The sequence below is a fragment of the Modestobacter altitudinis genome (genome assembly GCF_005930475.1).
GTDB lineage: Bacteria > Actinomycetota > Actinomycetes > Mycobacteriales > Geodermatophilaceae > Modestobacter > Modestobacter altitudinis.
Genome location: NZ_SJEW01000028.1, coordinates 1 through 56,074, shown reverse-complemented (window position 1 = coordinate 56,074; position 56,074 = coordinate 1). Strand labels below are relative to the sequence as shown.

Genomic DNA, 56,074 nt, shown 5'->3' with positions numbered 1-56,074 from the left:
GCCCCCGGCGGTCCGCTGGAGGGGCTGACCAGCGTCACCCAGCTCAACGACTACGCCGACGAGCTCGGCGGCAAGTTCTACGACGCCGACCCCGGCTACATCACCACCGAGCAGAACACCAAGCGGCTCAACGGCTACGGGATCACGCTGGAGCACGTCGTCGCCACCGAGGCGGCGGAGCTCGCCCAGCTGAAGAACTCCTACGGCAGCGAGGAGCCGATCGTGCTGTACCTGTACCACCCGCACGCGGTCTTCGCGCAGTACGACATGGTCCAGCTCGAGGAGCCCACGCCCTACTCCGACGGCTGCCTGACCACCGGCGACGGCGCCTGCGCGATGCCCTCGTACAGCGCCAACATCGCGGCCAGCAAGGAGCTGCAGGAGCAGGCCCCGGCCTTCGTCGACCTGCTGACCGACCTGCGCATCTCGGTCGAGGAGATGGAGGCCATGCAGAAGCAGGTCGACGTGGACGGGGACGACGTCTCGACCGTCGCCCGGCAGTGGGTCGACGACCACGCCGACCAGATCGACCAGTGGATCGGCTGACGTGACCTCGCCGGTGCTGCGGGTCTCGGGCCTGACCAAGGTCTTCGGGGCGCGCGAGAGCGAGGCGCTGCGGCTGGCCGGGGAGGGCGTCGGTCGCGACGAGGTCTACCGGCGCACCCAGGCGACGCTGGCCGTCCACGACGTCAGCTTCGAGGTGGCGCGCGGTGAGCTGTTCGTCGTCATGGGGCTGTCCGGGTCGGGCAAGTCCACCCTGGTCCGGCTGCTGAACCGGCTCATCGAGCCCAGCGCCGGCACCGTCGAGGTCGACGGCCGGGACCTGCGGGCCCTTGAAGACGCGGAGCTCCGCACGGTGCGCAACCAGAAGATCAGCATGGTCTTCCAGCACTTCGCGCTGCTCCCCCACCGCACGGTGCGGGAGAACGCCGGCTACGCGCTCAAGGTGCGCGGCGCCCGCGCGGCCGAGCAGCGGGAGCGCGCGGACTGGGCGCTGGAGACGGTGGGGCTCCTCGACCGGGCCGACGCCCGGCCCGACGAGCTCTCCGGCGGCATGCGGCAGCGGGTGGGCCTGGCCCGCGCGCTCGCCGCGGACTCCGAGGTGCTGCTCATGGACGAGCCGTTCTCCGCCCTGGACCCGCTGATCCGCCGGGACATGCAGGACCTGCTGGAGCGGCTGCAGTCGGAGCTGTCGAAGACCATCGTGTTCATCACCCACGACCTCAACGAGGCCATGCGGCTCGGCGACCGGATCCTCATGCTCAAGGACGGCCGGACGGTGCAGCTGGGCACCGGACCGGAGATCATCGCCGCGCCCGCCGACGCCTACGTCGCCGACTTCACCTCCGACGTGGACCGGACCCGGGTGCTCACCGCCGGTGACCTGCTGCGCGAGCCGCGGCTGACGGCCCGGCTCGGGGACGCGCCCGGCGACGTGCTGCGGGCGCTGGGCACGGTGGAGGCCAACGGCGTCTACGTGCTCGACGACGGCCGGCGCATCGCCGGGATCGCCCGCGACCACCTGCTGGCCCGCGCCGTGCAGGAGGGCCGTGGAGCCCTCGGACCGACGGAGCTGGTCGGCGACTTCGCGACCATCGCGGCCGACCGCCCGGTCGTGGAGTTCGTGCACCTCCTGGGCCGGCACCCGGTGCCGCTCGGGGTCGTCGACGACGACGGCCGGCTGCTCGGCGTCGTCCCCCGGGCCACGGTGCTCGACGCCCTGTCGGCCGTGCCGCTCCGCGGGAGGCGCTCGTGATCCCGCACGTCCCGCTCGGTCAGTGGGTCTCCGACCTCATCGACTGGCTGCTCGCGACCGTCCCGTGGCTGTTCGACGCCATCTCCTCGGTCATGCAGGTGCTCGTCGACGGCCTGACCGACGCGCTGGTGTCCCCACCGCCGGTGGTGTGGATCGTGGTCGCCACGGTGCTCGCCCTCCTGGTGCGCGGTCCGTGGCTGGCGCTCTACACGCTGCTGGCGTTCCTGCTGGTGGTGTCGCTGGAGCTGTGGGTCGAGACGATGCAGACGCTGGCGCTGGTGCTGGTGGCCGCGGTGATCGCGGCGGCGATCGGGGTGCCGCTGGGCATCCTGGCGGCGCGGCACCGCGCGGTCAGCGTCGCGGTCCGGCCGGTCCTGGACTCGATGCAGACCACCCCGGTGTTCGTCTACCTCATCCCCGCCGTCTTCTTCTTCGGCGTCGGCGTCGTGCCGGGGGTCGTGGCGACCATCCTGTTCGCCATCCCCCCGGGCGTCCGGCTGACCGAGCTCGGCATCCGACAGGTCGACCGCGAGGTGGTGGAGGCCGCGCAGGCCTTCGGCGCCCGGCCGGGGCAGGTCCTGCGGGAGGTCCAGCTGCCGCTGGCACTGCCTTCGATCATGGCCGGCGTCAACCAGGTGATCATGCTGGCGCTGTCGATGGTGGTCACCGCCGGGCTGCTCGGCGCCGCCGGGCTCGGCGCGGTGGTGGTGCGCGCGGTGACCCAGCTCGACGTCGCCTCCGGCGTCGAGGGCGGCCTCGCCGTGGTCCTGCTGGCGATCTTCCTCGACCGGCTGACGGCGTCCTTCGGGCACCCGACCGCGGTGTCGCGGCTGCTCCGGGCGCGGACCCGGCGGACGTCGTCCCGCGCCGCCACGACCGGCGCGCCGGCGCCCCGCACCGAGGAACCGGCACCCGTCGAGGCACCCGCGTCCCGCTGAGCCCGGCCCGACGAGGGCGACACCACTGGCGCGCCGGGCGCGCCGTCGCCACCGCTGGGCGAGGATCGTCTCGTGCAGACCGGGGACCCGATGGGCGTGCAGGTGGTACCCGGTGAGGCGGCTCCCCCGGGTCTGAGCCAGCGGGAGGCCGAGGCGCGGCGACGGCGGGGCGAGGGCAACACGGCGACGCGGGGGTCCTCGCGCAGCTACGCGGTGATCCTGCGGACCAACGTCTTCTCCTTCTTCAACCTCGTCCTGTTCGTCATCGGCGCGGCTCTCCTCGCGCTGGGCCGGTACGACGACGCCTTCACCAGCGTCGGCCTGGGCCTGGTCAACGCCGCCATCAGCGCCGTCCAGGAGATCCGCGCCAAGCGCAAGCTCGACCGGTTGCAGCTGCTCAGCCGCGGCCGGGTCACCGTCGTCCGCGACGGCCGGGACGTCGAGGTGGTCCCCGACGAGGTCGTCCGCGGCGACGTGCTGCACCTGCGCCCCGGTGACCAGGTGGTGGTCGACGGCCCGGTCCTGGACGGCGGCCTGGTCGAGGTGGACGAGTCGCTGCTGACCGGCGAGCCGGAGGCGCTGCGCAAGGAGCCCGGTGCGGACCTGCTGTCGGGCAGCTTCTGCGTGGGCGGGGAGGGCCACCAGCTGGCCCGCGACGTCGGCGCGGCGAGCTACGCCAGCCGGCTCACCACCGACGTGCGCCGGGTGTCGACCGACAGCACCCCGCTGCAGCGGCGGATCGGCTTCGTCGTCCGGCTGGTCATGGTCCTCGTCGGCCTGATGAGCGTCGCCATCCTCGCCCAGGCCGCTCTGGAGGGCTTCACGCTCGAGCGGGTCGTGCAGACCACCGCCGTGCTGTCCGGGCTCGTCCCCTACGGGCTGTTCTTCCTCGTCGCCGTCGCCTACACCGTCGGCGCGGCGAGGAGCGCCGCGCGGGGGGCGCTGGTGCAGCAGGTCAACGCGGTGGAGTCGTTGAGCAACGTCGACGTCGTCTGCACCGACAAGACCGGCACGCTCACCACCGGGCGGCTGGCCCTCGCCGAGGTGCTGCCGGTCGGCGCGCTGCCTGCGAGCGACGTCGAGGCGCTGATCGGCTCGATGGCAGCCAGCACCCGGGCCGGGAACCTGACGACGACGGCGCTGGCCGGCTCGCTGCCCGGGGGCCGGCTGCCGGTCCGCGAGGAGGTCCCGTTCTCCTCGTCGCTGCGGTGGAGCGCGCTGCGCACCGAGGACGCGGTGTACGTGCTGGGGGCGCCGGACCGGCTGGCCCCGCAGCTGTCCGGGGAACCGCTCACCGCAGCGGTGGCCGCGCGCACCTCCCAGGGGCTGCGGGTGCTCGTGGCCGCCCGGGCCGTGGACCCGGCGGCCCCGCTGCGTGACGGGACCGGCCGGCCCCGGCTGCCCGCGCTGGAGCCGCTGGCGCTGGTCGTGCTCGCCGACGAGCTGCGCCCCGGCGTCCCCGAGGCGATCGCGCGGTTCGCCGCCGATGGCGTCGACCTCAAGGTCGTCTCCGGTGACGACCCGCGCACGGTGGCCGCCCTGGCCCGGCAGGCCGGGCTGACCGCCGGGGAGCCGGTCAGCGGGACCGCGCTGGACGCCCTCTCCGACGCCGAGTTCGACGACGTGGTCGCTGGGAGCGCCGTGTTCGGCCGCATCTCCCCGGAGCAGAAGGAGCGGCTGGTCACCTCGCTGCGCCGGCGCGGGCACTACGTGGCGATGATCGGGGACGGGGTCAACGACGCCCGGGCCCTCAAGCGCGCGCAGGTGGGGGTGGCGATGCGCAGCGGCAGCGCGGTCACCCGGGACGTCGCCGACATCGTGCTCACCGACGACTCGCTCGCCGCCCTGCTGCCGGCCCAGCACGAGGGCCGCCGGATCATCTCCGGCATCGGGACCTCCATGCAGGTGTTCCTGGCCCGGGTCGGCACCCAGGGCCTGGTCATCCTCACCGTGACGATGCTCGGGCTGGGGTTCCCCTACTCCCCTGCGCAGGTCGGGCTCACGCTGCTGACGGTCGGCGTCCCGACGCTGTTCCTCACCACCTGGGCGCGCCCGACCGCGCCGGACCCGCACCTGCTGACCGACCTGTGGCGCTTCGTCGTCCCGGCGATGGTGCTCACCGCGGCCGCCGGCGTGGCCGTCTACGCCTACCACTACACGACGCTGCTCGACGGCTTCCAGGCCTCCCAGGTGCCCGACTTCGTGGTCGCGGACTTCGAGCGCTACACCGGCGTGAGCTCCGACGACGTCGGGTTCACCGAGGCTGCGGCGACCATCGGGGCACAGACGGCGCTGTCGACCTTCGTCTCCTACGCGGCCTTCCTGCTCATCCTGTTCCTGCGCCCGCCGTCCCGGGTCTTCGCCTCCTGGACCCGGCCGGACGGCGACCGGCGACCGGCCGTGCTGGTCCTCGCGCTGTTCCTGGCGTTCTCCGGTGGGCTGTTCGTGCCCTGGTTCACCGACTGGTTCGGCCTCACCCACGCCGCCGACCCGGTCTTCTCGACGGTGCTGCCGGCCCTGGTGGTCTGGTTCGTCCTGCTCAGCGCGGCCTACCGGCTCCGGCTGCTGGAGCGGACCCTCGGCCTGGCCGCCACCCCGGGCGGGGACGGCCCCGCCCGGTGATCGACGTGCCCGCCGGCTCGAGGGGTGGGACCCTCGGGGCCAGAGTGACGACCTGGTGCTCCTGCCGGCCCCGACGGATGCGGCGTGCGCTGATCGCCATCCAGGCGCCCGGCCGACCCTGCCGACCGGGCGCTGTCCCACCACAACGCGGCGAGACCAGCCGCTCGACCACTGCAGGAGCCGATGAGCACCGGCCAGGCCGCCACGTGGGCGCACAGCGCCCCACCGACACCCACTGCGGCTCGCGACACGTGGACCTGGGCGATCACCCGTCCCGCCGAGCTCACCGCCGCGCGCAACGACCTCCGGCGGAGCCTCCCCGCGGGGTCCTCGCCCGACGACGTCGACCGGCTGCTGCTGGCCTTCGAGGAGCTCGCCTCCAACGGTCTGCGGCACAGCGGCGCCCCGATCGAGGTGCGGGTGCACGGGTGCGACCGGGGATGGCTCGTCGACGTCAGCGACGCGTGTCCCGAGCAGCCTCCCGCGCCGGCCGTCGACCGTGACCCGTCCCTGGGCGGGCTGGGCCTGCACCTGATCGCCCGGCTGTCGGTGGCGTTCGGCTGGGCCGTCGAGGGCAGCCGCAAGCACGTCTGGGCGGCGCTGCTCGTCTGACCCGGGGTCCTCCCGATCGGGGTGCGGCCGGTCGTGCCGGGGTGCGATCCCCCTCTCCGGAGGACGGGAGCAGGTCCCGACCCCGAGGGCTGCCGCACGACGGTCACGCACCACCGCACCTGCGCCGGAGGTCCCGTCCGGGGGGCCGGCCACGCGTCGCCCCGCTCGACGCCCTCCTGGCCGACCGACGTCCGGGGTCGCGCTCGACCGGTGACAGGCGCCCCGTCGGCCGGGTCGGCGACCCGACGCACGGGACTGCTGCGACCGTCGGGTGGAGCGCCGTCGAGCTCGGCCGGCTGATCGCACGAGCCCGGGACGCCCGTGCCTCCGCGCCCCTGATCCGGAGCTCGGCGCAGGAGGTGCGGCGGCGCGTGGCCGCGGCGACGACCGCCCCGGCCCTGGGTGCGCCCGGGAGCCCGACCCCGCTCGGCGGCCAGGCGCTGCGCTGAGGCGCGCGCCGACCGCGGTCGCGGGGCGACCGCCGCGTCAGGGAGCCGCGTCGGCCTCCGGTGGATCGGCGGAGGGCGGCTGCAACCGGTCCCGGAAGGCGGCCACCTGGTCGTCGAGGAGCGTGTCGACGAGACGACGCAGCCGACCGTCCCCCGCTGCGCCGGGGGGTGGAGTCGACAGCGGGATGCAGTACCTGAGGTAGGACTCCTCGAGTGCCTCGTTCAGGGCCTGGGCGAGGACGTCCTGCTGGAAGACGTCCAATGGCACCAGCGCCTGCAGGTAGCCGTCGAGGTCGAAGGCGTCGCCGGTGCCGCCGAGCGCCACGTAGCGCAGCCACAGGTCCTGCACGCTGAGCTCCGCGCGGATCCGGGCAGCGTCCATGCGCTGGTGACGCTCGTCGCTGGTCATGGTCACGGTCGGGCAGGCGCCGCACGGTGGGTGTTCCGCTCGACCACTGCGGCGACGAGGGCGCGCGCGACGTCCTGCACCGGCTGCTCGGCCTGCCGGGCGGCGCCGGCGAGAGCGACGAACGCGTCCTGCTCGCTGGTCGCGCCCTGGGCGAGCAGCACCCCGGTGGCCCGGGCGATCGCATCGCGGCTGGCGAGCGCCTCGGTCAGTTGCCGGCTGAGCCGGCGCGCTGCCTGCAGGCTCTGGGTGTTGGCCAGCAGGATCGCGGCCTGACCGGCGAGCAGGCGCATGATCTGCTCGTCGTGCGGGCCGTAGTTCATCGGGCGCTCGCAGTAGACCTTCATCGCACCGATCGACTCCTCGCCGACCACCAGCGGCGTGCTCAGCACCGAACGCACACCCAGCTGGCCGACCGCGTCGTTCCACCGCCGCCAGCGGCCGTCGGTGGTGGTGTCGTCGATCCGGACGAGCTCCCGGGTGCGCCAGGCGGTCAGGCACGGGCCCTCGTCGAGCTCGTACTGCAGGGCGTCAGCCTCCTCGACAGCGGCGTTGGACGCAGCCTTCGAGCGCCTGCCGTGCTCGTCGACGAGGGTGACCGCCGCACCGAGCGTGCCGGCGGTGGCGGTCGCCGCCAGGCTGGTGACCAGTTCCAGGGCGGTGTCCACGGTCTCCCGGGACAGCACCAGGCCGGCCATCTGGTTCAGCGCTGCGCCCAGGTCCACCGGCGGGCTCGGGTCCAGCGGCCCGGTCCCGGCCGGGATCGGGCTCTCAGCAGCGGGATCGGTCATCCGGCGTCCCCTTCAGCGGTGGTGGCGGCGGCGAGGCCCTGGTCGTCGGCCCGTCGCCCTCGCGTGGTGGGACGGTGCCGGGTCACGCCCGGCGGTCCCGTGGGGACCGGGGAGTCCGTCGGTGGTGGCTCGGCGGGGCCACCACCAGCTCACCGGTGAGCACCAGCTCCTCGGCGACCTCGCGCACCTTGCGGTTGGCGCGCATGGAGGCGTCGGCGAGCAGCCGGAAGGACTCGTCGGTGGTCACCTTGTACCGCTCGACCAGGATGCCCTTGGCCTGCTCGATGACCGAGCGGAACTCCATGGCCTTGTGCAGGTTCTCCGCCAGGTCCCGAGCGTCCTGCAAGGCGTCCATGTTCGTCAGCACGGCCCCGGCGTAGCCGGCGAACTGCCCCAATGCGGCCCGGTCGTCCTCGCTGAACGCATGCGCTGCGCGCGCGTAGACGTTCACCGCCCCGGTCAGGTGCGCTGCGGGCACCGGCGCGGCGAGCGCGCTGAGCGCGCCCCGCTCGAGGAAGGTCGGCACGTACTCCGGCCAGCGGTCCTCGGTGCGGGCGTCGGCGACGTCGATGAACAGACCGCCGAGCGCGGCCTCCAGGCACGGGCCGTACCCCCGCTGGTACTGCATCTCGTCGAGCTCCTCGGCCAGTGCGCCGGTGAAGGCCGCTGTGGTCGGCTGGTCGTCGCGCACCAGGGTCAGCGACACCTCCGTCCCCGGCGGCATCGCCTGCGCGGCCAGGTCGACGATCCGCTGCAGCACCGACGGGGAGTCGTTCCGGGCCAGCAACATCTGGCCGAGTTGGTCCAGCACCGCCCGCGTACGGGTGGCGCTGGGGACGTCCGCAGGGCTGGTCACTCGCGAGGTCCTCCCGCTCCGTGCCGGTCGGGCGCGAGGGCGCGCACCATCCGGCACCGGCGAAGAGGGCACCCGTGGTCTGAGCGTTCTTCCGCCGCGCTGCCTGCCGGTCAGTCCACCATCTGGCGTCCATGACCGGCGGCCATCTGCACGGTACCCGACACTTCCGGCGGCAGGGGATCGCCCAGCCCCACCGCGGCGCGCGGGTGACGATGGTGCTCTCCTCGAGGAGAGGCAGCCTCCGCCCGAGCGCACCGACCGCGGACGAGGGACCACGATCCACGCCACCGGTCCGGCATGCCCCTGCACCGGAGCAGCACATGACGACGGGGCTGCCGGGGCTGAACCCGTCCGTCAGCTGTCGATCGCGCCGGCGGGCAGGCCGCCGATGACGCCGCGGGCCAGTTCGTCGTCCCGGGGCGGCCCCCGCCACTCCACGAGCAGCAACGAGGCGTCGTCGCTGGTGCGGCCGCCACGGGCGGCCATCAGGGAGTGCGACAGCAACCGGACCGTCTCGGCCACGCTCATCCCGTCGCCACTGGTCTGCTCGACGAGTTCGCGCAGCCGGGCCTCGCCGAACTGCAGCCCGTCCTCGAGCCGCTCCTCGACGACGCCGTCGGTGAAGAACAGCACGCGGTCGCCCGCAGCGAGCTGCACGGTCTGGACCGACGGGGACGCGCCGCCGAACCCCACGGGCCGGGTGGTGCGGCCGGACAGCTCGGAGACGGCGCCGTCCGGCTTCACCCACAGGGCCGCGGGATGGCCGGCGTTCACCCAGCTGAGCACGCCGGTCTCGGTGTCCAGCCGGCCCACCTGGGCGGTGGCGAAGCGCCCCGGGTGGGACGCGCCGAGCACGTCGTCCATGTGCACGTAGAGGTCGGGCAGCGAGGCGTCGAACCGCCGACCGTGCCGGTAGGCGGCGACCACGACGGTGGCCATGATGGCCGCCTCCAGCCCGTGGCCCATGGCGTCGAAGACCGCCAGGTGCAGGACGTGGTCGTCCAGGGCATAGTCGAAGCTGTCCCCGCCCACGTCGTAGGCGGGTTCCAGGATGCCGGCCAGGGCGACGTCGGGCGTGGTCATCACCAGTGGCGGCAGCGTCTGCCACTGCAGGTGGGCCGACAGGCTCATCGGCGCCGCCGCGCGGATCTGGGCGAACGTGCCGGTGTAGAGGGACTTGGTGACCACGAGGTCGGCGGTCAGGCCGGCCAGCCGCTGGGCCAGCCGCCGGTCGTTGTCGTCGACCCCGGGGAGGGTGAACGCCAGGACGCCGACCCGGTCGGAGCCGTCCAGCATCGGCAGGTGGAGCCGCACCGCCCCGCCGGGCAGCTCCTCCTCGATGCGGGCGTCCTGGGTGAACGCGCGGCCCGGCCAGCTCCCGGCGATCGGCGTCGAGGCGCCCACCAGCCCGCGGCCGGTCAGCGGTTGCAGGGTCCGCTGGTCGTAGTCCTGCAGCCAGATGCTGACGTCGGTGCCGCCGACCGCGGCGATCTCCTGCGCCACCAGCGGCCCCACCAGCCGAGCCGGCATCAGGTGGGCGCGGTCGAGCAGCGACCCCAGCACGCGCTCGCCGAGGCTCTCGGTGCGCGACCGGCCCTCCGCGTCGACGAAGCCGACCCCGGGGCCTGCAGGCATCGTCTGCACCGCGACGGTGAGGTGATCGTGCCCGTCGTCCGGCATCCGCTCTCCAACCAGGTCCCGCCCCATGAGGGGTGACCGGTCGGCGACCCAGGCGCACCGGCTGCAGGCCGGGTGGAACAGCGTCGTGCCGACCCTCCGGCACCCGCGAGGAGGACCCTAGCCGGACCGCGCAAGGACGTCGGTCACGCCGGGCCCGCGTCCCCGTCAGACGACGCCGAGCCGGACGGGGAGGCTGTCCCAGGCCCGGAGGGTGTTGTTGTGGTGCCGCCGGGGAGGGCCGGCGAGCTCGATCGACCGCACCCGCCGGGCCAGCGCGGTGAGCACGGCCTCGGCCTCGAGCCGGGCGACGTGCTGGCCGACGCACTGGTGCAGGCCCATGCCGAAGCCCACGTGCCCCGAGGGGTCGCGGCCCAGGTCGAAGCGGTCGGGGTCGGTCCACCGGCGCGGGTCGCGGTTGGCGGCGGCCAGGAACATCAGCACCTTGTGGCCCTCCGGGACGACGGCGTCGCCGATCCGGACGTCGGTGGTGGTGGTGCGGAAGAAGGTCTGCACCGGTGACTCCCACCGGACCGCCTCGTCGAAGGCCCCCCGGGCCAGGGACGGGTCGGCGACCAGCCGGGCCCACTGGTCGGGGTGCGTGGCGAAGGCGTAGAGGATCGCCGACAGCGCGTGCACCGTGGTGTCCACCCCGGCGGTCAGCAGCGACCGCACCATCAGCGGCGCCTGCTGCGGGGTGATCTCGCCGCGGTCGGCCGCGGCCCAGATGGCGGCGCCGAACCCGTCGCCGCTGAGCGCCTCGCGCGCGCACTGCTCCCCCACCCAACCCGACAGCTCGGGCACCCGGTGGGTCCCCTTGGCGACCAGGTCGTTGCTCGGGCCGAAGGCGTTGAAGGCGTGGTCCCCGTACGGCAGCAGGTTCTCCCGGCCGTCCTGGCCGATGCCGACCGCGTCGGGGAAGACCCGCAGCGGGAACGCCTGGGCGAGGGTGGGCACGGCGTCGAACTCGGTGCCCTCGGCGAGCACGGCGTCGACGAGCTGCTCGGCGTCGGCGCTCCAGGCGTCGCGGAGCCGGCGCAGGGACCGGGGTCCGAGCACCGCGCCCAGCACCCGACGGGGGGCGTCGTGCCGCGGCGGGTCGGCCTCCAGCAGCAGGCTCGGCGGACGCCACGGCTCCTCGGTGCGGAAGTTGGACAACCCCACACCGGCGGCGGACTGGAACCGCTGCCAGTCGACCAGCGCGGCGTGCACCTCGGCGTACCGGGCGACGGCGAACACGTCGTAGCGGCTGAGGTGGACGACGGGGCCGGCCTCGCGCAGCTCCTCGTGCATCGGCAGCGGGTCCTCGAGGACCTCGTGGCTGAACGGGTCGACGTCGCTGACCGGCACGTCGGCGACCGGGCTGTGGGTGAGCGTCACGGGCGGGTCCTCCTGGGATCCGAGGAGTCCGCTTTCGGCGCCGGGACCTGGTCGGGTTTCGGCGCCGAAACCGGGGATGGCGTGGGTCAAAGGTCGAGGACGAGGCGGTCGCTGGAGGATCGGGAGACGCAGGGGTACATGCAGTCGCCCGCGGCCCGCGCGTCGTCGTCGAGCAGCGAGTCGCGGTGGTCGGGCTGACCGGCCAGCACGGTCGTCTCGCAGGTGCCGCAGGTGCCCTGCCGGCAGGAGGAGAGCACCTCGACCCCGGCCGCGCTGATCGCCTCCAGCACCGAGACGTCGGGGGTGACGGTGACGGTGCGGCCGGACCGGTGCAGCTCGACCTCGAAGGCGGTGGTGCGCACCGGGGCCCCGCGCTCGGCGGCGACGAAGCGTTCGGTGTGCAGCGCCCGGGCCGGCCAGCCGAGGCAGGCGCGCTCCAGCGCGGACAGCAGCGGCCCGGGCCCGCAGCCGTACACCGGCGTGCCGGCGCGCGGGGCGCCGAGGAAGCCGGGCAGGTCCAGCAGGCCGAACTCGTCCTGCGGCCGGACCAGCACCCGGTCCCCGTGCACCGCCAGCTCGTCGAGGAAGGCCATCGAGCTGCGCTGCCGGCCGCCGTAGAGCAGCCGCCAGTCGGCACCGAGGAGCTCGGCCTGCGCGATCATCGGCAGCAGCGGGGTGATGCCGATGCCCCCGGCCACGAACAGGTAGGACTCCGCGGGCACCAGCGGGAAGGCGTTGCGCGGCCCGCCCAGCCCGACCACGTGCCCGGGCGCCAGGGACTCGTGCACGTGGCGGGAGCCGCCGCGGCTGGTGGGCTCCAGCAGCACGCCCACCCGGTAGGTGTGCGCGTCCCAGCGGTCCCCGCACAGCGAGTACTGCCGGGTGAGGCCGTTGTCGAGGGTGAGGTCGACGTGCGCGCCGGGTGTCCAGTCCGGCAGGCGACCGCCGTCCGGGGCGGCGAGGGTGAGGGTCACGACGCCGTCGGCGACCGGGGTCTTGCCCACCACCCGCACCGTGGTGCGGTCCACCCCGCTGCGGCGGGTCCTGCTCGACTGCTCCACGGTGAGCATCCCGACCTCCTCGTCGTCGTGCCCAGCCTGCGACCCAGGTCACCCCGGGCAGAAGCGACTTCTCAATGGACGAGAGACCGGTGTCACACTGGACCCGTGCCCCGGACCCCGACCGGCGAGTCGGTGATCGCCCGCGCCGTGCGGGTGCTCGCCGCCTTCACCGCCGAGGAGCCGGTGCTCTCCGTGGGCGAGGTCGCCCGCCGCAGCGGCCTGCACGTGGCGACGGCGTCCCGGCTGGTCGCCGAGCTGGTCGCGCACGGGCTGCTGGAGCGCGGCCCGGACCGGCGCGTGCGGGTCGGCGTCCGGCTGTGGGAGCTCGGGGCGCGGACCGGGTCCACCGTGTCGCTGCGGGAGGCGGCCATGCCCTTCCTGGAGGACGTGCACGCGGTCGTCGGGCACCACGTGCAGCTCGGCGTGCTGGACGGCGAGGACGTCCTCTTCCTGGAGCGGCTGAGCGCCCGGGACGCGGTCGTCAACTTCTCCCGGATCGCCGGGCGGCTGGCGCTGCCCACGTCGTCGTCCGGGGTGGTGCTGCTGGCCCATGCGCCACCGGACGTGCAGGAGCGCGTGCTGGCACGGCCGCTGAGCCCGGTCACCCGGGCCGGCTTCGGCAGCCCCGCCCAGTTGCGATCGGCGCTGGCCGAGGTCCGGCGCACCTCCGCGGCCGTGCTCGCCGGTCACCAGCACCCGGACGCGACCGGGGTGGCGGTGCCGGTCCGCGACGCCCGGGGCGAGGTGGTCGCCGCCCTGTCGGTGATCGTGCCCAACGACGGTCGCGGCGGGAGCCTGGTCCCGCTGCTGCAGGCCACCGCGCGCGGGATCTCGCGGAGCCTGCGCGCGCCGAGGGGCTGACGGCCGGTCAGAACGGCCGGGCGTCATCCGGGAGGCCGCCGAGCGTGGCGTCGGGCGTCAGCATGACCACGCCTTGCGCGCAGCCGAGCACCGACAGACCGAGGACCAGCCGGGCGAGGATCCCGCGACGGCGCCGGCAGAGGTCCCCCGTCCTCGGGTCGATGGCGAACTCGGCGCGCAGCGGCGCCACGATGTCGAAGAACATCGTCGACTCGGACATGGCGACCCCCGCCTGAGGACGGCAGGTCTCCGTTGACCTGCACCCTGCGAGCAGTGTGGGGCCGACGGGCCTCCAGCAGAAGTCCCACGGCGTGCTCGACCTGCTCCGCGACCGGACCGGCACCCATTCCTGACCCGACGCTCCCCGGTGGTCGCGGGGAGGCGCCCTCAGCCGCTGTCGCGGACCGGCCGCGCCCTCCGCAGCGACGGGGACAGCCACCGGGCGCCCGGGCCGTCCCGCCCCGCCAGGTCGCCGGGGTTGGACAACGCGCAGCGGTCCAGCGACAGGCAGCCGCAACCGATGCACGAGCTCAGCCCGTCGCGCAGCTGGGTGAGCGCGGCGATCTGCTCGTCCAGCCGCGCCCGCCAGCCCGCCGACAGCTCCGCCCAGTCCCGGGCGGTCGGGGTGCGCCCGTCGGGCAGGGTCTCCAGCGCCGCCCGGATCTCGGCCAGCGACAGCCCGACGTTCTGCGCGGCACGGACGAACGCCAGCCGGCGCAGCACGCTGCGCGGGTAGCGGCGGGCGCCGCCCGCCGTCCGGGTCGAGCTGATCAGACCCTGGGCCTCGTACCAGCGCACCGCGGACGGCGCGAGGCCTGCCCGGGCGGCGATCTGCCCGACCGAGAACTCCATCTGGCGCCCCTTGACCTCAAGTCCCCTTGAAGTCTGAGGCTAGCGCCATGACACCCCCCACCGCACTGGTCACCGGCGCCTCGCGCGGCCTCGGTCTCGCCCTCGCCACCGCGCTGAACGCCGAGGGCTGGCAGCTCGTCCTGGACGCCCGGGGCGGCGACCGCCTGACCGCCGCCGTCGCCGGCCTGCCGTTCCCCGACCTGGTCACCGCACTGCCCGGCGACGTCGCCGACCCCACGCACCGCGCCGCGCTGGCCGCCGCCGTCCCGCCCGGGCTCGACCTGCTGGTCGCCAACGCCAGCGACCTCGGCCCCAGTCCGCTCCCCGCGCTCGCCGACCTGCCGCTCGATGCCTTCCAGCGGGTGCTCGCGGTCAACACCGTGGCCCCGCTGGCGCTCCTCCAGCTGCTGCTGCCCGCGCTCCGCCGGGCCGGCGGCCGGGTGCTGCAGGTCAGCTCCGACGCCGCCGTCGAGGCCTACGCCGGATGGGGCGGCTACGGCGCGAGCAAGGCCGCCCTCGACCAGCTCAGCAGGGTGCTCGCCGTCGAGGAGCCGGGCCTGCGGGTGTACGCGGTCGACCCCGGTGACATGGCCACCGAGATGCACCAGGCCGCGTTCCCGGGCGAGGACGTCGGCGACCGCCCCGCCCCGGAGAGCGTCGTCCCGGCGCTGCTCCGGCTGGTCTCCGGCGAGCTGCCGAGCGGGCGGTACCGCGCCGCGGAGCTGGCGCCCGCGGGAGCTCCGGCATGACCGCCCCGTTCACCCTCCCGCCCGGGTCGGAGGCCACCGCTCCCCCGGAACGGCGCGGACTGGCCCGGGACGGCGTCACGCTGCTGGCCGCCCGGCCCGGCGCCGTGACGACCCACCGGTTCCGCGAGCTGCCGGACCTGCTGGCACCCGGCGACGTCGTCGTGGTCAACACCTCGCCGACCGTCCCGGCCCGGCTGGACGCGGTGCGCGGCGACGGCACCGTCACCCCGGTCCACGTCGCCACCACGCTCGAGGACGGCAGCTGGGTGGTCGAGGTCCGCCGTCCGGACAACACCGGACCCGACCTGGGCGTGGAGCCGGGATCGGTGCTGCAGCTGCCCGGTGGCGTCGACCTGCGGCTGGTCGCGGCGTTCCCGGTGCCCGGCTCCCGGCTGTGGCGGGCCGGCACCGACCCGGCGGTGGCCGCCGCGACGCACCTCGCCCGGCACGGGACGCCGATCCGGTACGGCTACCTGGCCCGCGCCGTCCCGCTCGCCGCCCTGCAGAACGTGTACGCCACCCCGGTCGCCTCCGCGGAGCTGGGCAGCGCGGAGATGGCCAGCGCCGGGCGGCCGTTCACCGACCGGGTGCTGGTCCGGCTGATGGCCCGCGGGATCGCGGTGCTGCCGCTCGTGCTGCACACCGGCGTCTCCAGCCCGGAGCTGCACGAGCCCCCGGCGCCGGAGCGGTACGCCGTCCCGGCGGCCACCGCCCGGATCGTCACCGGCACCCGCGCCGCCGGCGGTCGGGTCGTCGCGGTCGGCACCACGGTCACCCGGGCGCTGGAGACGGCCACCGGCGAGGACGGCGTGACCCGCCCCGCGTCGGGCTGGACCGACCTGGTGCTCGGCCCGGACCGACCGGCCAGGGTCGTCGACGGCCTGGTCACCGGGCTGCACGCGGCCGAGGCCAGCCACCTGCAGCTGCTCGCCGCGGTCGCCGGGGTCGACCTCGTCGACCAGGCGTACCGGACGGCGGTCGCCGCGCACCTGCTCTGGCACGAGTTCGGCGACTCGATGCTCTTCCTCCCCTGAGGACCGGCCTCACCCGACGAGCAGCGCGATGGCGAGGAAGTGGCAGGTGGCAGCGGCGCAGACGAAGGCGTGGAAGACCTCGTGGTAGCCGAACACCGTCGGGAACGGGTCGGGACGGCGGAGGTGGTAGGCCACGGCGCCGGTGACGTACAGGCCCCCGCCGGTGAGGACGAGGACCGCGGCGGCGACACCGCCGTTGACCCACAGCGCCGGCAGACCGAGCACGGGAACCGCACCCAACCCGACGAACGCGCTCCCGACGAGCCACTCGGGTGCGTCCATCCGGACCAGGTGCGTGCCGATCCCCACCGCGGCGAGGGACCACACGAGGACCAGGCACACCAGGCCGTAGGTGCCGGGGACGGCGAGGAGGAACACCAGGGTGGCCGTCCCGGCGATCGACAGGGTGATCATCACGTGGTCGGCACGCTGCAGGACGGCGGTGGCGGCCGGACCCCAGTTGCCCCGGTGGTAGAGGGCACTGACCCCGAACAGCCCGCTGAGGCAGAGGACGTAGACCCCGACGCCCACCACCTGCCGGGGACCGTGCGCGGCGAGCACCAGCAGGGTCCCGGCGACGAGGGACACCTCGAACCAGGCCAGGTGCAGCCAGCCGCGCAGCAGCGGCTTGGGGTGGTGCAGGCCACGACGGGAGTCGTAGTGCAGCGTCACGTGCGTCCCCTGCCCCGCCACCGACAGCGCGGGGGTCAGCGGCAGGTCGGTGACCTGGTGGGGACGCACGGTCACGCCGTCCGCCGACGGGGGCGGCCCCCGTCCTCTGCGGCGCGGTGACGGGCACGGTGGACCCCGCGCGCCTCCCGCGGTGACCGCGGCTCCGGGTGCACTCCTCCCCGCCGACCGAGGGAGACCTGCAGCCAGGAGGACCCGCCGGTGCGTTCACGGCGCGGGTCCTGGCCGAGATCCGGCGCCGGGCCCCGGTCGCCGGCGGGGACACGGGCGACGCCCGGCCTCGACGCGCTCGCCGACGGCGAGCAGGGGGTGAGGGCCATCCGGTGTCACCAGCGCCCGACGAGGGCACCTGGGTGGGCCTCTGCACGGCTCCGCGGTGTCCGGCGGTGACGCCCCTTCTGATGGCCGTCGACGCCACGCCGGGGCCGTCCGGGCGGCGACTCGTGCCCAGCAGGGTCAGGAAGTCCCGAGAGGTGGTGGCCCCGAGGACCAGCCGCTGCTCCTGAGAACGGCCATGTTGGCCACCATGGCCCCGGGAGCGTCCGCGGAGGACGCCTGTCCTCATCGGCGCCGGGCCCGGGAGGCCGCCCTCGGCGGTGGTGTTGCTCCCGACACCCCCGTCGAGCACCCTGTGCCCACCGGCGGCGCGCCTCGGCACGGCCGCCCGGGACCACCGAGACGAGGGGTTGCCCGGCATGTACGCCCGAACCACGACCGTCCACGGCGACCCGCGCGAGCTGGCGACCGGCACCGCCTACGTCCGGGACGAGTCCATGCCGGCGCTCCGCGGGATGGCCGGCTGCGTCGGCCTGTCCATGCTCGCCCACCGCGACTCCGGCCGGTGCGTGGTCACGACCTCCTGGCGGGACGAGCAGGCGCTGACCGCCAGCCGGGACGGCGTCCAGCCGCACCTGGAGCGGACTGCCGCGGCGCTCGGCGGGCGACCGGAGGTGGCGGAGTGGGAGATCGCCGCGATGCACCGGGTCCCCGAGGCACAGCCCGGGGCCTGCTCCCGCGTCACCTGGCTGCGGACCGACCCCGACGCCGTCCAGCGCGCGGTGGACGCGGTCCGGCTGTCCCTGATGCCCAAGCTCGACGACCTGCCCGGCTTCTGCAGCGTGAGCGTGATGGTGCGCCGCGCGGACGGCCTGGCCGTGTCGGCGGTGTCCTACGACAGCTGGGCGGACCTGGAGCAGGCGGGCGAGGGGGCGCGGCAGTTCCGCGAGGAGTTCGCGCCGGCCCGCGGCATCGACGTCGTGGACACCGCCGACTTCGACCTGGTGCTCGCCCACCTGGGCGTCCCCGAGACGATCTGAGCGCCGCTCAGCTGGGGCGACCCGGCAGCTCCTCCCATCCCCCGGACGGCGACACGACCGCGGTCACCGGCCGGTCGTGCGCCTCGGCGGGCAGCTCGTCGACGCGTTCGCCGTCGAAGAGGAGAGCGACGAGGACCGCGTCGGATCTGGCGTGCACGAGCGAGGTGTCGTAGTACCCGCCGCCGCGGCCCAGCCGGGTCCCGGCGCGGTCCACCGCGAGCGCCGGGACGACGACGACGTCCGCGGTGCCGAGCGCGTCGGGGCCCAGCCGCGGGCCGACCGGCTCCAGCAGGCCGAAGCGGCCCGGTGCCAGCCGGCCGCTGCCCACCGCCCAGTCCAGCGTGCGACCTCCCGGCGGGACGACCGGCAGCAGCACCCGGGCGCCGAGCCCGGCGAGGGCGGCCGGGAGACGGCCGTGCCCGGGCTCGGTGGCATCGGGGACGAAGGCCGCCAGCGTGCGCACCCCCGCCAGCGCCTGCACCAGGATGTCCGCCACCGCGGCCGCGGCCGCGCGGCCCTGCTCGGCGGGAAGCGCCCGACGGCGCCCGAGCAGGCGTTCGCGGAGCACGGCCTTGGCGAGGACCGGCGCGGCTGGATCGACCACCGGGGCAGCGTAGGGCCGCTGTCCGGGGCCGGCCGCTACCTTGCTGCCCATGCCGCGTACGCAGCCCGTCGACGGGTTCTCGCTCGCCTACGACCGCTCCGGCAGCGGGCCGGCCGTGGTGCTGCTGCACGGCTGGCCCGGGAGCCGGGACGACTTCCGGCTGGTCCGGCCGCTGATCGACGAGGGAGCCGACGTCGTCGTGCCGGACCTGCGCGGGTTCGGGGAGTCCGACAAGCACGCCGTGGACCCGGACGAGGCCTACTCGGGGGCGGCCCAGGCCCGCAGCGTCCTCGGGCTCCTCGACGAGCTCGCCCTCGGACCCGTCGTCCTGGCCGGGTACGACATCGGCAGCCGGATCGCCCAGACCATCGCGCAGACGTCGGCGGACCGCGTCCGGGCGCTGGTCATCACCCCGCCGACGCCCGGCGCGGGTCGCCGCGTGCTGGACCCCGCCGCGCAGACGGAGTTCTGGTACCAGCACCTCCATCGACTGCCGCTGGCCGGCGAGCTCCTCGACGGCCACCCGGACGCCGTCCGCAGCTACCTGCGGCACTTCTGGACGCACTGGTCGGGACCGTCGTTCACCCCGTCCGACGACGCCCTCGACCGGCTGACCGCCGACTACGCGCAGCCCGGTGCGTTCACCGCCTCGATCGGCTGGTACCGCGCCGGGCCGGGCATCCTCGCGCGGGGTCTGGCCGAGCGCGCCCCTGAGCCCGCCGACCGCCTCCGGGTCCCGGTGCACCTGCTCTGGCCGGGCCACGACCCGCTGTTCCCGCCGGAGTGGGGTGACCGGCTGGGCGAGTTCTTCGCCGACGTGGCCGTCACACCGCTGCCCGATGCCGGGCACTTCGTGCCGGTCGAGGCGCCGGAGGCGTTCGCCGCGGCGGTCCGCGCCGCGCTGACCGGCGTCGGCCCGGGGTAGCCGGGCCCGGCCACCCGTGGGCTCACCGGCCGGCGGCGGCCAGCGCTGCCCCGAGCCGCGGGTACACCCGGCGGACGTTGCCCTCGAAGACGGCGGTCCGCGCCGCGTCGTCCAGGGCTGCCGCCTCGACGTAGCGGCGGGTGTCGTCGAAGTGGTGTCCCGTGCCCGGGTCGATGCCCCGCACCGCGCCCACCATCTCCGAGCCGAACAACACGTTGCCCGTGTCGACGACGTCGAGCAGCAGGTCGATGCCGGGCTGGTGGTAGACGCAGGTGTCGAAGAAGACGTTGCCCATCACGTTCGTCTCCACCGGCGGCCGCTGCAGCATGTCCGCCAGACCGCGGTACCGGCCCCAGTGGTAGGGCACCGCTCCCCCACCGTGCGGGATGACCAGCCGCAGGTCCGGCAGGTCGGTGAACAGGTCGCCCTGGACCAGCTGCATGAACGCCGTGGTGTCGGCGTTGATGTAGTAGGCGCCGGTGGCGTGGAAGGCCGGGACGGCGGACGCCGACACGTGCACCATCGCCGGGACGTCGAGGGAGATCATCTCCTCGTAGAACGGGTACCAGCTGCGGTCGGTCAGCGGCGGCGAGGACCAGTGCCCGCCGCTGGGATCGGGGTTGAGGTTGCAGCCGACGAACCCGAGCTCCTCCACGCACCGCCGCAGCTCGGCGATCGAGCCCTCGATCGGCGCGCCGGGGGACTGCGGCAGCTGGCAGACCCCGGTGAAGCGGTCCGGGTAGAGCGTGGTGACCCGGTGGACGAGGTCGTTGCTGCGGCGGGTCCACTCCAGGCTCACCGCCTCGTCGCCGAGGTGGGGGCCCATCGCCGAGGCCCGCGGGGAGAAGACGGTGAGGTCGATGCCGCGGGAGTCCATCAGCCGCAGCTGGCTGCCCTCGATCGTCTCGCGGATCTCGTCGTCGCTGATCGAGGGGTAGGCCGGTGCTGCCTCACCTGCCTCCCAGGCGGCGAGCTGCTGCTCCCGCCAGGCGGTGTGCGCCGCCGGAGCGGTCGTGTAGTGGCCGTGGCAGTCGATGATCATCGGGCGCTCTCCTGCTGTCGGTCGCGGAGCTCGGTGAGCAGGTCTCGGGCGGCCGCGGCGATCCGCGGCTGCACCCCGAGCTCGGTCAGCTGCTCGGTGGCGGCGGCCATCTCGTCGGCCCGCCGGCGGGCGTGCCGGTGCGTGCCGTCGACCAGCCGGTCGATGGTGGCCTCGTCGAAGCCGGCCAGCTCCGCGCTGATGTTGGCGCGCAGCCAGTCGCCGCAGCCGGCGGCCTCCCCGGCGGCCAGCGCCTCCACCACGGCGGCGGCCAGCCCCTTGTAGAAGACGCTGCGCAGCAGCTTGCGGGAGATCGCCTCACCCACCGGTCCCGGCTGCACGGCCACCTGAGCGCCGAGCGGCATCACCAGCTCGGCGAAGCGCGCGGCGGCCGGGCCGGACACCAGCATCGGGGTGCGCAGCCCCTTGCCGGGCACCGGCGCCATCAGCGCGACGTCGACGACGTCGACGCCGCTGCCCGCCGCCTCCGCCAGCGCGACCTTCACCCCGGGCGAGGCGGTGTTGAGGTCGGCCCAGACCGTGCCCGGCCGCAGGCCCGGCAGCGCGTTGGTCAGCGCCGTCAGCGCGTCGTGCGAGCTGTTGGCGCTGAGCACCAGGTCGGCGTCCCGGACGGCGTCGGCCTCGTCGGCGCGGGCGGCCACCCCCTCGACGGAGGACACCCGCGGGTCGTAGCCGCGCACGTCGGCGCCGGCGGCCACCAGGTCGCGGCCGATCTCCGAGCCGGCCTCCCCCAGCCCGAGCAGGGCCACCCGCAACGGTGCCCTCACGCGGGGCTCTCCCCCACCGGCGGCGTGCCGTGGGTGTGGAAGGTGGAGATGGTCTGCAGCCCCCAGGCCTGGCCCTTGGCCCGCTCGGCCGCCGACCAGTCGATCGGCTGCCAGTCCGGCGCCAGCACGAGCCGCGCACCCGGGTTGTCCAGCTCGATCCGGTTGCCCGCCGGGTCCCAGACGTAGAGGAAGAAGCTCTGCTGGATGGTGTGCTTGTGCGGGCCGGTCTCGATGTGGATGCCGTGCTCCAGCGCCAGGTCGGCGGCCCGCAGGACGTCGTCGCGGCTGTCGACGGCGAAGGACAGGTGGTGCAGCCGTCCCGAGGTCCCGGTGTTGTCCCGGGTCCAGACGGCGTCGTAGCCCTTGTTGGTGAAGGTGAGCCAGCTGCCGGCGACGCCGTCGTCGAGCACGATCTGCTCGGTGACCATGCCGCCGAGGGTGTCCCGCGCGAAGTCGCGGTTGGCCACGGGGTCCACGCCCAGGTAGTTGATGTGGTCGATCCGGCGGACGCTCACCCCGCGGCCGGGGTAGGCCTGCGCCTGGTTCTTCAGCGCCGGCTTGAGGTCGCCCTCCGGCCGGTACCACTCCGTCTCGTGGTAGACGCCCATCTCGTGGCCGTCGGGGTCGGTGAACACGTACACCGGCCCGTAGCCGGGGTCGCCGTCCTGCCAGCCCCTGCCCAGCCCGGTGGCCTCGATGGCGGCGACCCGGCGCTCCAGCGCCTCCGGCGTGCTGGCCCGGAAGTTGGTCCGGCCCACCCCGGGCTGCGAGGCGGCGGTCAGCTTGATCGTGGTGTTCTCGTAGTCGTCCCAGGCGCGCAGGAACACCGAGTCACCGGACCTGCCGTTCTCGGTCATGCCCAGGTAGCGGACGTAGAAGTCCAGGCACTCCTCGGGCTTGTCGGTGAGGACCTCGACGTGGGCGAGGTGGGCGATGTCGTGCAACGGGGGCACAGCTGACTCCAGGTCGTCGTCGGTCGGGGTGTTCAGGCGCGCGGGAACGCGGTGCCGTCGAAGAGCTTGCGGGCGGTGCGCACCACGCCGGAGCGGACGACCCGCGGCGGCGTGACCTCGTCGTCGACGACGACGTCGACCAGCAGGTGACCGGTGGGGTGCTCGACGTCCACCTGGGAGGTGTCCCGCGGCCAGTCCTCGGTGAGCTCGTGCCCCACCGCGCCCGGCAGCAGCATGCCGGTGACCACGCTGACCGCGCCCAGCACGCCGATCGAGGTGTGCGGCTGCACCGGGATGAAGGAGCGCGTGCTCACCTGGCCGCCGTCCCGCGGCGCGGCGAGCAGCACGGTCTTCGGCACCGAGGCCGTCGACACGTCGCCCATCCCCATCAGCTCGGCCGCCTTGCGGCGGAGGACGTCGATGCGCTCCAGCAGCGCGGTGTCGGCGGCGAGGTCCTCGTGCGACTCGTGCCCGGTCAGCCCGAACGAGTCGGCCCGGGCCAGCACGACCGGCATGCCGTTGTCGACGCAGGTGACCTCGATGCCCTCCACGGTGTCCCGGACCTGCCCGGTGGGCAGCAGGGCCCCGGTCGCCGAGCCCTCCGTGTCGGTGAACGCGAGCACCACCGGCGCGGCCGTCCCCGGCACGCCGGCGATCTCGACGTCGCCGCGGTACTCGACCCGGCCGCCCGGCGTCGGGAAGGTGGCGACGGCGACGCTGTCGGAGTTCACCATCCGGATGCGCACGCTGGTCTCGCCGTCGCCGGCGGGCACCAGCCCGCGCTCGACCGCGACGGGCCCGACCCCGGCGAGGATGTTGCCGCAGTTCTGCCGCTCGCTGACCGTCGCCTCGTCCACGCCGAGCTGCAGGAACAGGTAGTCGACGTCGACGTCGGGGTGGTCGGAGGGTGAGAGGACCGCCACCTTGCTGGTCAGCGTGGTGGCCCCGCCCAGCCCGTCGATCTGCCGCGGGTCGGGGGTGCCCATCAGCCGCAGCAGCAGGTCGTCGCGCTCGGCGGGGTCGGCGGGCAGGTCGCGGGCCTCGAGGTAGAGCCCGCGGGAGGTGCCGCCGCGCAGCATCGTGCAGCGGACGCCGGTGTCGTCGTAGCTCATCGCCCCTCCGCCCACTTCTCGTGGGAGACGTACTCGATGCCGAAGTCCGCCAGCTTGCCGCGCAGGCCGTAGCGGTCCAGGCCGAGCTCGCCCTGGCCGAAGGCCGCACGGCTGGCGGCCTCCTTGTCCAGCCGGGCCCGGGAGGCGGCCAGCGCCCGCGGCACGTCGCCGCGCGGCACCACCAGCACGCCGTCGTCGTCGGCGACGACCACGTCGCCCGGCACGATCTGCTGGCCGCCCAGCACGACCGGCACGTTGACCGCCCCGGCGGTCGCCTTCACCGAGCCCTGCGCGCTCACCGCGGTCGACCAGGCGGGGAAGCCCATCTCGCGGAGCTCGGCGACGTCGCGGACCCCGCAGCCCAGCACCACGCCCCGCACCCCGCGGTGCGCCAGCGCCGTGGCGAACAGCTCGCCGAACAGCCCGTCGGTCGACGGGGAGTTGGTCGCGACCACGAGCACGTCGCCCGGGCGGCACTGCTCGACGGCCACGTGGATCATCAGGTTGTCCCCCGGCCAGCACAGCACCGTCACGGCGGTGCCGCCGATGCGCGCCCCGGACCAGGCGGGGCGGAACCCCGGTCCCAGGTAGCCGACCCGGCCGAGCGCCTCGTGGACGGTGGCCACCCCGAACCCGCCGAGCGTCTCGGCATCGCCGGCGTCGGCGCGGGGTGGGTCGGTGACGACGACGTTCTTCATGCGGGTCCTCCGGGGGTGCGGGTCGGCTCGGACAGTGCCGCGATGACGCTGCGGAAGTGGTCGACGGTGGCGGCCTCGGCGCGGTCGGGATCGCCGGCGGCGATCGCGTCGACCACCGCGGTGAGCTCGCGGAGGCTGACCTGCGGCCGCCCCGGTCGGAGCGAGAGCTGGAACTGGTGGCGGACCACCTGGGCCTGCAGCCGGTCGACGAGGCCGGCCGCGACCGGGTGGCGTGCCGCGTCGCGCACGAGGCCGTGGAGCTGGGAGATGAGGTCCGAGTACTTCAGCAGGTCACCGGCACCCACGGCATCGCCCATGACGTGCAGCTGCGCCCGCAGCTGGACGACCTGCTCGCCGGTGACGCGCTCGGCTGCCTTGCGCGCGAGCAGACCCTCGAGCACCATCCGGCACTCGGTCGTCGCGACCGCCTCCTCGACGGTCACGACCCGGACCCGCGCGCCTCGGTTGGGGATGCGCTCGACCAGGCCGTCGGCGATCAGGGCGTCGATGGCCGACCGGACGCTGCTGCGGTTCACGCCCGTCCGCTCGGCCAGTTCGGCCTCGACCAGCCGGTGTCCCGGGGGCATGTCGCCCCGGAGGATCGCCGCGCGGAGAGCGCCCTGGGCTGCGTCCCGTGCTGCCGCTGCCATCGAGTCCTCCTCCCGGTCCGACGACGAACCTAGGACGGCGTTGACAGGATCGTCAACCATCGTGTCGACCGTGCACGGCCGGGCGCAGGTGACCGGGCCGCCCGGGGCGGGGTGCGCTATGAAGTCCTGGGCGAGCCGCATCCCGACCTGCTCGTCCGGGGACCAGCGACCACGGGGGCGCACGTGAACCAGACGGACCTGCGCGGCAGCGTCGCGCCCGGCACGGTCGTGCTGGTCACCGGCGGCGCGCGCGGCATCGGCGCCGGCCTGAGCCGGCACCTGGCGTCCCAGGGAGCGGCCGTGGTGACGGCTGACGTCGTCGAGCCGACCGCGGACGCGGACGGCCTGGACGTCACCCACGTGCGGGCCGACGTGAGCGATGAGTCGTCGTGGCGGCAGCTCGTGGCAGCGGTGCTCGACCGGCACGGCCGCATCGACGCACTGGTCAACAACGCCGCGATCTACCAGGGGCTGGGCGCCAAACGGCCGTTCACCGACATCACGGTCGAGGAGTGGGACCGGGTCATGTCGGTGAACACCCGGGGCGTGTGGCTCGGGATGCGGGCGGTCCACCCGGTCATGAAGGCCCAGGGGCGAGGCCGCGTGGTGAACATCGCCTCGTCCACGGTGCACATGGGGGTGCCGTACTTCGCCCACTACACGGCCTCCAAGGGCGCGGTGATCGCGCTGACCCGCAGCATCGCCCGGGAGGTCGGCGCGGACGGCATCACGGTGAACGCCGTCGCGCCCGGGCTGGTCGAGACCGAGGCCACCCGCGCCCTCAACGACGAGGACTACCTGGCGGCGTCGGCCGGACGCCGCGCCGTCCCGCGCCGGATGGAGCCCGGCGACCTGGCGCCGGTGGTGTCCTTCCTGTGCTCGGACGGCAGCGGGTTCATCACCGGGCAGACGCTGGTCGTGGACGGCGGGGTGACCTTCAGCTGAGCCCGGCGGGTCCCCCCAGCGGGGCCTGGTCCGCCAGCAGGGTGCTGCGCAGGAAGGCACTCACCGCTCCCAGGACCGGCGGGGTGTCGAAGGCAGGGTCCTCGTGGTTGGCGCCGGCGAGCAGCAGCAGGTTCGCCGGGACCCCCTGCGCCCGGAGCTCGCGGTGGAGGGTGCGGCTGTGCTCGGCCGGCACGAGCCCGTCCCGGTCCCCGTGCGTCAGCAGGAACGGCGGGGCACCGGGGTGCACGTGGGTGACCGGGCTCGCGGCCCGGGCCGCGGCTGCCACCTCCCGCACCGACGCGGCGCCCAGCAGCCGGGCCTCCTGGGAGGGGACGTCTCGTGGACCGGTGACGAAGGGGGGCAGCGGCCCGGCCGGCACGTCGGTGTCGCGCAGGGTCAGGTCGGTGACCGGGAACCAGCACACGGCGGCCTGCACCGAGCTGTCCCCGAGCTCGGGGTCGCGCTCGTCCGGGCACAACGCCAGGAGCGCGGCGAGGTGGCCGCCCGCCGACCCGCCCCAGACCCCGACCCGGTCGGCGGCGAGGCCGAGGTCGGCGGCGTTCCGGCGCAACCACCGGACCGCGGCGCGGGCGTCGTCGAGCGGCGCGGGGAACGTCGCCTCACCGCTCAGCCGGTACTGCACGGCTGCGATCGCCACCCCGGCCGCGGCCACCGGCAGCAGCCGTTCCGCGGCCCGGGCGCTGCGCGACCCCCGCAGCCAGCCGCCCCCGTGCAGCCACACGCACACCGGGGCGGGCCGGATCGCCGGGAGGTACAGGTCCAGCTGCAGCTCGATCCCCGGCTCGCTGCGGTACACCACGTCCCGCCGCACCGTCACCTCGGATCCGGCCCCGGGAGGCGCCGGGCTCCCGGTCACGTCAGGCCCCCACGCCGGCGGCGACCCCGCGGACGGCGGGGACCACCTCGTCGCGGAACAGCCGGACCGAGCGCAGGGACGTCGCGGGGTCCAGGGACCCCCAGGCGAAGGCGCCGGCGACGTGGTTCACCTCGCCGTCGGTGACGGCCTCGGCCACCTGCCGGGCGACCGTCTCCGGCGAACCGGCGTACAGCTTGCCCTCCGCGAGCAGCTGGTCGACGTCCAGCGGTCGGGTGCGCTGCTCGTCGCCGTGCAGCCGCCAGAGGTGGGTGAAGTTGCTGTGGTGGTCGGCGAAGGCCGGCCGGAGCAGGGCCAGCGCCTCGTCGTCGGTCGGCGCGACGAGCACGTGCCGCATCATCCCGAACCGGGGTGTCACCCCGGGCAGGCCGTACCGGACCTCCCCGCGCTCGCTGGACGCCCGGAAGCGGTCGAAGAAGAGCCTGCTCTGCTCCCGGACGGCGGCCAGCGGCGGGGAGAAGAAGCCGAAACCGAAGATCACGTTGTAGCCCTCCTCCCCCAGCCGCGGGATCGAGGCGGGGTTGGACGTCGGGTACCACAGCGGCGGGTGCGGCCGCTGGCGCACCGACACGTGCAGCGCGACCGCCTCGCCGCCGGGACCCGGGCGCACGAAGACCCCGGTCTCCAGGGCCGCGAGGACAGCCGGCATCAGCTCCTCGAAGCGGTCCGCGGCCTGCGCTGGGGTCAGCCCGAACATCGCGGCCTCGTGCGGGGAGGACCCCTTGCCCACCCCGATCTCCAGCCGCCCGCCGCTGAGCTGGTCGAGCATGCAGATCTCCTGCACCAGCCGCAGCGGGTCGTACAGCGGCACGATGAACGTGGTCGGCGCCAGCCGGATCCGCTCGGTCGCCTGGGCGGCTGCGGCCAGGAAGAGCGCCGGCGAGGGGGCCAGCCCCAGCGGGGTGCCGTGGTGCTCGGCCAGGTGGTAGATGCTGAAGCCGCCCCGGTCGGCCTCGGCCAGCAGGCGCAACCGGCTCCGGTAGACCTCCCCCGGTGTCCTCCCGGGGGCTGCGTCGATCCAGTCGAAGAGACCGAAGGTGACGTCCTGCTGGGTGTCCGTCGCGCCCGGGTCAGGCGACATCGCGGGGGTCCTCACGTCCTGGGTGGGCAGCGACCCGCGCCGGCTGCCGACGCGGGTCTCCTGCTGCGGGGAACGGCTGAGCGGGTCGGGGCCCGGGACGGTGTCCCGGGCCCCGACCAGCTGCGGGCTCAGTACGCGGTGACCGGCTTGAAGCCCGCCTGCCCGTCGTACTGGACCAGCTGGACCGTCGAGATGGCCGCGTCGTCGTTCGTGGTGGTGTCCACGGTGATGCCGTCGAGCAGCAGCGGCGCCTGGAAGCCGCTGATGGACTTCAGCGCGGTCATGAACGACTCTCGGGTCGGCTTCTCCATGTTCTGGAAGGCCTCGTCGAGCACGGCACCCTCGGTGTAGCTCCAGGTGCAGTGCGGTGTGTACGTCGACGCGATCTTCGACCCGTACTTCGTGAACGCGTCGTTGTAGGCGATGACGTCCTCGTCGGCGGCGAACGCCGGCGAGTTCGGGTTCTTGGAGAACGACGGCGTGTAGACGCCCGGGTAGGCGGCCGCGCCACCGGGCTGCAGGATGGTCCCCGGCGTCGAGGTGTTCGAGGGCAGGAAGATGCGCGGCAGCCAGCCGAGCGACTGCGCCTTGGTGAGCACGCCGACCTGCAGCGGGGTGACCGACACGGCGCTCAGCAGCACGTCGGCCTTGCTCGCCGCGAGCTCGGTCACCTGGGCGTCGAGGGTCGTGTCGGTCGGCTCGTACGTCGCATCGGCGACGATCTCCACCTGGCTGCCCTCGATGGCCTCGTTGAACCCGTCCAGGTAGCTCTGGCCGAAGTCGTCGTTCTGCGCCAGCGTCGCCACGGTGAGCGGCTGGTTGGCGTTCGCGAGCAGCTCACCGAAGGCGCGGCCCTCTGTGGCGTAGGTGGGCACGAACCCCGTCGTCCAGGGGTGCGCCTCCTGGTCCTCGGAGAAGGTGCGGGCGCCGGTCGTGAGCAGCACCTGCGGGATCTCCTCCTCCTCGGCGATGGGCATGACGGCCGCGTTGGTCGGCGTGCCCAGCGCCCCGACGTAGGCGAAGATGTTGTCGTTGACCAGCTGGCGGAAGTTCGACACCGCCTTGGCCGGGTCGTAGGTGTCGTCGAGGTAGGTGAAGTCGACCTGCCGGGTCTTGCCGTCACCGAACTCGAACCCGCCGGCGGCGTTCTTCGCCTCGATGTAGGCGTCCAGCCCGGCGACCGTGCACGACCCCGGCCCCGCGGTGGGGCCGCTGAGCGGGCTGCTGATGCCGAGGCTGATCGAGTCGTCGGTGATGCCGGGGCTCGCACCGGAGTCGTCCCCGCCCGGGCCGCCCGTCGCGGGGTCGCGGGTGCAGCCGGACACGAGCAGTGCGGCGATGCCGACAGTGGCGACCACGCCACTGGCACGTGCCGCGTTCCGGGTCTTCGTCATTGAATCGCCTCTTTCAGGTCAGGGGTGCTACTCGGTGGTGGCGGTCGACGATGCGGGCGCGCGGTGCGTCGCATCGTCCGGGGTGGGGGCGCCGGCCGCTGGCTGCGGACGACGACGGAGGAGGGACGCCAGCCGGCGCGGCAGGGACACCAGCCCGGCGGGCAGCAGGAACAGCACCGCCAGCAGGATGGCGCCGGAGATCAGCGCGGTGCGCGAGGAGTTCACCTGACCGGCGAGCACCGGCACCAGCACGTAGTACGCGGCGCCGAGCGCGGTGCCCACGATGCTCGCCGAGCCGCCGATCACCATGGCGGCGACCAGGTTGATCGAGGTGAAGAAGGTCAGGGTCTCCGGCGAGGTGTACTGCACCACGGCGAGGTACATGAACCCCGACACGCCACCGAGCAGGGACGCGATCGTGAAGGCGAGCACCTTGGTCCGGTACGGCGAGACGCCCATCGAGAGCGCGACCGCCTCGTTCTCCTTGACGATGGCGAAGGACCGGCCGATGCGGCCCCGGACCAGGTTGTGGGCCAGCGCGAAGGCCACCACGGCGATGACCACCACGACGTAGTAGCGCCACTGGTCGTTGGCCAGCCCGGTCGCCTCCGGTGCCCGCAGCCAGCTGACCACGCGACCCTGCGACCCGCCGGTCAGGTCGGTGAGCCGCCGGGCCAGCGGGACGCCCACGATCGGCAGGGCCAGGGTGATCATCGCCAGCGCGAGCCCGCGCAGCCGGGCAGCCGCGAGCGCCACGAGCATCCCGACCACGGCCGGGATGACCGCGCAGAGCACCAGCGACAGCACCGGCGGCCAGTCGTGCAGGACCCCGTAGGCCGCGATGTAGGCACCGAGTCCGAGGAAGGCGCTCTGGCCCAGCGACACCTGTCCGGTGTAGCCCATCACGATGTTGAGGCCCAGGATCGCCACGGCGAACACCGCGATCGAGGACAGCTGGTAGTTGATGTAGGGGCTGGAGACCAGCGGCGCCAGGACGAGCACGACGGCCAGCACGACGAGCCCGGCGATGCGCCGCGGGCGGGAGGCGAAGAACGTGTTCATCAGACGCGCACCGTGACCTTCCGGCCGAACAGCCCCTGTGGTCGCACGATGAGGATCACGATCACGGCCACGAAGGGCACCGCGATCTTCAGGTCGTCACCGATGAAGTCCAGGTAGGCCCCGGCGAGGTTCTCCACGACTCCGATGAAGGCGGCCGCGACCACGGCGCCGACCGGCGAGTCCAGGCCGCCGAGGATCGCCGCCGCCAGGGCGTAGACGAGCACGAAGTCGAGCATCCCGGGGCTGATGAACAGCTGCGGGGCGACGAGCACGCCGGCGATCGCACCGAGCGCCGCGGCCAGGCCCCAGCCGATCATCAGCAGCCGGCTGACCGGCAGACCGGACAGTGCCGACGACTGCGGGTTGTCCGCGACCGCCCGCATGGCCAGGCCGAGCTTGGTGTACCGGAACAGCAGCTGCAGCGCCGCCATGATCACCAGCAGCACCGCGATCGTGCCGATCGAGCGCAGGCTCACGAACGCCCCGAGGAAGCCGATCGTCCGGTTGGGGAACAGCGACGGGAACGGGTGCGGCTCGTAGCCGAAGAACAACGCGGACAGGCCGGTGAGCAGCACGAGCAGGGCGATGGTCGCCACCACCGCGGTGTCGGGGTCACCACCCTCGAAGTGCCGCATCACGACCCGCTCCAGCACGCCGCCGAGGACGAACCCGAACACCACCGCGGCGATCAGCGCGAGCAGGACGGGCACCCCGGCGCGGGTCAGCGCGAACGCCACGAAGGTGGCCGCGACGGCCATGCCGCCCTGCGCGAAGTTGACCAGTCCGGTGGCCCGGAAGACCAGCACGATGGCCAGCGCGATCGCGGCGTAGATCGCCCCGTTGGACAGCCCGTCCACCACGACCTGGATGAAGTACGACATCTAACCCCCCAGGTACGCGCGGCGAACGGCGTCCATGCCCATGAGCTCGTCCCGGCTGCCGCTCAGCGCGACCCGGCCGGTCTCCAGCACGGTGGCGTCGTCCACCACCGAGAACGCCAGGTTGGCGTTCTGCTCCACCACGACCATCGACACCTGCGCCTCGTGGCGCAGCCGCACGATCGCGTCGTACACCCGGCGGGCGGTGCTGGGGGCGAGCCCGAGGGAGGCCTCGTCGAGCAGGATCACCCGCGGCTTGGCCATGAACGCCCGGGCCACCGCCAGCATCTGCTGCTCACCGCCGGAGAGGGCCGCGGCGTTCGACTTCACCCGTTGCTGCAGGTTGGGGAACAGGTCGAGCACGTAGTCGACGTCGGTCGCGATCTGCTTGCGGTCGCGGCGCTGGTAGGCGCCCACGAGCAGGTTGTCCCGCACGCTGAGCTGTCCGATGGTGCCCCGGCCCTCCGGCACGTGGGCGATGCCCAGGTGCGCCGTCCGGTCGGGACCGAGGCCGCTGATGTCGCGCCCCTCGAAGAGGATCCGGCCGGTGGTGCGCACCATGCCGCTGATCGCCCGCAGCGTGGTCGTCTTCCCGGCTCCGTTGGCACCGAGCAGCCCGGTCGCGCCGTTCTCCGGCAGGGAGAAGGAGATCCCGTGCAGCACCTGCGCGTGACCGTAGGCGGCGGTGACGTCCTCGAGCTCGAGCAGGCTCATCGCGCGACCTCCTTGCCCAGGTAGGCCTCCACCACGCGCGGGTCGGACTGCGCCTGAGCGGCGGTGCCCTCCATCAGCTTGGCGCCGTGGTCGAGGACGACCACCCGGTCGGTGAGCGCCGAGATCAGGCCCATGTGGTGCTCGACGACCACGACGGTCAGGTCGAAGTCGCGGCGCACCGCGCGGACGGTGCCGATGAGCTGCTCGACCTCGCCGTGCGAGAGGCCGGCGGCGGGCTCGTCGAGCAGCAGCAGGCGGGGGCGGGAGAGCAGTGCGCGGCACAGCTCGACGCCCTTGTGCAGCCCGTGCGAGAGCTCGTCGGCGGGCATCGCCGCCGCCCAGCCCAGGCCGGTCTGCTCGAGCAGCTGCAGCGCCGTGGCGCGGGCCTCGCGCTCACGCCGGCGGGTCGGCGGCAGCCGCAGCGCCCACGAGACGGGGCCGCCCGGCATCCAGGAGTGCGCCCCGAGCATGACGTTCTCCAAGACCGAGGCGTCCAGCCGCAGCGCCGGGTGCTGGAAGGTCCGCGCGAGCCCGAGCTTCGCCATCCGCCAGGCCGGGACGCGGACCGTCTCGGTCCCCTCGACCAGGATCGAGCCGGAACTGGGCTGGTAGTGCCCGCTGATGCAGTTGAACAGCGAGGTCTTGCCGGCGCCGTTCGGCCCGACCAGACCCAGGATGCCGCCCTGGGGCGCGTCGAAGGAGACGCCGTCGAGCACGGTGATGCCGCCGAAGTGCAGCGACAGGTCGCGCACGCTGAGAGCCGGTTGCGGCGCCTGGTGCTCCGTCGTTGTACCCATCCTGCCTCTCAGTCGTCATCGACCACGGGGTGCGCCGGGTGGTCGTCCTGGCGGGGTGCTGCGCGCGCGGAGTGCTGCGCGGCGCCGCCACCCGCCGCGACGCACTCGTCGAGGGTCCCGGTGGGGTGCCACCCGGCCGACGCCAGCAGTGCGGAGCGACCCGCCCGGGAGCACGCTACGAGACGTTAGCTGTGAGGACGGTCACGACAACGTCTCGATCCGCACCAACCGGCCCCTCGAGCGCGGATTCGGGACAATTGACTCAGCCGGCCCCGCCGGGCGCGGCGACGCCGTCCCTCCTCTTCCGCCCTCCGTCGAGGCCGGGGTCGACGACCGCCGCCGGGCCCGGTCCGGCGTGCCGTGCAGCCACCCCGGGACCGAGGCGGGCCGACGCGACATCTGACGTAGCCCGGGACGCCCCGGACGGCCGACCTGCGCCCGCCATCCGGCTGTGTCCGGCGCCACACCCCGCACCTATCCTCCAACGGTGGACTGCGTCCGGACCGCGGGCGCAACTGCCGGGCGGCGGGCCCGCGGCCCGGCCCCGGCCACGAGCCGCCGCACGGGGCGGCCGCGAGAGACGACACCAGAGACCACACGAGGACGGATGCACATGACCGCGAAGAACCTGCAGGAGCTCCTCGACCAGACCGGTGACACCGTCGGGATGCTGCGCAACTCCCAGATCGGCACCTACATCTACCCGGTGGTGCCTTCGGAGTTCACCAACTGGCGGCGGGAGCAGAAGGCCTGGCGGGAGACCGCCGTGCTCTTCGACCAGTCGCACCACATGTACAACACCTGGATCTCCGGGCCGGACGCGCTGAAGCTGATCTCCGACACCGGCATCAACAGCGTGGCCAACTTCCCGGTCAACATGGCCAAGCAGTTCGTCCCGGTCTCGCCCGAGGGCGGGGTCATCGGTGACGGGATCCTCTTCCACCTCGCCGAGGACTCCTACGTCTTCGTCGGCCGGGCCCCGGTCGCCAACTGGCTGGAGTTCCAGGGCTCCACGGGCTACGACGTCGAGGTGCGCAACGACCCGCGCTCGTCGTCGCGGCCCTACGGCAAGGCCGTGAGCCGCGACGTGTGGCGGTTCCAGATCCAGGGCCCCAACGCCTGGCCGGTGATCGAGAAGCTCCACGGCGGCGACCTGGAGCAGCTGAAGTTCTTCCGCATGTCGGAGATGAACATCGGCGGCGAGAAGGTGCGCACCCTGCGGCACGGCATGGCCGGCGCGCCGGGCCTGGAGATCTGGGGCCCCTACGAGTCCTATGAGAAGGTGCGCGAGACCATCCTCGAGGCGGGTGCGGAGTTCGGGCTGGAGCCGTGCGGGTCGCGCGCCTACTCCTCCAACACCCTCGAGTCGGGCTGGATCCCCTCCCCGCTGCCGGCCATCTACACCGCGGAGGAGCTCCGGGCCTACCGCGAGTGGCTCCCGGCCAACGGCTACGAGGCGACCAACGCGCTGGCGGGCAGCTTCGTCTCCGAGCGGATCGAGGACTACTACCTCAACCCCTGGGAGCTCGGCTACGGCTCGTTCGTGAAGTTCGACCACGACTTCATCGGCCGGGACGCGCTGGAGGCCATCGACCCGGCCAGCCAGCGCCGCAAGGTGACCCTCGCCTGGGACGACGAGGACATGACGAAGCTGTTCGGCGGGATCGTCGCCCCCGCACCGGGGTACCAGGTGTTCGACCTGCCCAACGCCAACTACGGGTCGTCGAACTTCGACTCGGTGATCGACGCCGACGGCACGGTGGTCGGCGCGTCGCTGTTCACCGGCTACAGCGCCAACGAGCGCAAGGGGCTGTCGCTGGCCACGGTCGACCCCAACGTGCCGATCGGGGCCGAGGTCCGGGTCGTCTGGGGCGAGCCGGACGGCGGCAGCGGCAAGTCGAACGTCGAGCCGCACGAGCAGTTCGCCGTGCGCGCCGTGGTGAGCCCGGCCCCGTACGCGGAGACCGCCCGGAGCGAGTACCACGGCGGCTGGCGGAGCGCGGCGGCCAGCTGACCCCGCGGTGGTCCGGGGCCGGTCGGCGGGGACTCCCCCGCCGGCCGGCCCCGGACCGCTTCCGCACCTGCAGCTGCGCCCGGCCCATCCGCGTCGTCCTGCCGGCAGCAGGTCTCCGGACGACGTCCCCACCGCCCTGAAGGGACCCCATGTCGTCGTCCGAGAGCCTCGCGACCGCGCTCGCCCGAGCGGGCAGCCCGGTGGAGTTGCTCCGCAACCTGGCCTTCCCGCCGAGCACCTTCCCGGTGCAGCCGGAGTTCACCAACTGGCGCACCGAGTCCCGCTCCTGGCTGGAGACCTGCGCCCTGCTCGACCAGTCCCACCACATGACCGACCTGTTCGTCGAGGGCCCGGATGCGCTGCAGCTGTTCAGCGACCTGGGGGTCAACAGCTTCGCGGCCTTCGGCCCGGGCAAGGCGAAGCAGTTCGTCGCGGTGGCGCCGGACGGCCACCTCATCGGCGACGCGATCCTGTTCCACCTCGAGGAGGGCTCGTTCGACCTGGTCGGGCACCCGATGGTGATCGACTGGGTGACGTTCCACCTGGAGCGGGGCGACCACGACGCCACTGCCGTGCGCGACGACAACTCGATCGTGCGCAGGTCCGGGCCGCCCAGGCTCTACCGGTACGAACTCCAGGGCCCGACCGCCGCCGCGATCGTCGAGCAGGCGACCGGCGCGCCGGCGCCCGACGTGAAGTTCTTCAACATGACGGGGTTCACCATCGCCGGCAAGGAGGTCCGCGGCCTGCGGCACGGCATGGCGGGCCAGCCGGGGTTCGAGCTGTTCGGACCCTGGGAGGACGGCGAGGCGGTGCTGGCCGCGCTGCTCGAGGCCGGCGCGGACCACGGCCTCGTGCGGGTCGGGGCAAAGGCCTACTCCACGACGAACCTCGGGTCCGGCTGGGTGCCGGCACCGCTGCCGGCCATCTTCGGCGACGACCCGCTGCTGGCCGAGTACCGCGAGTGGCTGCCCCTGTCGAAGGTCGGCTCCCTCGGCGGGAGCCTCGACTCCGCCGACATCGCCGACTACCAGCTGACCCCCCATGACATCGGCTACGGCAAGACGATCAAGTTCGACCACGACTTCGTCGGCCGGGAGGCCCTGGAGCGGACGGCGCAGACCACACCCTCGCGGACCAAGGTCACCCTGGTCTGGGACGCCGACGACGTCACGACCGCGGTCGGCTCGTCCTACCGGCCGGGCCCCGGTGCGAAGTACATCGAGATGCCCAAGGCCCGCTACGCCACCCACCACGAGGACCAGGTGCTCAAGGACGGGGAGCAGGTCGGCGTCTCGCTGGACTGCGGCTACCTCGCCAACGAGCGGCAGATGGTCTCTCTGGCCACCGTCGACACGGCCCTGGCCCAGCCGGGCACCGAGGTGACCGTCATCTGGGGCGAGCGGCCCGTCTCGGCGAAGCCGGCGGTGGAGGAGCACGAGCAGGTCCGGATCCGCGCCGTCGTCGCCCCGTGCCCCTACGACGCGCGCGACACCTACCGGGCCCGCTGACCCCCCTCGGTACCGGAGTCCCAGCGCGCGGCAGACGATGCGCTGGGACTCCGCTCAGCCGGCGCCGTTCTGGAACAGCGCGATGCCGGCCGCGGTGTTGGAGGCGGGCACGAAGTAGTCCGAGTGGACCTTGACGACCTCGTCGTCCAGCGCGCCGCGCATGACCAGCCACATGATCAGCTCGATCCCCTCGGCGCCGGCCTGCCGGATCAGCTCCTCCCGGGAGAGGGCGGCGAGCGAGGCGGGGTCGGTCTCGATCGCCGACATCCACCGGGCGTCGAACTCCGGGTTGATGAAGCCCGCCCGGGCCCCGGCCAGCTGGTGGGACATGCCGCCGGTGCCCAGCACCCCGACGGTGAGGTCCCCGGGGTAGCTCCGGATGGCCCGGCCGAGGGCCCGGCCGAGCGCGTAGCAGCGCGCGGCGGTGGGCTGCGGGTACTGGATGACGTTGACCAGCAGCGGGATGACCGGGCAGGGCCACGCGTCCCCAGGGTCCGGCGTCCACACCGACAACGGCACGGTGAACCCGTGGTCGACCTCCAGCTCCTGGAAGACCGTCAGGTCGAACTCCTCGTCGACCAGGCTCTCCACCAGGTGCAGCGCGAGCTCGGGGTGCCCGACGACGTCGGGGACCGGGCGCCGGCCGAAGCCCTCGTCGGCCACCTCGTACTCCTCGGCGGTCCCCAGCCCGAAGGTGGGGACGAAGTCCAGGTCGATGCCGTTGGCGTGGTCGTTGTAGACCACGATCGCCACGTCGGGCCGGTGCTCGGCCAGCCAGGCACGGGCCGGGGCGTAGCCGTCGAACAGCGCCTTCCAGTTCGGGTCCTCGGTCTTGCCGCGGTCCATCGCCGCGCCGATCGAGGGGACGTGCGAGGTCGCCAGACCCCAGATCACCTCAGCCATCCCGCCGGCCTCCTGCCCTCATCGCCGCCAGGAAGTCGTCCTCGCCCATGCCGGTGAACACGCCACCGAGGTACTGCATGGACCGGCCGTCCATCATCGCGAGCTTGTACACGTAGAAGATGCTGCCGCCCAGGTCGATCATCGCCTGCCAGTCGCGGGCCAGCACCGCCTGCTGCTGCTCGGGGCTGAGCCCGAAGCCCTGGCAGTAGCCGGCCTCGTCGGCGAGGAACCGCTCCCGGTTCTCGGCCGTGCGCAGGCTCATGAACAGCTTGTTCATCCGCAGCCCGCGCCGGCTGGTCTCGCCGTCGAAGATCGGGGTGCCCGACAGCCCGAAGCGGTCGGGCGCGGTCTCGCTCATCGGTGTTCCTCCCTCCCGCGCCGGTGCGCCACCGGCGGGCCCCGCGCTCACGTGCGCTCCTGCGGATGGGTGGCGAGCGCCTCGACGGTGACGTCGAGCCAGGGCGCCATCGGCAGGGACATCAACGCGTCGTGCAGCGCCGCCGGGTCGTCGGCCTCGTACAGACCGACGGTCGCGTTCCGCCCGGGCACCCGCCACAACCGCTTCAGCACCCCGGCCGCGCGCAGCTCCATCGCGCGCGCCCGCTCGGCGGCCCGCAGCTCCTCCCGGCGCTGCGCGGGCGTGTCGGGTGGCAACCGGTTCTCCGACCGGACCAGGAACTCCACGTCAGGCTCCCGTCTCCGCCGCGGGGACCGGCACCCGGCCGGCGATCTCGAGCAGCACGCCGGCCAGCTCCTCGGGCGCGGTGACCATCGCCTCGTGGCCGGTCGCCAGCTCGTGCACCGGCCAGCCGCGCTCCCGGGCGCGGTCGGCCTGGCCGGCGAAGACGCGCATCCAGCTCACGCACTCGACGAAGCTCGCCGGGACGTCGGCGACCGCGCCGGTCAGCCGCAGCGGGTCGGTGTAGGTCTTCCACGGGTGCGGGGTCAGCTTCGGCAGCAACCAGTCCACGTCGGTCTGCTCGCTCACGCCGAGCACCGACAGCTTGCGCACCGGGACCAGCCAGCCGAAGCCCTGCTCCGCCGCGGACCCCGCCCAGTGGTGCTCCACGGTCGGGGGCAGCAGGTCCCGCGCCGCCTCGCCGTCCTCCCCCACGAACGCGTCCAGGTAGACCCGCTGGGCGACGGTCCGGGGCAGCCGGTCGGCCACCGCGGTCACGACCTGCCCGGCGTAGCTGTGCCCGACGAGGACGACGTCGGCCAGGCCCAGCACGTCGATCAGCCGGACCACGTCCTCCACGTGCGTGTCCAGGCCCACCAGCGGCGAGAGCAGGTGCCCGCGCTCGGACAGCCCCGTCAGCGTCGGCGCGTGCACCTCGTGACCGGCCGCGCGCAGCCGCGGCGCCACCCGGTCCCAGCACCACCCCCCGTGCCATGCCCCGTGCACGAGGACGAACGTGGTCATGGCTCCCCTGTCCTGACGGCCCGCGACGTGCCTGCGCGCAGATGTGGTCCCGAGCACGATAAGCCCCGCGGTGAGCGGTCGGATCCGTCCGATGTCATGCCGCCGGGGCCGGAGCTGTCCGGGCCCGCTACGTCATCCGTCGTGGGCAGGCGGTCGCCGGTCGTCACCGGGGCAGGACGAGCCCCTCCCTGACCGCGAGGAGGGCGGCCTGCGTCCGCGACGTGAGCCCCATCTTGGTGAGCAGGTGGCTGACGTGCGTCCGCGCCGTCCGTTCGCTGATGACCAGGTGCTCGGCGATGTCCTTGTTCGACCTGCCCTCGGCGATCAGGACCAGCACCTCCTTCTCCCGCGCGGTCAGCACGCCGAGCCCGGTGCGCGGCGCCCGCATCTCCTGGGTCAGCCGGCGGGTCACCGCTGCGTCGAGGAAGACCTCGTCCCGGACCGCCGCCCGCAGCGCGGCGTCGACCTCGGCAGGTCCGGCGTCCTTGAGCAGGTAGCCCGACGCCCCGCTCTCCAGTGCGGCGTGCACCCGCTCGGTCTCCCCGAAGCTGGTGAGGATCACCACCCGCAGCTGCGGGAACCGGCGCAGCACCTCACCGGTGGCGGTGACGCCGTCCATGCCGGGCATCTGCAGGTCCATCAGCACGACGTCGGGCAGTTCCTCGTGGACGGCCGCCCGGGCCAGCCGGTCCAGCGCCTCCTGCCCGTCGCCGGCCTCCCCGGCCACCTCGACGTCCTCGAGCGCCTCCAGGTAGGCGACCACCCCACGCCGCACGACGGCGTGGTCGTCGACCACCAGCACCCGGATCGGGTCCGGTGCCGTCATGGCACCGGCTCCGCCCCGGTCGCCGGCCACGAGCCGGGCAACGGGAGGGTGAGCAGCACGCTGGTCCCTGCGCCGTCGAGCTGACGGACCTCGACGGCGCCACCCCAGCGCGCCGCCCGCTCGCGCATCACGGTCATGCCCAGACCGCCGGACCCGGAGCCGCCGGGCTCCGGTCCGACCCGCGTGCCGCACCCGCGGCCGTCGTCGGTGACCTCGGCGACCAGGCGCCGGCGGCCGCCGTGCGTGGTCACCGTGAGCCGGGTGTGGATCCTCGTCGCGTCCGCGTGCTTGATGCTGTTGTGCAACGCCTCCGCGACGACGCGGTAGACGTCCTCGAGCAGGTCGGCGTCGACCGCGGCGAGGCAGCCGTCGGGATCGGCCTGGTCCAGCGACACGTCGACGCCGGTCCGGGCCGCCGTCGAGTCCACCAGGGACCGCAGGGCCGAGGCCAGCCCCTCCGCCGAGGTGGCCGCCGGCCGCAGTTCCACCACCATGCCGCGGAGGTCCGCCAGGACGGCCGCAGCGCTGCTGCTCAGGTCCTCGGCCACCTGCGCCACCTTCTCCGGAGCCGGCGGCAGGCCGCGGGCGACGAGCACGCCCAGCGACGTGGCCTGCATGTTCATCGAGAACACCTGCTGGACGACCGAGTCGTGCAGGTCACGGGCCAGCTTCTGGCGCTCCTCGCGCCGGACCACGTCCCGCTCCCGCTCCAGGACGGCGGCGTGGTCCACCGCCATCGCCGCCTGCTCGGCCATGGCGAGGAGGAACTCCAGCTCGGTGTCCCCGACGGTCTGCCCGGGCGCGAAGAAGGCGTTCAGGATGCCGACGGGTTCACCCCGGGCGAGGAGCGGCACGCTGACGAACCAGTCCCACCGGGGATGGCGCATGAAGTCGTGCAGCGGCGCCCAGGCCGGGTCCCGCATCACCGCGTCGTACCGGTCCGGGACGACGACCGGCTCCCGGCTCACGAGGGCGTCCAGCATCCGCAACCGGGCGCCCAGGGCACGGCACTGCATGAGCCGGTCGAAGAACTCGTCCGAGCGGCCGAAACCGGCCGAGCCCATGACCTGCAGCCGGTTCCCCGACCCGTGGACCGTCAGCACCTGGACCCCGGCGAGCGCGTCGGTGCGCGCCACCTCCTGGGCGAGCACCTCCAGCGTGCCGAGCAGCGAGCGCTTGGACGCGACGCTGGACGCGGCCGTGGCGATCGCGGCCAGCCGCCGCTCGCGCAGCCGGCTCAGCGTCACGTCGCGGAAGGAGACGACCCAGCGACGCCGGCCGGGCACCTGGGTGAGGACGTAGGCGAACTCGCGCCGCAGCCCCGGTCGTGGTTCCCAGTCGAGGGTGAGCTCGCCCGGTCGGCCGGCGACCGCGGCGTCGCCCGGCGGGGGGAACGGTGAGCGGGCACCGGCCACGGCGCCGGGCCGGAGGCCGCACAGGCGGACGGCCGCGGGGTTCGCCTCGAGGAAACGGGCCTCGTGGTCGATGACGGCCAGCCCGTCGGGGGCGTGCTCCACCACCTCGTCGGCTGCGCTGGGAGATGCGGCCGACGTGTCCACGGCGGTCGGTCCTGTGGGGTCCACCCCTCCTCCTCCCTGCCCGGCCTCCCGGCCGGCCTGCCCGCTGTGGTGCAGACCACTGCTGCACAGATGCTGACATGCCGGGCGCGCCGCGGGTGCAGCGGACCCGTCGGACCACCCGTGGGGGGTGGCGCGCCGGGAGGCCACGGGAGGCGGGATCCCCCGTGCCCCGCGACGATTGACGTACGGCCCGCGGGCCGAACCGGTGGGACAGGAGCCGTCATGCCACCGTCCCTGGGCGACGTGGCGCGCGTCACGATGGTGGTGCGCTCGACTCGACTGCGGCGGTGCGTGCCGGCGCCCGGTGCGCACCGCCCCCGCCGGGGAGAGAAGGCTCGCCGCACAGGAGGAAGGCCCTTTCCATGAAGCGCTCGCTGACCGCCCGGGACCCCGCCACCCGCGCCGCCCTGAGGCAGGTCTTCTCCGAGCTCGGCTTCGAGGTCATCCCGTTCAAGAAGACCGAGGAGCAGGTCCTGCAGCACGTGCCCAAGGACGTGCGGCTGACGGTCACCGCGTCCCCGGCGAAGGGCCAGGACGCGACCATCGACCTCACCGTGGCACTGGCCGGGCACGGGTACTCCGTGGCGCCGCACCTGTCCGCCCAGCAGGTCCGTGACCGCGCGCACCTGGCCGACGTCGTGGCCCGCTGCCGCGAGGCCGGCGTCGCCGACGTCTTCGTCGTCGGCGGCGACCCCAGTGAGACGCCCACCGAGTTCAAGGACGCGCTCGCGCTGCTGACCGCACTGCACGAGCTGGACCACGGGTTCGCCGACATCGGGATCGGCGGCCACCCCGAGGGCCACCCGACCGTCTCCCCCGAGGTGCTGTTCCAGGCGCTCAAGGACAAGGCGTCCCTGGCGACGCACATCAAGACCCAGATCGTCTTCGACCCGAAGGTGATCCTGGACTGGGCGCGGGAGCTGAAGAACCGGGGCATCGACCTCCCGGTGCACGTCGGCGTCCCCGGGGCGGTCCACCGGCAGAAGCTCATCCGGGTCTCCGGCGGGCTCGGCATCGGTGAGTCGGCGAAGTTCCTGAAGAAGCAGCAGAACCTGCTGTGGCGCTTCTTCGTCCCCGGCGGCTACAGCCCCGACACCATCATCAAGGGCCTCGCCCCGCACATCGGGAGGACCGACAACCACATCGAGGGCTTCCACGTCTTCACGTTCAACGACCTCGGACCGACCGAGGCCTGGCGGGAGCAGACGCTGCGGGCCCTCGCGTGACCTGCACCCCAGCCACCTCCCTGGTCCCCGGGAGCACCCGATGACCGCAGCGGTGATCGACGGGACGGCGGTGGCCCGCCAGGTGCGCGAGGAGGTGGGCAAGGGCGTCGCGCAGCTGGTCGCCGCCGGGGGCACGGCCCCGGGGCTCGCGACGGTGCTGATCGGGGACGACCCCGCCTCCGAGGTCTACGTCCGGAACAAGCGCCGGCTGTGCGTGGCCGCCGGGATGGCCGACCTGCACCGGCACCTGCCCGGCGACGTCGACCAGGCGTCGGCGGCCGCGCTCATCGACTCCCTCGCCGCCGACCCCGCCGTCTCCGGCATCCTGCTCCAGCTGCCGACACCCGCCCACCTGGACGCCGAGGCCCTGCTGGCCCGCATCCCGGCGGCCAAGGACGTCGACGGGCTCACCACCGCCAACGCCGGCCTGCTCGCCCAGGGCCGGCCCGGGCTGCGGCCCTGCACCCCGTCGGGGGTCATGGTGCTGCTCGACCAGTACGACGTCCCGCTGCAGGGCGCCGAGGCCGTCGTCGTCGGCCGCTCCGTGCTGGTCGGCAGGCCGATGGCCCAGCTCCTGCTCGAGCGCAACGCGACCGTCACCATCTGCCACTCACGGACCCGCGACCTCGCCGAGGTGTGCCGGCGCGCCGACGTGCTCGTGGTCGCCGCCGGGATCCCCGGCCTCGTCGGCGCCGACGCGGTCAAGCCCGGCGCGACGGTGATCGACGTCGGCATCCACCGCGGCGAGGACGGGCTGCACGGCGACGTCGACACCGCCGCCGTCGCCGCGGTCGCCGGGAGGATCACGCCCGTGCCCGGAGGCGTGGGACCCATGACCATCGCGATGCTGCTGGCGAACACGCTGACCGCGGCCACGGCACAGCAGGGCTCCGGCGGCTGATGGCCCCGGCCGGGGGCCGGCCGTGGGCGCGGTTCGACGACCTGGTCCGCGGCGAGGCCCTGCTCTGCCCCACTCCGCACCGGGTGCTCAGCACGACCCGGACCGACGAGGTCGCCGGTGTGCTGCAGGCGGTGCACGAGGCGACCGAGGCGGGGAGCTGGGCCTACGGGTTCGTGTCCTACGAGGCGGCCTCCGGCCTGGACCCGCAGCTGCCGGGTGGCTGGAGCCCGGGGCAGGCGCCGCTGGTGTGGTTCGGCCTGTGCGACGAGCCGGCACGGGTGGACCCGCTGACCGGGTCCGCACCTCCGACGGTGCAGCCGGCCACGTGGCGCCCGGACTGGACCGATGCCGCCCACGCGCGCGCCGTCCGTGCTGTCCGTGAGCGGATCGCCGCCGGCGAGACCTACCAGTGCAACCTCACCGACCGGCTCCGCTCGACCGTGACCGGCGGTACCGAGGCGCTCTACCACCGCCTGGCACTCGCCCAGCGCGGCGCCCACAACGCCTTCCTCGACCTCGGCCGGCACGTGGTGGCCAGCGCCAGCCCCGAGCTGTTCTTCGAGTGGGTGGGCGACCAGGTGCGCACCCGCCCGATGAAGGGCACCGCTCCCCGGGGCCGGACGACCGCGGAGGACGAGGAGCAGCGCCGGGCACTGCGCGCCAGCGGCAAGGAGCAGGCCGAGAACGTGATGATCGTGGACCTGCTGCGCAACGACCTCGGCCGGGTCGCCGAGGTCGGCAGCGTGACCGTGGACGAGCTGCTCGCCGTCGAGCGGTACCCGACGGTCTGGCAGATGACCTCGCAGGTCAGCGCCCGGATCCGGCCGGACGTCGGGTTGCCCGAGCTGTTCGGCGCGCTCTTCCCCTGCGGCTCGGTCACCGGGGCGCCCAAGCAGCGCACCATGCAGCTGATCCGCGAGCTGGAGCCGACGCCCCGGGGCGTGTACTGCGGCGCGATCGGGCTCGTCGCCCCGCCGGGCGCGCCGTTCCGGGCCCGGTTCAGCGTGGCGATCCGGACGGCCGTGGTCGACCGGGCGTCGGGCGCGGCCGTCTACGGCGCCGGCGGGGGCATCACCTGGGGATCGGACCCCGCCCGGGAACGGGCCGAGCTGCTCGCGAAGGCCGCCGTGCTCGGTCACGACGTCGCCGACCACCGGCTCGTGGAGACCCTCGCCCACCTCCCGGCCGGCGGCCCCCGCAACCTCGACCGCCACCTCGCCCGGATGGCCGACTCGGCCGACTGGTTCGGGTTCCGGTTCGACCGCGACGCCGTGCCGGCGCTGGTCCGGCAGGCCGTCGCCGGGCACGCCGGACCGGCGCGCGTGCGGGTCGTGCTGGACCGGACCGGGCACGTGGTGGCCGAGGCGAGCGACCTCCCCGGGGTGGGTCCCGGCCCGGTCGGGCTGGTGGTGGACCACGAGCCGGTGGACGCGGACAGTCCCTGGCTGCAGCACAAGACGACCCGCCGTGACCCCTACCGGACCCGGGCGCTGCGGCACCCGGAGGCCGACGACGTCGTCCTGGTCAACCAGCGCGGCGAGCTCACCGAGACCACCATCGCCAACCTCGCCGTCCGGCTCGACGGCCGGTGGTGGACACCGCCGACCTCGTCGGGCTGCCTCCCGGGGGTCGAGCGCGGCCGCCTGCTGGACCTCGGCCGGCTGCACGAACGCGTGCTGCACGTCGAGGACCTCGTCCTCGCGGAGGAGCTCGCGGTGCTCAGCTCGCTGCGGGGCTGGCGGGCAGCGCGGCTGGTCCCCCTCCTGCCCCGCCCGGACCGGGACGGGCACGACCGGGAGGCCTCCCGCGCCACCGGGTGAAGAGCTCGACGGGCAGTCGACCGGGGTGTCCCCCACCGCCCGCCGGAGGTCGGTCAGCTCACTCGAAGACGACGGTGCGGTTGCCGTGGATGAGCACCCGGTTCTCGGTGTGCCAGCGGACGGCGTGCGCGAGGGCGCGGGTCTCGGCCTCCCGGCCGCGGGCGGCCAGCTGCTCCGGGGTCGACGAGTGGTCCACGCGCAGCATCTCCTGCTCGATGATCGGCCCCTCGTCGAGGTCCGCGGTGACGTAGTGCGCGGTCGCGCCGATGAACTTCACCCCCCGGGCGTGGGCCTGGTGGTAGGGGCGGGCGCCCTTGAAGCTCGGCAGCATCGAGTGGTGGATGTTGATCGCCCGGCCGCCCAGCTGGCGGCACAGGTCGTCGGACAGGATCTGCATGTACCGGGCCAGCACCACCAGCTCGACCCGCTCCTCGCGGACGATGTCGAGCAGCGCCGCCTCGGCGTCCGCCTTGGTCTCCCGGGTCACCGGGACGTGGTGGAAGGGGACACCGTAGAAGTCTGCGGTGCTCTGCAGGGTCGGGTGGTTGGACACGACCGCGACGACGTCGAGGTTGAGCTCGCCCACCGAGTTGCGGAACAGCAGGTCGTTGAGGCAGTGCGCGTACTGGCTGACCATGATGAGCACCCGCTGCCGTTCCGCGGCGTCGGCCAGTCGCCAGCTCATCGAGAAGCGCTGGGCCGTCTCCTCGAAGGCGCCTCGCAGGGCGGGCAGGTCCAGCGGCGCCCCGTCGACGTGCCGGAACTCCACGCGCATGTAGAACATGCCGCTGGAGAGGCTGTCGAACTGGTGGCTCTCCACGATCGTGCACTTCTCCTGCACGAGCAGTCCGGAGACCGCGTGCACGATGCCTGGCGCATCCTGGCAGGACAGCACCAGGATGCCGTGCTGACCGTCGGCGGGCCGCGTCATGACTCCTCCACGGGACTCGGGTCGTCGGGGGCGCGCACCGTGCCGGGTGGCACCGGTCACACGTCCGGGTGGACGTTACGCACCAGGACCGGGAACTCGCAGTGTGCAAATGACCACTCCCGCCGGGCGTCGGGTGCTGGCGGGCCGCGACAATCGACGTAGCCGTGCACCTCCGGCCGGGCGTCCCGGCCGTCAGCTGCCCGGCGGCAGCACCGGCACCACCAGGTGCGAGTCGAGGCGGCCGCCGGTGTGCACGACGTTGCGGCCCACGTTCACCGTCTCGGTGTGCCGGGCGTAGGTCAGCGGCTCCGGGTAGCGCATCACGTCGCTGCCCTGCACGACCAGCAGCAGCTGCTCCCCCGCCTCGAAGCGGGTGCCCGAGGGCCAGACCTCGATGTCCAGCCGGGTCGGCTCGCCCGCGGTGAGCGGCAGGGCCCGCCGGTGCGCCAGCACGGGCAGGAAGTCGGTGGAGCGCTCCGGGTCGAGCTCCCGGTGCGAGGCGCGCAGCCAGCCGACGGCCACGGGCCCGTCCTCGAACTGCCCGTAGTAGGGGAACCCGACCTGGTCGCCCGCGGCGTCGAGCTTGAACAGCGCGACGAACACGTCCATGTCCTCGGCCTCGTCGGCGGACACGTGCAGCACCGCCCGGACGTGGCCGACCAGCTGCACCGGCTCGGCGAAGGTGATCGCGAACGCGGCGCGGCGTGGCCCCAGCCCGCTGCCCAGGCCGTCGTAGGCGGCCGCGCCCTCCTCGGCGACCGGGTCCCAGCTCAGCGAGCCGCCGCCGGCATCGAGGTGGAGCTGCCGGTACTCGACGTCCTCCAGCGGCCACTCCCGGGCGTCGGTCCAGGTGCCCTCGGCGTAGCGCTCCCGCACCTCGGCGCGCACCCTCGGCCAGGCGTCGACGCCGCTGTCCCGGTCGAGCAGGAACTGGTCGAAGAAGGCGCGCTGCCGCTCGACGTTCTCCGGCTCGTAGTAGTAGGCCCACTTCTTCCGGCCGTGGACGTCGAGCCACTTCTGCTCCGACCCGATGCGCCGGAACCCCTCCAGCGTGCCGCGGGTGTGCAGCCCCTGGTCGGCCCAGCTGGCGACGACGAAGGCCGGCACCCGGATCGCCTCCAGGTCCGCGGCCTTGCTAGCCCAGAACTCGTCGAACCAGGGGTGCGCGGCCGTCTCGGCCTCCAGGTCCTCGATCTCCGTGGTGCTGGCCCCCCAGCGGTTCCAGATGTAGGGCCAGAAGGAGGTCTCCGGGATGCCGCCGTGCCGGGCCACCTCCCGGTAGGTGTCGTTCCACCCCTCCCACGGGTTGATCGCGCCCAGGTGCGGCGGGTCCAGCGCGGCGACGAACCACTGCAGGCTGGACAGGTAGGAGACCCCGGACAGGCCCACCTTCCCGGCGCTCCACGGCTGGGTGCCGGCCCACTCCACCAGGTCGGCGAAGGCCCGCGCCTCCTCCGGCGAGTGGTACGTGGCCCGGCCCTCCGAGTACCAGGTGCCGGGCACGTCGGCGAGCACGATCGCGTAGCCGTGCGGCACCCAGTACTCCGGGTCCGGCGCCTCGAAGGTGGTCAGGTCCCCGGTCCACTCCGGCCGCACACCGCTGTTGGGGTAGATCTGGCCGATCGGGGCCGGGTTGTGCTTGCCGTAGGGCGACCAGCTCACCAGCGGCGCCGCCGGCACGTCGCTGTCGGGACGGTAGACGTCGACGTACAGAACGTGCCCCTCGTCCCCGAACGGGACGGCGACGTCCTTCTCGACCACCATGCCCGGCCGGTTCTCGAACCGGTGCTCCGGCGGGCGACCACCGCGGGAAGCCGGCGTGCTGCGGGGGGCCCGGAAGAGGTGATCGGTCGCGTCGTGCACGGAGGTCCTCACTGTCGTCCGGATGTGCCTGGGCATCGTGCGACGGCCGCCCCGGTCGGGGGCGGCCGTCGCACGGTCACATGTGCCGCGCCGTGCCGGTGCCGGCGGTCGGCCCGTCGGGTGCGGCGGTCAGTGCGCCATCGCGGCGAGGGCCTCGGCGTCGATGGTCGCGATCGCGCGGGTGTCCTGGAAGGCGCGCACGCCCTCGATGCCCTGCTCGCGGCCCATGCCGGACTGCCGGACGCCGCCGAAGGGCGCACGCAGGTCCAGGCGGGTGGCGCCGTGGTCGTTGACCCAGACGTAGCCGCACGCGAGCTGGGACCCGATGCGCTGGGCGGTGGCCGGGTCCGCCGTCCACACCGAGCCGCACAGGCCGCCCCACGTGTCGTTGGCAGCGGCGACGGCCTCGTCCTCGGTGTCGAAGCCGATGATCGGGATGACCGGTCCGAACTGCTCCTGCGTGACGACCCGCAGCGACGGGTCAGGGTCGATCACCATGGCCGGGCGCAGGAAGTTGCCGCCGGCCAGGTCCCCGTCGGGCAGCTGGCCGTACTCGCGGACCTCGGCACCGGCGTCCTTGGCCTCCTGCACGATGTCCGCCACGAACGCCTTCTGGGCCGCCTGGTGCAGCGGGCCCATCGTGGTGCCCTCGTCCAGGCCGTGGCCGAGCCGCACGGCCTGCAGCCGCGACTCCAGACCCGCCACCAGCTCGCCGAGGCGGGACCGGTGCACGTACACCCGCTTGGCGGCCATGCAGATCTGCCCGGTCGTGTCGAAGATCCCGGCGAACAGCCGGTCGAGGTGCGTGTCGTCGATGACCGCGTCCTCGGTGAAGATCGCCGCGTCGTTGCCGCCGAGCTCGAGCGTCACGCGGGTGAGGTTCTTCGACGCCATCTCCATCATCCGCTTGCCGCCGTTGACGCTGCCGGTGAAGCAGACCTTGGCGACGTCGGCGTTCTGGATCAGGCCGGCCATGTCCTCGTCCCGACCGGTGACGACGTTCAGCACGCCCGGCGGCAGCTTCTCCGCGACCCGCTGCACGACCCGGGCCGTGGCCAGCGGTGCCGACGGCGGCGGCTTGACGATGGCGGTGTTGCCAGCCAGCAGGGCGTGCGGCAACGCGGCGCCGAGGATCGCGATCGGCCAGTTGAACGGCACGATGACGGTGACCACGCCCAGCGGCTGGTGGCCGACCTGCGTGGTCACCGGGATGCCGGGAGCGGGCTCGAGCACCGTGCCCGCGTCGACCTCGTCGGCGAGGCCCAGCGCCAGCTGCCACCGCAGCTCGAAGACCAGGGCGTCGATCCACGCCTCCATCCGGATCTTGCCGTTCTCCTGCGACAGGACAGCCGCGTCGGCGTCCCGGTCGTCGGCGATCCCGGCGATCGCGTCGGCCATCGCCCGGGCCCGCTCCTGCGGCGACAACGCCGCCCAGGCGGGGAACGCGGCCTTCGCCGCGGCCACCGCGTCGGCCACGTCCTCCACCGAGGCCGCCGCGGCCTCGCCGACGACCACGCCCGGCCTGGCGGGGTCCGTGACCTGCAGGACCTCGGCGGTGGAGCGCTCCTCCCCGCCGATGAACAGCCCGGTCCGGACGGTCCGGGCGGTCTGGTCGCCCGCTGTCTGGGTGCTCGTCATGTCGTTCCCCTCCGTTGGGTCCCGTGTCCGCGCCATGTCCCACCGGGCGCGCCCGGCACAGCTCGTGCCCCGAGCGTCCGACCTCGATGCCCGGGGCACCAGGGACATCTGTCCTGTTCAGGAGCCCCGGTGCGGGTCGGCGTCGGCGGTCTCGAAGCGCAGCACGGGCTTGACCGTGGTGCCGGCGGCGGAGTCGGCGAAGGCCTGCTCGATGTCGGCGAAGTCGTAGGAGGTGACGAGCCGGTCGAAGGGGAACCGGCCCTGCCGCCAGAGCTCGATCAGCTGCGGGATGAACGTCTGCGGGACCGCGTCGCCCTCGATGATCATCTGCAGCCGCCAGCCCCGGGTCATCGACAGGCCGGTCTCGAACGCCGTCTCCTCACCGGGGGCCTGGGCACCGACCACCCCGACGGTGCCGCGGATGGCCAGGGAGTCCGCGGCTGCCCGCAGGACGGCCGCCACCCCGGTCGTCTCGAGGGCGAAGTCGACCCCCTGCCCGCCGGTGAGCTCCATGACGCGCTCGGCCGCGCTGCCCTCCCGCGCGTCGACGACGTCGGTCGCCCCGAGCTCCTCCGCCAGCGCCAGACGTCCCGGGACGACGTCCACCGCGACGATCCGGGTGCAGCCGATCGCCCGCGCGGCCAGCACGGCGGACAGCCCCACCGCGCCGGCACCGAACACCGCGATGCTGGACCCGGCGGGCGGGCGCAGCGAGTTCATCACGGCGCCCGCACCGGTCTGGATCCCGCAGCCGAGGGGTCCCATCAGCTCGAGCGGGACGTCGGAGGGGATCGGGACCACCGACCGGGCCTGCACGTTGGCCCACCGGGAGAACGAGGACTGGCCGAAGAAGTGGGAGGAGATCTGCCCGCCGTCGGAGTCCTGCAGCGCGGTCGACCCGTCGGGCCGGGTGCCGCCGAAGTTGCGCGGGTAGAGCTCCGCGCAGTAGGTGCTGTCCCCGGCCAGGCACTGCCGGCACCGGCCGCAGGTGTTCACCGAGAGGACGACGTGGTCGCCGACCGCCACCCCGGCCACCGCGTCGCCGACGGCCTCGACGACGCCGGAGCCCTCGTGCCCGAGCACGGCGGGCAGCGGCGTGGGGTAGATCTGCTCGCGCACCACCGCATCGGTGTGGCAGACCCCGGCACCCACCAGCCGCACCCGGACCTCGTCCGGGCGGGGTTCGTCCAGCTCGACCTGCTCGATCAGGAAGGGTCCGTGCTGCTCCCGGACGACGGCTGCTTCGGTGCGCATCGATGCATCTCCTCTGCCCTCGCGGCGGTCCCGCAGCGGTGCGCCGGCGACCGTCCCCGATCATGCACAACACAGCCGATCCCCACGACACGGGCGACCGGGACCTGTGCCTGCGGTCGAACGGTCCCGGTGGCCGGGGCCACCGGGACCGCCGAGCGGGGGCCGCCGTCAGACGACGTCGGCCTCCTGTGCCTGCCGGATGAGCTCCGCGGCGTCGTACCAGGTGAGGAAACCGGCAGCCTGCAGCCGGACGACGTCCTCGGTCACCTTCGTGACGTAGTCGCGGTGGCTGCTGTACAGCTCGCCGAGCCGGGCCGGGTCGAAGGGCACCTCGTAGCCGGCGATGTAGCAGAACGAGGCCCCGGTCGCGGTGCCTGACCACGTGCTGGTGGGCACGTCGAGGAACGGCGAGCGCAGCCCGCCCTGGACGTTGCCGAACTGGTCGAGCACCGGCTGCCCGTTCTCGACGAGGATGGGGTTGGACCGCGGCGGCGGCACGCCGTCGCGGACCCAGCGGTCGAGGTTGTGCAGGGCCGCGTCGAAGAAGATGGAGCTCGGGAACCGGCTGCGCGGCCCCTCGTTGCACGCCTGCGGCGGCACCTCGCGGCCCGCGGCGACGATGTCCTCCGACGACGCCGAGGAGTACAGCTCGAAGGGCGTGGCGTGCCCGGCGCCGGCCATCTCGTAGTGCCGGAACTGGTCGCCGGGGACGTCGCTGTCGGGGCGCCGGGAACCGATGCCCCGCAGGTAGTCCGACTGGGACATCAGCTGGACCACCGGCACGCCGATGCCGTAGAGGTCGCGCCGCGGGTCCTCCGCCGGTGGCGCCGGCTCGCACTGGTTCATCGGGTAGGCCCCGGCGAAGGCACCTCCGGCGACGCCCAGGAGGTAGCCGTCGTAGGGAGGGGCGCCCTGGGCGTCGACGACGAGCGGGTGGACAGCCTTCATGTAGTTGACGAGGTAGCCGCCGGTCTGGGAGTAGCCGAAGCCGTAGGCGTGGTCGACCGCCGTGGCACCGGTGCCGTAGGTGAGCGGGTTGCTCCCCTCGTCGCTGCGCAGCCAGTTGCCGACCTGGGTGTAGACGTCCCAGATGAGACCGTTCTCGGTGGCCTGGGTGGTGTCGGCGGGCAGCGGCGTCGGCTCGGTGGCCGGGTCGGCGTCGGCGTCCACGACCGAGCAGTTGCCGGGGTCGTCCACGGGCAGCGGGTTGGCGAAGGAGAGCGACCCGTAGCGCTCGGCGTCGAAGGTCTGCAACGCCTCGACGGCGATCGGCTTGGCGGTGATCCCGACCCAGGCGTCACCGCTGTCGATGATCTCCTGACGGGCCACGGCCCAGCCGATGTTCAGGTCGAACAGGTTCGAGGGGTTGAGCATCTCGACCACGACGTTGCCGCTGAAGTCCCCGGCGTCGGCCGGACGGCGGACCAGCACCCGGGTGGTGTAGGGCGCGTCCGCGGTGCGGACCACGGCGGGAGCGTCCGCGGGCCAGCTGTAGACGTTCGCGGTGCCGCTGGCGAGGAACTCCTCCTCGGTGTAGCCGACGGCGCCGAGGTCCTCGGGCACCTCCTGGTAGGCGGCGCCGCCGAAGGGGTGCGACTCGTCGCTCGAGGGCAGCGGGGCGCTCACCTGCGGCACGGGGCCCTCGGCGCGCGCGGCGCCGTCGGCTGCCCCGGCGACCGCGGGGGCGGCGAGAGCGGGGTCGGCGACGCCGCACAGGGCGGTGACCAGCCCGGCGACGACCACGCCGCGCCCGAGGGTCCGGGCGCGTGGTGGGGATGAGGTGGTGCGGTACATGGCGGCTCGATCCTGGAGTCGGTCCGGGGCGTCGTCGCCCCGGGTCCCTGCCGGGCCCACGGCGGTGTGTGCCCGTCGACCCGAAGGCCACGGCCTCCGGGTCGCTGTGCTGCGGGGACCTCCTCCCCTGGCGGCGGGCGGTGCGCGCGGCCGGAGCCGCGGCGCCGCTCAGGTGGTGGTGACGTCGGGTCCGGGGAGGTGCTGCTCGGCGCCCGGGGACACCGGGGTCGGCCGTGGCGGCGCACCACCCTGTGCTGCGCTGCAGTGGACTGCGGGCACGGACGCTCCGCTCGGCATCGAGGGGTGGGCGCTCGACTGCGCCCCGTCACCGGACGTAGCCCAACCTGCCACGCGTCACAGGCCGCGGCAAGCAGGTGCACAGACTGCGGCCGGCTGTCCGCGCCACCCGCCGGTGGTCACCCGGCTGTCCGACGGCGACTGACGCCACAGGTCGGTGAGCGCCAGGATGGACGGATGACCGCGATGCCCGAGCTCCTGTCCCCCGGGGTCTTCGCCGACCTGCTGCCGGCCATGCTGGCCGACCTCGAGGAGCTGGTCGACTGCGAGACCCCGTCCTCGGACCTGGCGGCGGTCGCGCGCGGTGCCGAGCTGGTCGCCCGGCAGGGCGCTCGGGCGCTCGGCGCCGAGCCGGAGGTGCTCGTCCGGGAGGGGTGCACCCACCTGCGCTGGCGGCTGGGCGGCGGCCCCCGCCGGGTCCTGGTGCTCTGCCACCAGGACACGGTGTGGCCGCTGGGCACGCTGACGGGGATCCCGTGGTCGGTCACCGACGGCGTGGTCCGGGGGCCGGGCTGCCTGGACATGAAGGGCGGCATCGTGCTGGCGTTCACCGCCCTGGCGCAGCTCCGGGCGGCAGGAACCGACCTCGACGGGGTGACCGTGCTGGTCACCGGCGACGAGGAGGTCGGTTCACCCACCTCCGCCGACCTGATCCGCGACGAGGCGCGGGACTGCGCGGCGGTGTTCGTCCTGGAGGCCGCTGCCGACGGCGGTGGGCTGAAGACCGGCCGCAAGGGCGCCTCCATGTACGACCTGCTGGTCACCGGGCGCGCCGCGCACGCCGGGCTGGAGCCGGAGAAGGGCATCAGCGCCACGATCGAGCTGGCCCACCAGGTGGTGGCGATCGCCCACCTGGCCGACCCCGGGCAGGGAACCACCGTCACCCCGACGGTGCTGGTGTCGGGCACCACCACCAACACCGTGCCGGCAGCGGGCCGGCTGAGCGTCGACGTCCGGGCGCTGACCGCCGGGGAGCAGGACCGGGTGGACGCCGGGATGCGCGCACTCACCCCGCACGTGCCCGGCGCGGAGCACGAGCTGCGCGGCGGGGTCAACCGCCCGCCGCTGGAGGTGGCGTCCTCGGCGGACCTGTTCGCCCTGGCGCAGCAGGTGGCCGCCCGGCTGGGGCTGGCTGCGCCGGTCGCGGTGACCGTGGGCGGGGCGTCGGACGGGAACTTCACCGCCGGCATCGGGGTGCCGACGCTGGACGGGCTGGGCGCCGTCGGCGGCGGTGCGCACGCCGCCGGGGAGCACGTGCTCGCCGGCGAGCTGCCCGGCCGCGCGGCCCTGGTCGCCGGCCTGGTGCAGGCCGTGCTCGCCCCGCAGTCCGGCAGGCACGGCCGGGACGGCGGCCGCCTCGGCGTCCCGGACGAGGAGACCGTCGGTGGATGAGGACCCCGCACCCGTGGCGAGCCCGGCGGCCGCGCACGCCGCCGAGGTCGCGGCGCAGGCCGCCGCCCGCTCGGGCGTGCGGGTGGTCGAGCTCGCCGACCTGGCCGACCTGCGCGCGGTGCAGGACCTGTTCGCCTCGATCTGGCACCCGGCGCCGGACAACCCGCCGGTGACCGTGGAGCTGATGCGGGCGCTGACCAAGGCCGGCAACCCGCTCACCGGCGCCTACGCCGACGGGGAGCTGGTGGGCGCGTGCGTCGGCTTCTTCGCCGCGCCGGCGGGCACGGCCCTGCACAGCCACGTCACCGGCGTCGTCCCCGCCGCCCAGCGGCGCAGCGTGGGCCGCGCGCTCAAGCTGCACCAGCGGGCCTGGGCGCTGGACCGCGGCATCACCCGGATCACCTGGACCTTCGACCCGCTGGTGCGCCGCAACGCCTGGTTCAACCTGGGCCGGCTGGGCGCGGTGCCGGTCGAGTACCTCCCGGACTTCTACGGCCCGATGGAGGACACCATCAACGCCTCCGACCAGTCCGACCGGCTGCTGACCCGCTGGGCGTTGGACTCCCCCGCGGTCGTCCGCGCCGCCGCCGGCGAGCCCGTCACGGTCGACCTGCCGGCGCTGCAGACGGCCGGGGCCGTCGCCGTGGTCTCCGCCGGTCCGGACGGGGCGCCGGTGGTGCGGCCGGGTGTGCCGGGCAGTCCGTGGCTGGTGGCGGTGCCGCCGGACGTCGAGGGGCTGCGCGCCCGGGACTCACAGCTGGCTGCGCGCTGGCGGGTGGCGGTGCGCACCGCCCTGGCCGGGGCATTGACCGGGGCACTGACCGGGGCACTGGCCGGGGCGGTGCGGGTCCGCTTCGCCCGCGAGGGCTGGTACGTCGTCGACGGCGCCGGGACCCCGGCCGCCCCCGAGGCCGGGAGGGCCGCACCGTGAAGCTCCAGAGCATCGAAATGCGCCGGATCGCCATGCCGCTGGTCGCGCCCTTCCGGACGTCGTTCGGCACCCAGACCAGCCGCGACGTGCTGCTGGTGCGGGCGCGCACCGACGTCGGCGAGGGGTGGGGCGAGTGCGCGGCGCTGGCCGACCCGCGGTACTCCGCCGAGTACGTCGACGGCGCCGCCGACGTGCTGCGCCGGTTCTTCGTCCCCGCGGTGGCCGCCGTCGCCGACCTGGACGCGTACGCCGTCGGCCGGGCGCTGGCACCGTTCGCAGGGCACTGGATGGCCAAGGCGGCCATCGAGACGGCGGTGCTGGACGCCGAGTTGCGGGCCGCCGGGCGGTCGTTCGGCTCCTTCCTCGGCGCGGCCACCGACCGGGTGCCCTGCGGGGTGTCGGTCGGGATCATGGACTCGATCCCCGAGCTGCTGGACGCCGTCGGCGGGTACCTCGACGCCGGCTACCTGCGGATCAAGCTGAAGATCGAGCCGGGGTGGGACGTGGAGCCGGTGCGGGCGGTCCGCGAGCGGTTCGGCGACGTCGCGCTGCAGGTCGACGCCAACACCGCCTACGCGGTCTCCGACGCCCGGCACCTGGCCCGGCTGGACCCCTTCGAGCTGTTGCTGATCGAGCAGCCGCTGCCCGAGGACGACGTGCTGGGGCACGCCCAGCTGGCCCGGACGGTGCGCACGCCGATCTGCCTCGACGAGTCGATCACCTCGGCCCGCTCCGCGGCCGCGGCGATCAGCCTGGGGGCCTGCTCGATCGTCAACGTGAAGCCGGCCCGGGTGGGGGGCTACCTGGAGGCCCGGCGGGTGCACGACGTCTGCGCCGCGCACGGCGTCCCGGTCTGGTGTGGCGGGATGCTGGAGACCGGGCTGGGCCGGGCGGCCAACGTGGCGCTGGCGGCACTGCCCAACTTCACCCTGCCCGGCGACACCTCGGCCTCGGACCGCTACTACGCCACCGACATCACCCCGCCGTTCCAGCTGCAGGACGGGCACCTCGCCGTGCCGACCGGCCCGGGGCTGGGGGTGGAGCCCGATGCCGTGCTGCTGGACGAGGTGACCACCGCGGTCGAACAGCTCGCCCTGCACTGACCCGGTCACCCTGGACGAATGGACGACCCCGACTCGTGCAGGAGGCCGGACACGGGAGCCGGCCCGCCCCCGGCGGGTGACC

General features: G+C 74.1%; 52 protein-coding genes and 1 pseudogene (1 of these 53 cut by a window edge). 19 read left to right on the top strand and 34 right to left on the bottom strand.

Annotation, left to right across the window (positions count from 1 at the left end; genetic code table 11):
- From FHL79_RS12440 to FHL79_RS12420, 5 genes are all read left to right on the top strand, one after another.
- Window positions 1-546, top strand: partial view of a glycine betaine ABC transporter substrate-binding protein gene (locus FHL79_RS12440; RefSeq protein ID WP_138758907.1) — the 3' portion only. 417 nt of this gene lie to the left of the window's left edge; 546 of the gene's 963 nt are visible here — the last part of the coding sequence; its start codon lies beyond the left edge, outside the window; its stop codon occupies window positions 544-546.
- Between the two features lies 1 nt (window position 547).
- Complete coding sequence (locus tag FHL79_RS12435) at window positions 548-1,756, top strand: quaternary amine ABC transporter ATP-binding protein (RefSeq protein ID WP_138758906.1); 1,209 nt, start codon at window positions 548-550, stop codon at window positions 1,754-1,756.
- Window positions 1,753-2,694 carry an ABC transporter permease gene (locus FHL79_RS12430; protein WP_138758905.1) on the top strand — a complete coding sequence of 314 codons (942 nt, stop codon included), beginning with the start codon at window positions 1,753-1,755 and terminating at the stop codon, window positions 2,692-2,694. Before FHL79_RS12435 ends, FHL79_RS12430 begins: the two co-directional genes overlap by 4 nt.
- A gap of 72 nt (window positions 2,695-2,766) precedes the next feature.
- On the top strand, window positions 2,767-5,316 hold the full coding sequence (locus FHL79_RS12425; protein WP_138758904.1) for an HAD-IC family P-type ATPase: 2,550 nt from the start codon (window positions 2,767-2,769) through the stop codon (window positions 5,314-5,316).
- 183 nt (window positions 5,317-5,499) lie between these two features.
- Complete coding sequence (locus tag FHL79_RS12420; RefSeq protein ID WP_138758903.1) at window positions 5,500-5,928, top strand: ATP-binding protein; 429 nt, start codon at window positions 5,500-5,502, stop codon at window positions 5,926-5,928.
- 486 nt (window positions 5,929-6,414) lie between these two features.
- Here the strand turns inward: FHL79_RS12420 and FHL79_RS12415 are convergent, their stop codons facing one another.
- The 6 genes and pseudogenes from FHL79_RS12415 to FHL79_RS12390 all read right to left on the bottom strand — a co-directional run.
- A complete protein-coding gene (locus FHL79_RS12415; RefSeq protein WP_138758902.1) occupies window positions 6,415-6,786 on the bottom strand; it encodes a hypothetical protein in 372 nt (123 codons plus the stop codon).
- A gap of 2 nt (window positions 6,787-6,788) precedes the next feature.
- A complete protein-coding gene (locus tag FHL79_RS12410) occupies window positions 6,789-7,574 on the bottom strand; it encodes a GAF and ANTAR domain-containing protein (protein ID WP_138758901.1) in 786 nt (261 codons plus the stop codon).
- A gap of 82 nt (window positions 7,575-7,656) precedes the next feature.
- Window positions 7,657-8,430, bottom strand: coding sequence for a GAF and ANTAR domain-containing protein (locus FHL79_RS12405; protein WP_246080706.1), 774 nt, complete (start codon window positions 8,428-8,430; stop codon window positions 7,657-7,659).
- A 354-nt stretch (window positions 8,431-8,784) separates the two neighbouring features.
- Entirely contained in the window at window positions 8,785-10,065 is a 1,281-nt protein-coding gene (locus FHL79_RS12400; RefSeq protein WP_246080704.1) for a PP2C family protein-serine/threonine phosphatase, read from the bottom strand.
- Between the two features lie 210 nt (window positions 10,066-10,275).
- Window positions 10,276-11,487: a cytochrome P450 gene (locus FHL79_RS12395; RefSeq protein ID WP_246080703.1), complete on the bottom strand. Its 1,212-nt coding sequence runs from the start codon at window positions 11,485-11,487 to the stop codon at window positions 10,276-10,278.
- 86 nt (window positions 11,488-11,573) lie between these two features.
- Window positions 11,574-12,497, bottom strand: a pseudogene (locus FHL79_RS12390) (PDR/VanB family oxidoreductase); the annotation flags it as partial.
- A gap of 156 nt (window positions 12,498-12,653) precedes the next feature.
- On the opposite strand from FHL79_RS12390, the gene FHL79_RS12385 reads away from it, so the two are divergent.
- Window positions 12,654-13,409 carry an IclR family transcriptional regulator gene (locus FHL79_RS12385; RefSeq protein WP_246080701.1) on the top strand — a complete coding sequence of 252 codons (756 nt, stop codon included), beginning with the start codon at window positions 12,654-12,656 and terminating at the stop codon, window positions 13,407-13,409.
- A 7-nt stretch (window positions 13,410-13,416) separates the two neighbouring features.
- Here FHL79_RS12385 and FHL79_RS12380 read toward each other — a convergent pair whose 3' ends face one another.
- Together FHL79_RS12380 and soxR are read right to left on the bottom strand one after the other, a co-directional pair.
- Window positions 13,417-13,629, bottom strand: a complete 213-nt coding sequence (locus FHL79_RS12380) for a hypothetical protein (RefSeq protein ID WP_138758898.1) — start codon at window positions 13,627-13,629, stop codon at window positions 13,417-13,419.
- 167 nt (window positions 13,630-13,796) lie between these two features.
- Window positions 13,797-14,261, bottom strand: a complete 465-nt coding sequence (soxR, locus tag FHL79_RS12375; RefSeq protein ID WP_138758897.1) for a redox-sensitive transcriptional activator SoxR — start codon at window positions 14,259-14,261, stop codon at window positions 13,797-13,799.
- A gap of 47 nt (window positions 14,262-14,308) precedes the next feature.
- On the opposite strand from soxR, the gene FHL79_RS12370 reads away from it, so the two are divergent.
- Both FHL79_RS12370 and FHL79_RS12365 read left to right on the top strand, forming a co-directional pair.
- Window positions 14,309-15,010, top strand: coding sequence for an SDR family NAD(P)-dependent oxidoreductase (locus FHL79_RS12370; RefSeq protein ID WP_138758896.1), 702 nt, complete (start codon window positions 14,309-14,311; stop codon window positions 15,008-15,010).
- Window positions 15,007-16,044 carry an S-adenosylmethionine:tRNA ribosyltransferase-isomerase gene (locus FHL79_RS12365; RefSeq protein ID WP_138758895.1) on the top strand — a complete coding sequence of 346 codons (1,038 nt, stop codon included), beginning with the start codon at window positions 15,007-15,009 and terminating at the stop codon, window positions 16,042-16,044. The genes FHL79_RS12370 and FHL79_RS12365 overlap by 4 nt, the downstream gene beginning before the upstream one ends.
- A gap of 9 nt (window positions 16,045-16,053) precedes the next feature.
- Here FHL79_RS12365 and trhA read toward each other — a convergent pair whose 3' ends face one another.
- Window positions 16,054-16,791: a PAQR family membrane homeostasis protein TrhA gene (trhA, locus tag FHL79_RS12360; RefSeq protein ID WP_171058141.1), complete on the bottom strand. Its 738-nt coding sequence runs from the start codon at window positions 16,789-16,791 to the stop codon at window positions 16,054-16,056.
- A gap of 638 nt (window positions 16,792-17,429) precedes the next feature.
- On the opposite strand from trhA, the gene FHL79_RS12355 reads away from it, so the two are divergent.
- A complete protein-coding gene (locus FHL79_RS12355) occupies window positions 17,430-18,050 on the top strand; it encodes an antibiotic biosynthesis monooxygenase (RefSeq protein ID WP_138758893.1) in 621 nt (206 codons plus the stop codon).
- A 7-nt stretch (window positions 18,051-18,057) separates the two neighbouring features.
- Here FHL79_RS12355 and FHL79_RS12350 read toward each other — a convergent pair whose 3' ends face one another.
- Window positions 18,058-18,654, bottom strand: coding sequence for a 5-formyltetrahydrofolate cyclo-ligase (locus FHL79_RS12350; RefSeq protein ID WP_171058140.1), 597 nt, complete (start codon window positions 18,652-18,654; stop codon window positions 18,058-18,060).
- Window positions 18,655-18,703: 49 nt separating this feature from the next.
- On the opposite strand from FHL79_RS12350, the gene FHL79_RS12345 reads away from it, so the two are divergent.
- On the top strand, window positions 18,704-19,579 hold the full coding sequence (locus tag FHL79_RS12345; RefSeq protein WP_138758891.1) for an alpha/beta fold hydrolase: 876 nt from the start codon (window positions 18,704-18,706) through the stop codon (window positions 19,577-19,579).
- Window positions 19,580-19,601: 22 nt separating this feature from the next.
- On the opposite strand, the gene FHL79_RS12340 is transcribed toward FHL79_RS12345, so the two are convergent.
- The 6 genes from FHL79_RS12340 to FHL79_RS12315 are packed head-to-tail and all read right to left on the bottom strand — an operon-like array spanning window position 19,602 to window position 24,879.
- The gene (locus FHL79_RS12340; RefSeq protein ID WP_138758890.1) at window positions 19,602-20,621 is read right to left on the bottom strand and encodes an amidohydrolase family protein; all 1,020 of its coding nucleotides are present in this window, start codon (window positions 20,619-20,621) and stop codon (window positions 19,602-19,604) included.
- Window positions 20,618-21,406, bottom strand: coding sequence for an NAD(P)-dependent oxidoreductase (locus FHL79_RS12335; protein ID WP_138758889.1), 789 nt, complete (start codon window positions 21,404-21,406; stop codon window positions 20,618-20,620). The genes FHL79_RS12340 and FHL79_RS12335 overlap by 4 nt, the downstream gene beginning before the upstream one ends.
- Window positions 21,403-22,359, bottom strand: a complete 957-nt coding sequence (locus tag FHL79_RS12330; RefSeq protein WP_138758888.1) for a VOC family protein — start codon at window positions 22,357-22,359, stop codon at window positions 21,403-21,405. Before FHL79_RS12330 ends, FHL79_RS12335 begins: the two co-directional genes overlap by 4 nt.
- A 32-nt stretch (window positions 22,360-22,391) precedes the next feature.
- Complete coding sequence (locus tag FHL79_RS12325; protein WP_138758887.1) at window positions 22,392-23,471, bottom strand: 4-oxalomesaconate tautomerase; 1,080 nt, start codon at window positions 23,469-23,471, stop codon at window positions 22,392-22,394.
- Window positions 23,468-24,169, bottom strand: a complete 702-nt coding sequence (locus tag FHL79_RS12320; RefSeq protein WP_138758886.1) for a 4-carboxy-4-hydroxy-2-oxoadipate aldolase/oxaloacetate decarboxylase — start codon at window positions 24,167-24,169, stop codon at window positions 23,468-23,470. The genes FHL79_RS12325 and FHL79_RS12320 overlap by 4 nt, the downstream gene beginning before the upstream one ends.
- Window positions 24,166-24,879: a GntR family transcriptional regulator gene (locus FHL79_RS12315; RefSeq protein WP_246080699.1), complete on the bottom strand. Its 714-nt coding sequence runs from the start codon at window positions 24,877-24,879 to the stop codon at window positions 24,166-24,168. The genes FHL79_RS12320 and FHL79_RS12315 overlap by 4 nt, the downstream gene beginning before the upstream one ends.
- A gap of 123 nt (window positions 24,880-25,002) precedes the next feature.
- On the opposite strand from FHL79_RS12315, the gene FHL79_RS12310 reads away from it, so the two are divergent.
- Window positions 25,003-25,764 (top strand): SDR family NAD(P)-dependent oxidoreductase, encoded by a 762-nt coding sequence (locus FHL79_RS12310; RefSeq protein ID WP_138758885.1) that lies wholly within the window; start codon window positions 25,003-25,005, stop codon window positions 25,762-25,764.
- Here the strand turns inward: FHL79_RS12310 and FHL79_RS12305 are convergent.
- From FHL79_RS12305 to FHL79_RS12275, 7 genes are all read right to left on the bottom strand, one after another.
- Complete coding sequence (locus tag FHL79_RS12305) at window positions 25,757-26,602, bottom strand: alpha/beta hydrolase (RefSeq protein ID WP_138758884.1); 846 nt, start codon at window positions 26,600-26,602, stop codon at window positions 25,757-25,759. The genes FHL79_RS12310 and FHL79_RS12305 overlap by 8 nt on opposite strands.
- 40 nt (window positions 26,603-26,642) lie before the next feature.
- Window positions 26,643-27,740, bottom strand: a complete 1,098-nt coding sequence (locus tag FHL79_RS12300) for an LLM class flavin-dependent oxidoreductase (protein WP_138758883.1) — start codon at window positions 27,738-27,740, stop codon at window positions 26,643-26,645.
- 128 nt (window positions 27,741-27,868) lie between these two features.
- On the bottom strand, window positions 27,869-29,134 hold the full coding sequence (locus FHL79_RS12295) for an ABC transporter substrate-binding protein (protein ID WP_138758882.1): 1,266 nt from the start codon (window positions 29,132-29,134) through the stop codon (window positions 27,869-27,871).
- A gap of 27 nt (window positions 29,135-29,161) precedes the next feature.
- Complete coding sequence (locus FHL79_RS12290) at window positions 29,162-30,196, bottom strand: branched-chain amino acid ABC transporter permease (protein WP_138758881.1); 1,035 nt, start codon at window positions 30,194-30,196, stop codon at window positions 29,162-29,164.
- Entirely contained in the window at window positions 30,196-31,077 is an 882-nt protein-coding gene (locus FHL79_RS12285; protein WP_138758880.1) for a branched-chain amino acid ABC transporter permease, read from the bottom strand. Before FHL79_RS12285 ends, FHL79_RS12290 begins: the two co-directional genes overlap by 1 nt.
- Window positions 31,078-31,788 (bottom strand): ABC transporter ATP-binding protein, encoded by a 711-nt coding sequence (locus FHL79_RS12280; protein ID WP_138758879.1) that lies wholly within the window; start codon window positions 31,786-31,788, stop codon window positions 31,078-31,080. It abuts the gene before it with no gap.
- Window positions 31,785-32,540, bottom strand: a complete 756-nt coding sequence (locus tag FHL79_RS12275; RefSeq protein ID WP_246080698.1) for an ABC transporter ATP-binding protein — start codon at window positions 32,538-32,540, stop codon at window positions 31,785-31,787. Before FHL79_RS12275 ends, FHL79_RS12280 begins: the two co-directional genes overlap by 4 nt.
- Before the next feature lie 658 nt (window positions 32,541-33,198).
- Here FHL79_RS12275 and ligM point away from each other — a divergent pair.
- Window positions 33,199-34,599 carry a vanillate/3-O-methylgallate O-demethylase gene (ligM, locus tag FHL79_RS12270; protein WP_138758877.1) on the top strand — a complete coding sequence of 467 codons (1,401 nt, stop codon included), beginning with the start codon at window positions 33,199-33,201 and terminating at the stop codon, window positions 34,597-34,599.
- A gap of 149 nt (window positions 34,600-34,748) precedes the next feature.
- On the top strand, window positions 34,749-36,110 hold the full coding sequence (locus FHL79_RS12265; RefSeq protein WP_138758876.1) for an aminomethyltransferase family protein: 1,362 nt from the start codon (window positions 34,749-34,751) through the stop codon (window positions 36,108-36,110).
- Between the two features lie 54 nt (window positions 36,111-36,164).
- Here the strand turns inward: FHL79_RS12265 and FHL79_RS12260 are convergent, their stop codons facing one another.
- The 6 genes from FHL79_RS12260 to FHL79_RS12235 all read right to left on the bottom strand — a co-directional run bounded on the left by FHL79_RS12260 (window position 36,165) and on the right by FHL79_RS12235 (window position 40,845).
- The gene (locus FHL79_RS12260) at window positions 36,165-37,013 is read right to left on the bottom strand and encodes a class III extradiol dioxygenase subunit beta (RefSeq protein WP_138758875.1); all 849 of its coding nucleotides are present in this window, start codon (window positions 37,011-37,013) and stop codon (window positions 36,165-36,167) included.
- Window positions 37,006-37,371, bottom strand: coding sequence for a protocatechuate 4,5-dioxygenase subunit alpha (ligA, locus tag FHL79_RS12255; RefSeq protein ID WP_171058139.1), 366 nt, complete (start codon window positions 37,369-37,371; stop codon window positions 37,006-37,008). The genes FHL79_RS12260 and ligA overlap by 8 nt, the downstream gene beginning before the upstream one ends.
- A gap of 47 nt (window positions 37,372-37,418) precedes the next feature.
- Entirely contained in the window at window positions 37,419-37,697 is a 279-nt protein-coding gene (locus tag FHL79_RS12250; RefSeq protein WP_138758874.1) for a muconolactone Delta-isomerase family protein, read from the bottom strand.
- 1 nt (window position 37,698) lies between these two features.
- Complete coding sequence (locus tag FHL79_RS12245; protein ID WP_138758873.1) at window positions 37,699-38,436, bottom strand: alpha/beta fold hydrolase; 738 nt, start codon at window positions 38,434-38,436, stop codon at window positions 37,699-37,701.
- A 163-nt stretch (window positions 38,437-38,599) separates the two neighbouring features.
- Window positions 38,600-39,262 (bottom strand): response regulator, encoded by a 663-nt coding sequence (locus FHL79_RS12240; RefSeq protein ID WP_138758872.1) that lies wholly within the window; start codon window positions 39,260-39,262, stop codon window positions 38,600-38,602.
- Complete coding sequence (locus tag FHL79_RS12235; RefSeq protein WP_138758871.1) at window positions 39,259-40,845, bottom strand: sensor histidine kinase; 1,587 nt, start codon at window positions 40,843-40,845, stop codon at window positions 39,259-39,261. Before FHL79_RS12235 ends, FHL79_RS12240 begins: the two co-directional genes overlap by 4 nt.
- A 359-nt stretch (window positions 40,846-41,204) precedes the next feature.
- On the opposite strand from FHL79_RS12235, the gene FHL79_RS12230 reads away from it, so the two are divergent.
- The 3 genes from FHL79_RS12230 to pabB are packed head-to-tail and all read left to right on the top strand — an operon-like array spanning window position 41,205 to window position 44,789.
- On the top strand, window positions 41,205-42,068 hold the full coding sequence (locus FHL79_RS12230; protein ID WP_138758870.1) for a methylenetetrahydrofolate reductase: 864 nt from the start codon (window positions 41,205-41,207) through the stop codon (window positions 42,066-42,068).
- A gap of 40 nt (window positions 42,069-42,108) precedes the next feature.
- On the top strand, window positions 42,109-42,969 hold the full coding sequence (folD, locus tag FHL79_RS12225; protein WP_138758869.1) for a bifunctional methylenetetrahydrofolate dehydrogenase/methenyltetrahydrofolate cyclohydrolase FolD: 861 nt from the start codon (window positions 42,109-42,111) through the stop codon (window positions 42,967-42,969).
- Window positions 42,969-44,789: an aminodeoxychorismate synthase component I gene (gene pabB / locus FHL79_RS12220; RefSeq protein WP_138758868.1), complete on the top strand. Its 1,821-nt coding sequence runs from the start codon at window positions 42,969-42,971 to the stop codon at window positions 44,787-44,789. The genes folD and pabB overlap by 1 nt, the downstream gene beginning before the upstream one ends.
- A 58-nt stretch (window positions 44,790-44,847) precedes the next feature.
- Here the strand turns inward: pabB and purU are convergent, their stop codons facing one another.
- The 5 genes from purU to FHL79_RS12195 form a co-directional block, all read right to left on the bottom strand.
- Window positions 44,848-45,720: a formyltetrahydrofolate deformylase gene (purU, locus tag FHL79_RS12215; RefSeq protein ID WP_138758867.1), complete on the bottom strand. Its 873-nt coding sequence runs from the start codon at window positions 45,718-45,720 to the stop codon at window positions 44,848-44,850.
- A 192-nt stretch (window positions 45,721-45,912) separates the two neighbouring features.
- On the bottom strand, window positions 45,913-47,583 hold the full coding sequence (locus FHL79_RS12210) for a CocE/NonD family hydrolase (protein WP_171058138.1): 1,671 nt from the start codon (window positions 47,581-47,583) through the stop codon (window positions 45,913-45,915).
- A 129-nt stretch (window positions 47,584-47,712) separates the two neighbouring features.
- A complete protein-coding gene (locus tag FHL79_RS12205) occupies window positions 47,713-49,221 on the bottom strand; it encodes an aldehyde dehydrogenase family protein (protein ID WP_138758865.1) in 1,509 nt (502 codons plus the stop codon).
- Between the two features lie 117 nt (window positions 49,222-49,338).
- Window positions 49,339-50,475, bottom strand: a complete 1,137-nt coding sequence (locus FHL79_RS12200; protein WP_138758864.1) for an NAD(P)-dependent alcohol dehydrogenase — start codon at window positions 50,473-50,475, stop codon at window positions 49,339-49,341.
- 168 nt (window positions 50,476-50,643) lie between these two features.
- Entirely contained in the window at window positions 50,644-52,269 is a 1,626-nt protein-coding gene (locus FHL79_RS12195) for an alpha/beta hydrolase domain-containing protein (protein WP_138758863.1), read from the bottom strand.
- A 474-nt stretch (window positions 52,270-52,743) separates the two neighbouring features.
- Here FHL79_RS12195 and FHL79_RS12190 point away from each other — a divergent pair, with 474 nt between their 5' ends.
- From FHL79_RS12190 to menC, 3 genes are read left to right on the top strand one after another with little or no spacing between them, the layout of a single operon-like run.
- Window positions 52,744-53,958: a M20/M25/M40 family metallo-hydrolase gene (locus FHL79_RS12190; protein WP_218938443.1), complete on the top strand. Its 1,215-nt coding sequence runs from the start codon at window positions 52,744-52,746 to the stop codon at window positions 53,956-53,958.
- A gap of 13 nt (window positions 53,959-53,971) precedes the next feature.
- Window positions 53,972-54,889: a GNAT family N-acetyltransferase gene (locus FHL79_RS12185; protein ID WP_246080696.1), complete on the top strand. Its 918-nt coding sequence runs from the start codon at window positions 53,972-53,974 to the stop codon at window positions 54,887-54,889.
- A complete protein-coding gene (gene menC / locus FHL79_RS12180; protein ID WP_138758861.1) occupies window positions 54,886-55,992 on the top strand; it encodes an o-succinylbenzoate synthase in 1,107 nt (368 codons plus the stop codon). The genes FHL79_RS12185 and menC overlap by 4 nt, the downstream gene beginning before the upstream one ends.
- The last annotated feature ends 82 nt before the right edge of the window (window positions 55,993-56,074 follow it).

What these genes read in the sequence shown, in the direction of transcription:
- purU (WP_138758867.1), bottom strand. Translation starts at nt 45,720, where the DNA reads ATGACGCGGCCCGCCGACGGTCAGCACGGCATCCTGGTGCTGTCCTGC.
- FHL79_RS12205 (WP_138758865.1), bottom strand. Translation starts at nt 49,221, where the DNA reads ATGACGAGCACCCAGACAGCGGGCGACCAGACCGCCCGGACCGTCCGG.
- FHL79_RS12325 (WP_138758887.1), bottom strand. Translation starts at nt 23,471, where the DNA reads ATGAGCTACGACGACACCGGCGTCCGCTGCACGATGCTGCGCGGCGGC.
- FHL79_RS12300 (WP_138758883.1), bottom strand. Translation starts at nt 27,740, where the DNA reads ATGTCGCCTGACCCGGGCGCGACGGACACCCAGCAGGACGTCACCTTC.
- FHL79_RS12415 (WP_138758902.1), bottom strand. Translation starts at nt 6,786, where the DNA reads ATGACCAGCGACGAGCGTCACCAGCGCATGGACGCTGCCCGGATCCGC.
- FHL79_RS12400 (WP_246080704.1), bottom strand. Translation starts at nt 10,065, where the DNA reads ATGCCTGCAGGCCCCGGGGTCGGCTTCGTCGACGCGGAGGGCCGGTCG.
- FHL79_RS12230 (WP_138758870.1), top strand. Translation starts at nt 41,205, where the DNA reads ATGAAGCGCTCGCTGACCGCCCGGGACCCCGCCACCCGCGCCGCCCTG.
- FHL79_RS12410 (WP_138758901.1), bottom strand. Translation starts at nt 7,574, where the DNA reads ATGACCGATCCCGCTGCTGAGAGCCCGATCCCGGCCGGGACCGGGCCG.
- FHL79_RS12265 (WP_138758876.1), top strand. Translation starts at nt 34,749, where the DNA reads ATGTCGTCGTCCGAGAGCCTCGCGACCGCGCTCGCCCGAGCGGGCAGC.
- FHL79_RS12200 (WP_138758864.1), bottom strand. Translation starts at nt 50,475, where the DNA reads ATGCGCACCGAAGCAGCCGTCGTCCGGGAGCAGCACGGACCCTTCCTG.
- FHL79_RS12355 (WP_138758893.1), top strand. Translation starts at nt 17,430, where the DNA reads ATGTACGCCCGAACCACGACCGTCCACGGCGACCCGCGCGAGCTGGCG.
- FHL79_RS12290 (WP_138758881.1), bottom strand. Translation starts at nt 30,196, where the DNA reads ATGAACACGTTCTTCGCCTCCCGCCCGCGGCGCATCGCCGGGCTCGTC.
- FHL79_RS12370 (WP_138758896.1), top strand. Translation starts at nt 14,309, where the DNA reads ATGACACCCCCCACCGCACTGGTCACCGGCGCCTCGCGCGGCCTCGGT.
- FHL79_RS12280 (WP_138758879.1), bottom strand. Translation starts at nt 31,788, where the DNA reads ATGAGCCTGCTCGAGCTCGAGGACGTCACCGCCGCCTACGGTCACGCG.
- soxR (WP_138758897.1), bottom strand. Translation starts at nt 14,261, where the DNA reads ATGGAGTTCTCGGTCGGGCAGATCGCCGCCCGGGCAGGCCTCGCGCCG.
- FHL79_RS12320 (WP_138758886.1), bottom strand. Translation starts at nt 24,169, where the DNA reads ATGAAGAACGTCGTCGTCACCGACCCACCCCGCGCCGACGCCGGCGAT.
- FHL79_RS12295 (WP_138758882.1), bottom strand. Translation starts at nt 29,134, where the DNA reads ATGACGAAGACCCGGAACGCGGCACGTGCCAGTGGCGTGGTCGCCACT.
- FHL79_RS12365 (WP_138758895.1), top strand. Translation starts at nt 15,007, where the DNA reads ATGACCGCCCCGTTCACCCTCCCGCCCGGGTCGGAGGCCACCGCTCCC.
- FHL79_RS12315 (WP_246080699.1), bottom strand. Translation starts at nt 24,879, where the DNA reads ATGGTTGACGATCCTGTCAACGCCGTCCTAGGTTCGTCGTCGGACCGG.
- FHL79_RS12190 (WP_218938443.1), top strand. Translation starts at nt 52,744, where the DNA reads ATGACCGCGATGCCCGAGCTCCTGTCCCCCGGGGTCTTCGCCGACCTG.
- FHL79_RS12345 (WP_138758891.1), top strand. Translation starts at nt 18,704, where the DNA reads ATGCCGCGTACGCAGCCCGTCGACGGGTTCTCGCTCGCCTACGACCGC.
- FHL79_RS12240 (WP_138758872.1), bottom strand. Translation starts at nt 39,262, where the DNA reads ATGACGGCACCGGACCCGATCCGGGTGCTGGTGGTCGACGACCACGCC.
- ligM (WP_138758877.1), top strand. Translation starts at nt 33,199, where the DNA reads ATGACCGCGAAGAACCTGCAGGAGCTCCTCGACCAGACCGGTGACACC.
- FHL79_RS12195 (WP_138758863.1), bottom strand. Translation starts at nt 52,269, where the DNA reads ATGTACCGCACCACCTCATCCCCACCACGCGCCCGGACCCTCGGGCGC.
- FHL79_RS12340 (WP_138758890.1), bottom strand. Translation starts at nt 20,621, where the DNA reads ATGATCATCGACTGCCACGGCCACTACACGACCGCTCCGGCGGCGCAC.
- FHL79_RS12420 (WP_138758903.1), top strand. Translation starts at nt 5,500, where the DNA reads ATGAGCACCGGCCAGGCCGCCACGTGGGCGCACAGCGCCCCACCGACA.
- folD (WP_138758869.1), top strand. Translation starts at nt 42,109, where the DNA reads ATGACCGCAGCGGTGATCGACGGGACGGCGGTGGCCCGCCAGGTGCGC.
- FHL79_RS12260 (WP_138758875.1), bottom strand. Translation starts at nt 37,013, where the DNA reads ATGGCTGAGGTGATCTGGGGTCTGGCGACCTCGCACGTCCCCTCGATC.
- ligA (WP_171058139.1), bottom strand. Translation starts at nt 37,371, where the DNA reads ATGAGCGAGACCGCGCCCGACCGCTTCGGGCTGTCGGGCACCCCGATC.
- FHL79_RS12285 (WP_138758880.1), bottom strand. Translation starts at nt 31,077, where the DNA reads ATGTCGTACTTCATCCAGGTCGTGGTGGACGGGCTGTCCAACGGGGCG.
- FHL79_RS12245 (WP_138758873.1), bottom strand. Translation starts at nt 38,436, where the DNA reads ATGACCACGTTCGTCCTCGTGCACGGGGCATGGCACGGGGGGTGGTGC.
- FHL79_RS12380 (WP_138758898.1), bottom strand. Translation starts at nt 13,629, where the DNA reads ATGTCCGAGTCGACGATGTTCTTCGACATCGTGGCGCCGCTGCGCGCC.
- pabB (WP_138758868.1), top strand. Translation starts at nt 42,969, where the DNA reads ATGGCCCCGGCCGGGGGCCGGCCGTGGGCGCGGTTCGACGACCTGGTC.